At 56.3% G+C, this 56,844-nt stretch carries 52 protein-coding genes (2 of these 52 running past the window's edge); 21 read left to right on the forward strand and 31 right to left on the reverse strand.

Annotated elements, in window-relative coordinates:
- Positions 1-307: the 3' end of a glycine C-acetyltransferase gene (gene kbl / locus AC4IC4_RS00510; protein ID WP_491471974.1), read on the forward strand. The gene continues 890 nt to the left of window position 1, outside the view; the window shows 307 of its 1,197 coding nt (coding positions 891-1,197); its start codon lies off the left edge, out of view; its stop codon occupies positions 305-307.
- Positions 308-316: 9 nt separating this feature from the next.
- A complete protein-coding gene (gene tdh, locus AC4IC4_RS00515) occupies positions 317-1,345 on the forward strand; it encodes an L-threonine 3-dehydrogenase (protein WP_032650737.1) in 1,029 nt (342 codons plus the stop codon).
- Positions 1,346-1,372: 27 nt separating this feature from the next.
- Here tdh and AC4IC4_RS00520 read toward each other — a convergent pair whose 3' ends face one another.
- Both AC4IC4_RS00520 and AC4IC4_RS00525 read right to left on the reverse strand, forming a co-directional pair.
- Complete coding sequence (locus AC4IC4_RS00520; protein WP_491471975.1) at positions 1,373-2,287, reverse strand: hypothetical protein; 915 nt, start codon at positions 2,285-2,287, stop codon at positions 1,373-1,375.
- A gap of 15 nt (positions 2,288-2,302) precedes the next feature.
- Complete coding sequence (locus AC4IC4_RS00525; protein ID WP_491471976.1) at positions 2,303-3,508, reverse strand: glycosyltransferase; 1,206 nt, start codon at positions 3,506-3,508, stop codon at positions 2,303-2,305.
- A gap of 205 nt (positions 3,509-3,713) precedes the next feature.
- Here AC4IC4_RS00525 and AC4IC4_RS00530 point away from each other — a divergent pair, with 205 nt between their 5' ends.
- The gene (locus AC4IC4_RS00530; protein WP_491471977.1) at positions 3,714-4,514 is read left to right on the forward strand and encodes a glycosyltransferase family 2 protein; all 801 of its coding nucleotides are present in this window, start codon (positions 3,714-3,716) and stop codon (positions 4,512-4,514) included.
- A 3-nt stretch (positions 4,515-4,517) separates the two neighbouring features.
- Here the strand turns inward: AC4IC4_RS00530 and AC4IC4_RS00535 are convergent, their stop codons facing one another.
- From AC4IC4_RS00535 to gpmM, 3 genes are read right to left on the reverse strand one after another with little or no spacing between them, the layout of a single operon-like run.
- Positions 4,518-5,450: a divergent polysaccharide deacetylase family protein gene (locus tag AC4IC4_RS00535; protein ID WP_491471978.1), complete on the reverse strand. Its 933-nt coding sequence runs from the start codon at positions 5,448-5,450 to the stop codon at positions 4,518-4,520.
- A gap of 3 nt (positions 5,451-5,453) precedes the next feature.
- Complete coding sequence (gene envC, locus AC4IC4_RS00540; protein ID WP_229231479.1) at positions 5,454-6,713, reverse strand: murein hydrolase activator EnvC; 1,260 nt, start codon at positions 6,711-6,713, stop codon at positions 5,454-5,456.
- Positions 6,714-6,746: 33 nt separating this feature from the next.
- Complete coding sequence (gene gpmM / locus AC4IC4_RS00545; RefSeq protein ID WP_491471979.1) at positions 6,747-8,291, reverse strand: 2,3-bisphosphoglycerate-independent phosphoglycerate mutase; 1,545 nt, start codon at positions 8,289-8,291, stop codon at positions 6,747-6,749.
- A gap of 247 nt (positions 8,292-8,538) precedes the next feature.
- On the opposite strand from gpmM, the gene AC4IC4_RS00550 reads away from it, so the two are divergent.
- From AC4IC4_RS00550 to cysE, 5 genes are all read left to right on the forward strand, one after another.
- Positions 8,539-8,970 (forward strand): rhodanese-like domain-containing protein, encoded by a 432-nt coding sequence (locus tag AC4IC4_RS00550; RefSeq protein WP_023309913.1) that lies wholly within the window; start codon positions 8,539-8,541, stop codon positions 8,968-8,970.
- An 11-nt stretch (positions 8,971-8,981) separates the two neighbouring features.
- The gene (grxC, locus tag AC4IC4_RS00555; RefSeq protein ID WP_008502715.1) at positions 8,982-9,233 is read left to right on the forward strand and encodes a glutaredoxin 3; all 252 of its coding nucleotides are present in this window, start codon (positions 8,982-8,984) and stop codon (positions 9,231-9,233) included.
- Positions 9,234-9,265: 32 nt separating this feature from the next.
- Positions 9,266-9,733: a protein-export chaperone SecB gene (gene secB, locus AC4IC4_RS00560; RefSeq protein WP_003860835.1), complete on the forward strand. Its 468-nt coding sequence runs from the start codon at positions 9,266-9,268 to the stop codon at positions 9,731-9,733.
- Complete coding sequence (gpsA, locus tag AC4IC4_RS00565; RefSeq protein ID WP_032650747.1) at positions 9,733-10,752, forward strand: NAD(P)H-dependent glycerol-3-phosphate dehydrogenase; 1,020 nt, start codon at positions 9,733-9,735, stop codon at positions 10,750-10,752. The genes secB and gpsA overlap by 1 nt, the downstream gene beginning before the upstream one ends.
- Before the next feature lie 74 nt (positions 10,753-10,826).
- The gene (gene cysE / locus AC4IC4_RS00570; protein ID WP_008502718.1) at positions 10,827-11,648 is read left to right on the forward strand and encodes a serine O-acetyltransferase; all 822 of its coding nucleotides are present in this window, start codon (positions 10,827-10,829) and stop codon (positions 11,646-11,648) included.
- On the opposite strand, the gene trmL is transcribed toward cysE, so the two are convergent.
- The 9 genes from trmL to AC4IC4_RS00615 all read right to left on the reverse strand — a co-directional run bounded on the left by trmL (position 11,645) and on the right by AC4IC4_RS00615 (position 21,741).
- Positions 11,645-12,118 (reverse strand): tRNA (uridine(34)/cytosine(34)/5-carboxymethylaminomethyluridine(34)-2'-O)-methyltransferase TrmL, encoded by a 474-nt coding sequence (gene trmL, locus AC4IC4_RS00575; protein ID WP_109845874.1) that lies wholly within the window; start codon positions 12,116-12,118, stop codon positions 11,645-11,647. The genes cysE and trmL overlap by 4 nt on opposite strands.
- A 45-nt stretch (positions 12,119-12,163) precedes the next feature.
- Positions 12,164-13,504, reverse strand: coding sequence for an MFS transporter (locus AC4IC4_RS00580; protein ID WP_491471980.1), 1,341 nt, complete (start codon positions 13,502-13,504; stop codon positions 12,164-12,166).
- 181 nt (positions 13,505-13,685) lie between these two features.
- Positions 13,686-14,873 (reverse strand): quinone-dependent L-lactate dehydrogenase, encoded by a 1,188-nt coding sequence (gene lldD / locus AC4IC4_RS00585; RefSeq protein ID WP_491471981.1) that lies wholly within the window; start codon positions 14,871-14,873, stop codon positions 13,686-13,688.
- Positions 14,870-15,643 carry a transcriptional regulator LldR gene (gene lldR / locus AC4IC4_RS00590; RefSeq protein ID WP_061716210.1) on the reverse strand — a complete coding sequence of 258 codons (774 nt, stop codon included), beginning with the start codon at positions 15,641-15,643 and terminating at the stop codon, positions 14,870-14,872. The genes lldD and lldR overlap by 4 nt, the downstream gene beginning before the upstream one ends.
- On the reverse strand, positions 15,640-17,295 hold the full coding sequence (gene lldP / locus AC4IC4_RS00595) for an L-lactate permease (RefSeq protein WP_491471982.1): 1,656 nt from the start codon (positions 17,293-17,295) through the stop codon (positions 15,640-15,642). The genes lldR and lldP overlap by 4 nt, the downstream gene beginning before the upstream one ends.
- 280 nt (positions 17,296-17,575) lie before the next feature.
- The gene (locus AC4IC4_RS00600) at positions 17,576-17,938 is read right to left on the reverse strand and encodes a YibL family ribosome-associated protein (protein ID WP_024906604.1); all 363 of its coding nucleotides are present in this window, start codon (positions 17,936-17,938) and stop codon (positions 17,576-17,578) included.
- Positions 17,939-17,996: 58 nt separating this feature from the next.
- A complete protein-coding gene (gene mtlR / locus AC4IC4_RS00605) occupies positions 17,997-18,587 on the reverse strand; it encodes a mannitol operon repressor MtlR (RefSeq protein WP_032645094.1) in 591 nt (196 codons plus the stop codon).
- Positions 18,584-19,732, reverse strand: coding sequence for a mannitol-1-phosphate 5-dehydrogenase (gene mtlD / locus AC4IC4_RS00610; RefSeq protein ID WP_024906602.1), 1,149 nt, complete (start codon positions 19,730-19,732; stop codon positions 18,584-18,586). The genes mtlR and mtlD overlap by 4 nt, the downstream gene beginning before the upstream one ends.
- Before the next feature lie 101 nt (positions 19,733-19,833).
- Positions 19,834-21,741, reverse strand: a complete 1,908-nt coding sequence (locus tag AC4IC4_RS00615) for a PTS mannitol transporter subunit IICBA (protein WP_032650759.1) — start codon at positions 21,739-21,741, stop codon at positions 19,834-19,836.
- A gap of 657 nt (positions 21,742-22,398) precedes the next feature.
- Between AC4IC4_RS00615 and AC4IC4_RS00620 the strand changes: the two genes are divergently transcribed.
- The 6 genes from AC4IC4_RS00620 to aldB all read left to right on the forward strand — a co-directional run bounded on the left by AC4IC4_RS00620 (position 22,399) and on the right by aldB (position 29,551).
- On the forward strand, positions 22,399-22,755 hold the full coding sequence (locus tag AC4IC4_RS00620) for a DUF3302 domain-containing protein (protein WP_024906600.1): 357 nt from the start codon (positions 22,399-22,401) through the stop codon (positions 22,753-22,755).
- Positions 22,756-22,757: 2 nt separating this feature from the next.
- Positions 22,758-23,894, forward strand: a complete 1,137-nt coding sequence (locus tag AC4IC4_RS00625; RefSeq protein WP_491471983.1) for an HlyD family secretion protein — start codon at positions 22,758-22,760, stop codon at positions 23,892-23,894.
- Between the two features lie 90 nt (positions 23,895-23,984).
- Positions 23,985-24,593 carry a glutathione S-transferase gene (locus tag AC4IC4_RS00630; protein WP_157188431.1) on the forward strand — a complete coding sequence of 203 codons (609 nt, stop codon included), beginning with the start codon at positions 23,985-23,987 and terminating at the stop codon, positions 24,591-24,593.
- A gap of 103 nt (positions 24,594-24,696) precedes the next feature.
- Positions 24,697-26,082 carry an L-seryl-tRNA(Sec) selenium transferase gene (gene selA, locus AC4IC4_RS00635; RefSeq protein WP_491471984.1) on the forward strand — a complete coding sequence of 462 codons (1,386 nt, stop codon included), beginning with the start codon at positions 24,697-24,699 and terminating at the stop codon, positions 26,080-26,082.
- Positions 26,079-27,926: a selenocysteine-specific translation elongation factor gene (gene selB, locus AC4IC4_RS00640; RefSeq protein WP_491471985.1), complete on the forward strand. Its 1,848-nt coding sequence runs from the start codon at positions 26,079-26,081 to the stop codon at positions 27,924-27,926. Before selA ends, selB begins: the two co-directional genes overlap by 4 nt.
- Positions 27,927-28,012: 86 nt before the next feature.
- Positions 28,013-29,551 carry an aldehyde dehydrogenase AldB gene (gene aldB / locus AC4IC4_RS00645; protein ID WP_024906595.1) on the forward strand — a complete coding sequence of 513 codons (1,539 nt, stop codon included), beginning with the start codon at positions 28,013-28,015 and terminating at the stop codon, positions 29,549-29,551.
- On the opposite strand, the gene AC4IC4_RS00650 is transcribed toward aldB, so the two are convergent.
- Positions 29,548-30,513 (reverse strand): LysR family transcriptional regulator, encoded by a 966-nt coding sequence (locus AC4IC4_RS00650; RefSeq protein ID WP_491471986.1) that lies wholly within the window; start codon positions 30,511-30,513, stop codon positions 29,548-29,550. The two genes, aldB and AC4IC4_RS00650, sit on opposite strands and share 4 nt — an antisense overlap.
- A gap of 117 nt (positions 30,514-30,630) precedes the next feature.
- Here AC4IC4_RS00650 and AC4IC4_RS00655 point away from each other — a divergent pair, with 117 nt between their 5' ends.
- Positions 30,631-31,371: a MipA/OmpV family protein gene (locus tag AC4IC4_RS00655; RefSeq protein WP_491471987.1), complete on the forward strand. Its 741-nt coding sequence runs from the start codon at positions 30,631-30,633 to the stop codon at positions 31,369-31,371.
- Positions 31,372-31,440: 69 nt separating this feature from the next.
- On the opposite strand, the gene AC4IC4_RS00660 is transcribed toward AC4IC4_RS00655, so the two are convergent.
- Together AC4IC4_RS00660 and AC4IC4_RS00665 are read right to left on the reverse strand one after the other, a co-directional pair.
- Positions 31,441-33,390 carry a glycoside hydrolase family 127 protein gene (locus tag AC4IC4_RS00660; RefSeq protein ID WP_491471988.1) on the reverse strand — a complete coding sequence of 650 codons (1,950 nt, stop codon included), beginning with the start codon at positions 33,388-33,390 and terminating at the stop codon, positions 31,441-31,443.
- 10 nt (positions 33,391-33,400) lie between these two features.
- Positions 33,401-34,801, reverse strand: coding sequence for an MFS transporter (locus AC4IC4_RS00665; protein WP_491471989.1), 1,401 nt, complete (start codon positions 34,799-34,801; stop codon positions 33,401-33,403).
- A gap of 225 nt (positions 34,802-35,026) precedes the next feature.
- Between AC4IC4_RS00665 and AC4IC4_RS00670 the strand changes: the two genes are divergently transcribed.
- The gene (locus tag AC4IC4_RS00670) at positions 35,027-35,836 is read left to right on the forward strand and encodes an AraC family transcriptional regulator (RefSeq protein ID WP_032650777.1); all 810 of its coding nucleotides are present in this window, start codon (positions 35,027-35,029) and stop codon (positions 35,834-35,836) included.
- Here the strand turns inward: AC4IC4_RS00670 and araD are convergent, their stop codons facing one another.
- The 8 genes from araD to yiaK form a co-directional block, all read right to left on the reverse strand.
- Positions 35,837-36,532: an L-ribulose-5-phosphate 4-epimerase gene (gene araD, locus AC4IC4_RS00675; protein ID WP_491471990.1), complete on the reverse strand. Its 696-nt coding sequence runs from the start codon at positions 36,530-36,532 to the stop codon at positions 35,837-35,839.
- Complete coding sequence (locus tag AC4IC4_RS00680) at positions 36,526-37,386, reverse strand: L-ribulose-5-phosphate 3-epimerase (RefSeq protein ID WP_491471991.1); 861 nt, start codon at positions 37,384-37,386, stop codon at positions 36,526-36,528. Before AC4IC4_RS00680 ends, araD begins: the two co-directional genes overlap by 7 nt.
- Positions 37,387-37,388: 2 nt before the next feature.
- A complete protein-coding gene (gene ulaD / locus AC4IC4_RS00685) occupies positions 37,389-38,042 on the reverse strand; it encodes a 3-keto-L-gulonate-6-phosphate decarboxylase UlaD (protein WP_024909050.1) in 654 nt (217 codons plus the stop codon).
- On the reverse strand, positions 38,039-39,544 hold the full coding sequence (locus AC4IC4_RS00690; protein WP_491471992.1) for an FGGY-family carbohydrate kinase: 1,506 nt from the start codon (positions 39,542-39,544) through the stop codon (positions 38,039-38,041). Before AC4IC4_RS00690 ends, ulaD begins: the two co-directional genes overlap by 4 nt.
- 95 nt (positions 39,545-39,639) lie before the next feature.
- Positions 39,640-40,959: an MFS transporter gene (locus AC4IC4_RS00695; protein WP_491471993.1), complete on the reverse strand. Its 1,320-nt coding sequence runs from the start codon at positions 40,957-40,959 to the stop codon at positions 39,640-39,642.
- A gap of 43 nt (positions 40,960-41,002) precedes the next feature.
- Complete coding sequence (locus tag AC4IC4_RS00700; protein WP_491471994.1) at positions 41,003-41,929, reverse strand: DUF4862 family protein; 927 nt, start codon at positions 41,927-41,929, stop codon at positions 41,003-41,005.
- Positions 41,930-41,955: 26 nt separating this feature from the next.
- Positions 41,956-42,423 carry a YhcH/YjgK/YiaL family protein gene (locus tag AC4IC4_RS00705; RefSeq protein ID WP_491471995.1) on the reverse strand — a complete coding sequence of 156 codons (468 nt, stop codon included), beginning with the start codon at positions 42,421-42,423 and terminating at the stop codon, positions 41,956-41,958.
- Between the two features lie 10 nt (positions 42,424-42,433).
- The gene (yiaK, locus tag AC4IC4_RS00710) at positions 42,434-43,432 is read right to left on the reverse strand and encodes a 3-dehydro-L-gulonate 2-dehydrogenase (protein WP_463727237.1); all 999 of its coding nucleotides are present in this window, start codon (positions 43,430-43,432) and stop codon (positions 42,434-42,436) included.
- A gap of 224 nt (positions 43,433-43,656) precedes the next feature.
- Between yiaK and yiaJ the strand changes: the two genes are divergently transcribed.
- Positions 43,657-44,475, forward strand: a complete 819-nt coding sequence (gene yiaJ / locus AC4IC4_RS00715; RefSeq protein WP_021242452.1) for an IclR family transcriptional regulator YiaJ — start codon at positions 43,657-43,659, stop codon at positions 44,473-44,475.
- 3 nt (positions 44,476-44,478) lie between these two features.
- On the forward strand, positions 44,479-44,934 hold the full coding sequence (locus tag AC4IC4_RS00720; protein WP_491471996.1) for a 4Fe-4S dicluster domain-containing protein: 456 nt from the start codon (positions 44,479-44,481) through the stop codon (positions 44,932-44,934).
- 7 nt (positions 44,935-44,941) lie between these two features.
- Here AC4IC4_RS00720 and avtA read toward each other — a convergent pair whose 3' ends face one another.
- Together avtA and AC4IC4_RS00730 are read right to left on the reverse strand one after the other, a co-directional pair.
- Complete coding sequence (gene avtA, locus AC4IC4_RS00725) at positions 44,942-46,195, reverse strand: valine--pyruvate transaminase (protein ID WP_491471997.1); 1,254 nt, start codon at positions 46,193-46,195, stop codon at positions 44,942-44,944.
- Between the two features lie 241 nt (positions 46,196-46,436).
- Complete coding sequence (locus AC4IC4_RS00730) at positions 46,437-48,467, reverse strand: alpha-amylase (protein ID WP_491471998.1); 2,031 nt, start codon at positions 48,465-48,467, stop codon at positions 46,437-46,439.
- A 314-nt stretch (positions 48,468-48,781) separates the two neighbouring features.
- Between AC4IC4_RS00730 and AC4IC4_RS00735 the strand changes: the two genes are divergently transcribed.
- The gene (locus AC4IC4_RS00735) at positions 48,782-49,606 is read left to right on the forward strand and encodes a protein bax (RefSeq protein ID WP_032645431.1); all 825 of its coding nucleotides are present in this window, start codon (positions 48,782-48,784) and stop codon (positions 49,604-49,606) included.
- Positions 49,607-49,645: 39 nt separating this feature from the next.
- Here AC4IC4_RS00735 and xylR read toward each other — a convergent pair whose 3' ends face one another.
- The 4 genes from xylR to xylF form a co-directional block, all read right to left on the reverse strand.
- On the reverse strand, positions 49,646-50,824 hold the full coding sequence (gene xylR / locus AC4IC4_RS00740; protein WP_021242460.1) for a D-xylose utilization transcriptional activator XylR: 1,179 nt from the start codon (positions 50,822-50,824) through the stop codon (positions 49,646-49,648).
- Between the two features lie 33 nt (positions 50,825-50,857).
- The gene (xylH, locus tag AC4IC4_RS00745; RefSeq protein ID WP_491471999.1) at positions 50,858-52,039 is read right to left on the reverse strand and encodes a xylose ABC transporter permease XylH; all 1,182 of its coding nucleotides are present in this window, start codon (positions 52,037-52,039) and stop codon (positions 50,858-50,860) included.
- Positions 52,017-53,558 carry a xylose ABC transporter ATP-binding protein gene (locus AC4IC4_RS00750; RefSeq protein WP_463727241.1) on the reverse strand — a complete coding sequence of 514 codons (1,542 nt, stop codon included), beginning with the start codon at positions 53,556-53,558 and terminating at the stop codon, positions 52,017-52,019. The genes xylH and AC4IC4_RS00750 overlap by 23 nt, the downstream gene beginning before the upstream one ends.
- Positions 53,559-53,630: 72 nt before the next feature.
- Positions 53,631-54,623 (reverse strand): D-xylose ABC transporter substrate-binding protein, encoded by a 993-nt coding sequence (gene xylF / locus AC4IC4_RS00755; protein ID WP_032650791.1) that lies wholly within the window; start codon positions 54,621-54,623, stop codon positions 53,631-53,633.
- Positions 54,624-54,994: 371 nt separating this feature from the next.
- Here xylF and xylA point away from each other — a divergent pair, with 371 nt between their 5' ends.
- Positions 54,995-56,317, forward strand: coding sequence for a xylose isomerase (gene xylA / locus AC4IC4_RS00760; protein WP_090420479.1), 1,323 nt, complete (start codon positions 54,995-54,997; stop codon positions 56,315-56,317).
- A gap of 61 nt (positions 56,318-56,378) precedes the next feature.
- Positions 56,379-56,844, forward strand: the 5' end (the start) of a protein-coding gene (gene xylB, locus AC4IC4_RS00765; RefSeq protein ID WP_290094261.1) for a xylulokinase. 989 nt of this gene lie beyond the right edge of the window; the window shows 466 of its 1,455 coding nt (coding positions 1-466); its start codon is at positions 56,379-56,381; its stop codon lies beyond the right edge, outside the window.

The raw sequence follows: 56,844 nt of genomic DNA on the forward strand, positions 1-56,844 counted from the left end.
GCTGCGCGACCGCCTGTGGTCCAACGCCCGTCTGTTCCGTGAAAAGATGAGCGCCGCAGGTTTCACCCTGGCCGGTGCTGACCACGCGATCATTCCGGTGATGCTGGGTGATGCGGTTGTCGCGCAGCAATTTGCCCGCGAACTGCAGAAAGAAGGTATTTACGTCACCGGGTTCTTCTTCCCGGTGGTGCCAAAAGGTCAGGCGCGTATCCGCACCCAGATGTCTGCGGCGCATACGCCTGAACAAATTGAACGTGCGGTGGAAGCCTTTACCCGCATCGGCAAACAGCTGGGCGTCATTGCCTGAGGACGTGTGATGAAAGCGTTATCCAAACTGAAAGCGGAAGAAGGGATTTGGATGACCGACGTGCCGGAACCGGAAGTCGGTCATAACGATCTGCTGATCAAAATTCGTAAAACGGCTATCTGCGGTACTGACGTTCACATCTACAACTGGGACCAGTGGTCGCAGAAAACCATTCCGGTACCGATGGTTGTCGGTCACGAATATGTCGGCGAAGTGGTGGGCATCGGCCAGGAAGTAAAAGGTTTTAAAATTGGCGACCGCGTCTCCGGTGAAGGCCATATTACCTGTGGTCACTGCCGTAACTGCCGCGGCGGACGTACGCACCTGTGCCGTAATACCATCGGCGTGGGCGTGAACCGTCCGGGCTGCTTCGCGGAATACCTGGTGATCCCGGCCTTTAACGCCTTCAAAATCCCGGACAATATTTCTGACGATCTGGCCTCCATCTTCGACCCATTCGGCAACGCGGTACACACCGCGCTCTCCTTCGACCTGGTCGGTGAAGACGTGCTGGTCTCCGGCGCGGGCCCAATCGGCATTATGGCGGCCGCCGTGGCGAAGCACGTGGGTGCGCGCAACGTTGTGATCACCGACGTGAACGAATACCGTCTGTCGCTGGCGCGCAAAATGGGGGTCACCCGCGCGGTGGATGTCTCGAAAGAGAGCCTGACCGACGTGATGGAAGAGCTGGGCATGACCGAAGGCTTTGACGTGGGTCTGGAGATGTCCGGTGCACCGCCGGCGTTCCGCACCATGCTCGACACCATGAACCACGGCGGTCGTATCGCGATGCTGGGCATTCCGCCGTCGGATATGTCTATCGACTGGAACAAAGTGATCTTCAAGGGGCTGTTCATCAAGGGCATCTATGGCCGCGAGATGTTTGAGACCTGGTACAAGATGGCGGCGCTGATTCAGTCCGGTCTGGATCTGTCCCCAATTATTACTCACCGTTTCTCCATCGATGAGTTCCAGCAGGGCTTCGACGCGATGCGTTCCGGCCAGTCAGGGAAAGTTATTCTGAGCTGGGATAAGTAATCAAAAAGGGGCCTGCGGCCCCTTTTTTCACTGATTCTTTTTCTCTTCGTCCGTCAGGTAACGCACCTTGCGGGTGTAGTCCTGACCTTTGAACAGCAGTTTGTTATCCGGCGATTCAAGATACTTCTGCCATTCGGAGAGAGGGAAACCGCCGTGCGCGCCAATCACCTCTTTCGGTACAACGGCTTCCTGACCACCGATCTTCTTGGAGACCGGCCAGTTCATCCAGTCACCCAGGTTAACCGTTTTTAGATCCAGCATGTCCAGCAGCGCGGCGAGCGGCAGTTGATCGGTTGGCGGCTGCGTGTCGTCCATCAGCTCCCAGGTATCCTGGAACAGCGTCAGCCACAGCGGGCAGATACGGCGCCAGGTTTTTTTGGTTGCCGCAAGAAACGCGCCGTTAACGTGATCGACCAGATACGGGCGCACCGTCTCTTTGTAATATGCTGGTACTTTCTCCGCAGGCGCACCGTCCAGCTTGGCAATCATTTTGCCCTGACGGAAGCTGGAGTAGATGTGCATATCGGCCATGTTGATCTCGGGCATCTTGAGCAGGTTGAGATCGGAATCGATCATCAATACGCCTTCACCGCGCGCCTGCAGCGGGGCATTCAGCTTCACCAGACGGCTGAGGTAGATCTGCTTATAGCGGTAACCTTCCTCCCGCACCGGAAGGTTAAGCGTCACTACGCGGGTTTTAGGCGGCAGTACCCCAAAGGCGGATTCAGGCTGATCGCTGACGATGACGATCTCGCTCACCCCGGTGGCATAACGTTCAGCGAAGGTGGCAGAGAGTAATGCTTCTTCGACGAAATCTGCACCGGTACACGGGATCACAATAGAATCCACCGCAGCAAGTGCGCCCGTCACGGGCAGAGAGCGATAAGGAATGTTGTGTCGCCCGGTGATATGACGATAGCGAGCATTAAGAAATTTAAACATAGTTATCTCGTTTGGTTAGTGCGCGCCAAGCACGGCTTCGACACCGCTGACATAGTTTTCAATGGCATAGGTCTGACAGACGTTCTGGTATGCAGCCGCAGCCAGTCGAGCCCGCAGCTCCGCGTCTGCCCAGATATTGTCCAGATGCTGTGCAAGCTGTGAAACATCGCTCCAGGGGAAGAGTAGCCCTGTCGAATCATGGTCAATCAACTCCGCCGTGCCGGTCACCTGAGATCCAATCACGGGGATATTGAGAAGCATCGCTTCCAGCACCACGCGAGGCAGCCCTTCGCTTTTTGAGGCGAGAATAAAGGCGTCAAACGTAGCAAGGTAATCAAACGGGGTATTCTGAAAACCGGTGAAAATGACGTGGTGTTCAATTCCCTGTGCTCGGGCCTGTTCCGCTAAAGCGCGGCGTTCGCCACCTTCGCCGACCAGCACCATTTTCCATTTTGCCTGTGGATGCTTCTGGCTGAACTGTGCTAGCGCCTCCAGCGTGTGGTGGTTGGCTTTGCGAGGGATTAACGACCCGATACTGCCGAACACAAACGTGTCGTCATCGATGTTCAGGCGCTGGCGCATCGCGCATCGGTCAGGTAAAGGCTGGTGGATGTCGATGGCATTATTGACCGTCGTACACAGTTCGGGCCGGACGCCATGCTGAAGCAACACGCGTTCAACGCCATGCGAGACGGCGATGATTTTTGTAGCATGGGCATTAACCAGCTTCACCAGTGGTGGTGTCAAAACAGGTTCAATGCGGCAGTGCTGAATCAACCGTGCCTGCAGTTTTGCCGCCGCGAGATAGCCTTCCTCATTTGAACCTGGCTGGTTATTCATATAGAGCGTATCGAAACCGCCCTGTGCGAAAAGTGTTTCGATTTTGCTGACGTTAGGCCTGATGCGCCACATGATATCCACATGACGTGTCCATGCCTTGCGGGCACCGCGTGAGAAAAACAGCAGGCTACGTCCCGCTTCTTTCAACAATTTGGCCCAGACCGGCTGCTGATGTTGAGGGATCACGATGAGCGGGATGCCGATGCCGTTGAGCACCTGGCCAATTGTCTCACCTTCAGCACGACTATAATCACTGTAAAAACAACAGGTAATGTCGAATTTATCGCGATTGATCCGCTTCAGGAGCTCAAGCATACTGTTGGTGCCTCCCCCCCATTCTTTACCCGTATCCAGGAGGAGAATTTTACTTTTGTGCGGCATGTCTGAATCCGTGTGCTACCCTTCATCTGACTGCATTATAAAGAATCTGTTGAAATAAAATAGATTTTTCTATTTTATTGCGCTTCAGGATTAGACAAAATTTCAAGCGTGCTTATTTGAAAAGTGTGATTCCGGACTTTAATCGTCTCTACTCATTTATATAGTATTTATAATATTAATTTAGGCTGCTATTGAGAGTGGGAAAATGTTTAAAATAACGGTCTGCTTATTAACATTTAATTCTGAAAGATTATTGCATGATGTTATCCCGCCTATTTTAAAAATAGCGGATGAAATTGTCGTCATCGATTCAGGCAGTACGGACAAGACACGATATATTTGTGAAAGCTTTGGACTGCTACCCGTCTATAAAAAATTTGGCTGGCATGGCGAGCAGATGAACCATGCCGTATCCTTAGCCACTAACGACTGGGTTCTGTGCATCGACAGCGACGAAATTCTTGACCAGGACACGGTTAATGCCGTTTTAACGTTAAAAGCAGGTGATGAGCCAGACCCCGGAATGGCATGGCGAATATGCCGCCACTGGTTTGTTCTGGGTGAAGAAGTCCGGACGATTTATCCTGTTTCATCCCCCGATTATCCTGTACGTCTGTTTAACCGCAAACAGTCCCGGTTTAATAACAGGCCGGTGGACGATCAGGTCGAAGGTTTTCTCCGTTGTGCATGTATTCCGGGCTATGTAAAACATGATACGTTTCCCACATTGCATGAGCTTTTTAATAAATTAAATTGTTATACAACCCGCCTGGTTCAACATCAAAAAATACGGCCCTCTATCGGACGAGGCGTGATCAGCGCCATCGGGGCTTTTTTCAAATGGTATCTGTTTAGCGGCGCATGGCGTCAGGGCAAAGTAGGGGTGGCGACGGGACTGTATGCCACGGCCTATAGCTTTTTGAAGTATTTCAAATCCTGGTATCAGCATCAGGAGAAAAAAGAGTCCGTTGCTAACGAGCAGACGGACTCTCAGATTGCGAAATAAGCGTCAGGCTTTCTTACCCCATCCCTGCCACTGCTGCTGGACGTATTTCACCAGCGTGCTGTTGCTGATGCTGTCTCCGATAACGGAGAAGAAGCGGGTCGCGTAGACCGGTTCAGGCGGCTGCTTCGGTACACAGCGCTTCACGCCGCGGAACGGATTACGCGGCGCTGTCGGGACGGGCTGCGCAGAATTTGGCGTAGAGGTATCCACCTGCGGTTCGTTCAGCAGATCGCTCGGGCGTACCAGCGTGATATCGGCAGGTAAGGTCGGCAGCATCTGCTGCAGGACGCGAACGGTCGACGGGTGCGGGTGACCGATGGCAATGGCCGATCCATTACGGCGGGCCAGCTGTACCGCGCGATTGAACTGCACGCGAATATCAGCTTCGTTCTGGGTATCATCCAGGAACACCTTACGCTTAATCACCTTTACGCCCGTTCCCTGAGCGGCGCGCATCGCCTGGCTGTTGCCGATGGTCATGCTGTCGAGGAAGTAGAGGTTATAACGCTCCAGCGCCTGCATCACTTTGAGCATCCCGTACAGGCTGGAGGTCATCGCACTGCCCATGTGATTGTTCAGCCCAACGGCATACGGCACGTTGTTGTAGGCGTCGCGGATGATGCGCTCGATCTCCTCGCTGCTCATATCCGGGCGCAGGGTATCTTTTTCCAGCGGCTGCTTGCTGAGCGGTGCCATGGGCAGGTGGATGAGAACCTGATGACCGCTGCTGTGGGCTTTGGTCGCCATCTCACGCGCGTGAGGGGCATTCGGAAGGACGGCGACAGAGATGGCCGACGGCATCGCCAGCACCTGATTTTCATAGTGTGGACGATAACCGAAGTCATCAATCACGATAGCGAGTTTACCTGCGTATACCGGTGCAGCCAGCGTCAGCGCGCTGACGACGGAGAAAACGATTCGACGAAATTGAAGCAAAACTTATCTTCCCAACCACGGCTGTGGATTGACCGCCTGACCCTGACGACGAATTTCGAAATAGAGTGACGGGCGGCCCTGACCGCCACTGCTGCCCACAAGGGCGATGGGTTGGCCGGCGCGCACCTGTGTGCCGACGCTGACCAGCGCGCTCTGGTTGTAGCCGTAAAGACTCATGTCACCTTTACCGTGTTCGACCACCACCACCAGTCCGTAACCCTGCAGCCAGTCGGCCAGAATCACTCGGCCATCGGCAATGGCTTTCACTTCGCTACCTTCAGACGCACCGATAACGATCCCCTTCCAACGTAGCTCACCCTGCAGCTGTTCGCCATAGCGATGCAGAATTGAACCACGAACGGGCCAGAAAGCCTGACCGCGAGGCGAGCCTAAACCGCCGGTACGCGACATCAGGGAACGTTCGCTCTCGCTTGGCTTGTAGGTGGTCCCTTTGCGGGACGCTTCCTGCTGCTTGTCGCGAACGGCCTGCGCCTCGCGCGCCTCTTTTTCGGCGCGCGCTTTCGCCGCCGCTTCCGCCCGGGCGATGCTGTTACGCAGTTTTGATTCGTTGGCGCGCATTTCGCTTAGCTGGCTTTGACCTTCCTGAATGGAGGATTCAAGGCCGGAAAGGGTTTTCTTACGCTCGTTGCGAGCCTGCTCAAGCTTCGCCTGCTGGGCCTGCTGATCGTAAAGCAGCGTCTGCTGCTGGCTCTGCTTTTCTTCCAGCTCGGCTTTTTGTGTGGAGACCTCTTCGCGCGTCTGCTTCAGCTGCGCGATCGTCTCCTGACGCGCCTGGTTGAGATAGCCAAAGTAGGCCTGCAGGCGCTGGCCGCGCTGGCTCTCTTCGCCGCTGAGGATCAGCTGGAGTCCGGTATGTTCACCCTGGCGGAATGCGGCATCAAGCTGTGCGGCAAGATTGCGCTCCTGCGCATCGCGCTGGCGCTCCAGTTTGGCAATTGACGCGTTCATCTCGTCGATCTGTTTATTCAACTGGGCGAGGGTGTTTTGCGTTTCTCGGAGTTTACGCGTGGCGGCGGAGATCGCCTCTTCCTGCTGCTTGAGCTGGGCGAGCAGGGCGGAACGCTGCTGCTGCTGCTGGCGTACCGCACGCTCTTTGGCGGCGATATCAGCCTGAATAGATTTCAGCTGGTCGCGGTCATCCGCATGGGCGGATGCGGCGCACAGCAATACGCCAGCGCTGAGTGCGCTGGCGTAAAACAGAGGTCTGACTGATAACCTAAGCGGCTTCACGACCCATGTGATTGAAAAAATCGCCTTTCCCCTCATGGGGAGCGATTATTCCACGATGAACAGCGGCTTACCAGTCATCTCTTCAGGGATCGGCATCCCCATCAGCGACAACATGGTTGGTGCGATGTCAGAAAGCTTGCCGCCTTCTACGGCTTTCACTGATTTATCACCGACATAAATCAGCGGAACCGGCAGGTTGGTGTGGGCGGTGTGTGCCTGGCCGGTCGCCGGGTCGCGCATCTGTTCAGCGTTACCGTGATCCGCGGTGATCAGCAGCTGGCCGCCAACGGATTCAACCGCTTTCGCAACCTGCTCAACGCAGTGGTCCAGCGCTTCAACCGCTTTCACTGCCGCTTCCATCACCCCGGTATGACCGACCATGTCACCGTTCGGGTAGTTACAGATGATGGTGTCGTACTTACCGCTCTTGATGGCCGCAACCAGTTTTTCAGTCAATTCTGCAGAGCTCATCTCTGGCTGCAGATCGTAGGTGGCCACTTTCGGGGAGTTGATCAGAATGCGGTCTTCGCCTTTGAACGGCTCTTCAACGCCGCCGTTAAAGAAGAAGGTGACGTGCGCGTATTTTTCCGTTTCGGAAATACGCAGCTGCGTTTTGTCGTTCTTCGCCATCCACTCGCCGAAGGTATTGGCCAGTGAGGCGGGTGGATACGCGCATGGGGCTTTGATGTCTGCCGCGTATTCGGTCAACTGGATGAAGTCGAGTTTCACCACTTTCTTACGGGCAAAACCGTCGAAGTCGCTGTTGACGAACGCACGGGTGATTTCGCGCGCGCGGTCAGCGCGGAAGTTCATGAAGATCAGCGCATCGCCGTCTTCCATGGCGGCATCAGCCTGGCCTTCAGCACGGATCACGGACGCTTTCACGAATTCGTCATTTTCATCACGTGCATAAGCCGCTTCCAGGGCCTCAACGGCGGTCGCGAACTGGAATTCACCTTTTGCCAGGGTCAACAGGTCATAGGCCTGTTCAACGCGATCCCAGCGGTTGTCGCGGTCCATGGCGTAGTAACGGCCAATGATAGACGCCACGCGGCCTTTGCCCAGCGCGGCGAATTTGTCTTCAAAGGCTTTCAGGGAGCCTTCTGCACTGCGTGGTGGCGTGTCGCGACCGTCCAGGAAGGCGTGCAGATAGATTTTTTCCGCACCGCGTTCAGCGGCCAGCTCAACCATCGCCATGATGTGATCTTCGTGGCTGTGAACGCCGCCTGCAGAGAGCAGGCCCATGATGTGAACGGCCTTGCCAGCGGCAACGGCTTTATCAACCGCGCCAGACAGCGTTGGGTTGGAGAAGAAGGTGCGTTCTTTGATTTCAACATCCAGACGCGTCAGATCCTGATACACAATACGCCCGGCGCCCAGGTTAACGTGACCGACTTCGGAGTTGCCCATCTGGCGGTCCGGCAGGCCCACTTCCAGGCCAGACGCGTCAATCAGCGTATGCGGACGTTTTGCCCACAGGGCATCCATGACCGGAGTTTTGGCGTTGAAAATAGCGTTATCCTGGCTGTCTTCACGGTAGCCATAGCCATCCAGAATCACCAGTACCATAGGTTTTTTAGAAACCGACATTGCGACAACCTCATGCTCAAGAGTCAAAATTTGCGTAATTTTACTACAGCTGAATCGATCAAATAGCCGCAGAAGATCAAAGAAAGCGCAGGGGCAAGGTGCTGACCTGACCATTTTGAGGCATTTTTTTAGGTGGCATGCCGCAGAAAATGGATTAGGTTAGGGTCGCTGGCTGTATTTGCCAGAACGCACAGGTATACTCCTGTCCTGGTTTTTTTTATCACTTAGTCGGGAGTAGTTACCCTCCATGCAAGAAATTATGCAATTCGTTAGCCGCCATCCGGTTCTGAGCATCGCGTGGATTGGCCTGCTGGCTGCTGTGCTGTTCACCACATTTAAGAGCCTGACGTCTAAGATTAAGGTTATCACCCGTGGTGAAGCGACGCGTCTGATTAACAAAGAAGATGCCGTCGTTGTCGATCTGCGTCAGCGTGACGATTTCCGCAAAGGTCACATTGCGGGCGCAATCAACCTGTTGCCAGCTGAAATTAAAGCGAACAACGTCGGTGAGCTTGAAAAACACAAAGCCCAGCCGATTATCGTTGTGGATGCGACCGGCATGCAGGCACAGGAATCTGCCAGCGCGCTTCACAAAGCAGGCTTCGAAAACGTAACGGTGCTGAAAGAAGGTATTTCCGGCTGGAGCGGGGAAAATCTTCCTTTGGTGCGCGGTAAATAAGGAGTTCAGTCATGGCCCATATTGAGATCTATACCAAAGCGACGTGCCCGTTCTGCCATCGTGCGAAAGCGCTGCTGAACAGCAAAGGCGTCACGTTCCAGGAACTGCCGATCGATGGTGACGCGATTAAACGCGAAGAGATGATCCAACGTAGTGGTCGTACGACGGTTCCACAGATTTTTATTGATGCGCAGCACATTGGCGGCTGTGATGACTTGTATGCGCTCGACGCCCGTGGTGGACTCGATCCGCTGCTGAGCTAAGAGACTTTAGGACAATTAAAAAGGGTATTTCCATGTCAGAACAAAACAACACCGAAATGACTTTCCAGATCCAGCGTATCTACACCAAGGATGTCTCTTTCGAAGCGCCAAATGCGCCACACGTTTTCCAGAAAGATTGGCAGCCAGAGGTTAAACTTGATCTGGATACCGCATCTACCCAACTGGCAGATGACGTGTATGAAGTCGTGCTGCGTGTGACCGTTACCGCGTCTCTGGGCGAAGAAACTGCATTCCTGTGTGAAGTACAGCAGGGCGGCATCTTCTCTATCGGCGGTATCGAAGGCAACCAGATGGCGCATTGTCTGGGTGCGTACTGCCCGAACATTCTGTTCCCGTATGCACGTGAATGCATCACCAGCCTGGTTTCTCGCGGTACATTCCCGCAACTGAACCTTGCGCCAGTTAACTTTGATGCGCTGTTCATGAACTATCTGCAGCAGCAGGCTGGCGAAGGTGCTGAACAACATCAGGATGCCTGATGAGCACTGTTAATGCGTCAATGACTGTGATCGGTGCCGGTTCATACGGCACCGCTCTTGCTATCACGCTGGCAAGAAATGGTCACGACGTGGTCCTGTGGGGCCACGACCCAAAACATATCGCTACGCTGCAGCGCGATCGTTGCAACGTCGCGTTTCTCCCGGACGTTCCGTTCCCTGACTCCCTGCACCTTGAAAGCGACCTTGCGACCGCGCTGGCGGCCAGCCGCAACATTCTGATTGTGGTTCCGAGCCATGTATTTGGCGACGTACTGCGTCAGATTAAGCCGCTGATGCGCCCGGATGCGCGCATTGTCTGGGCGACAAAAGGACTGGAGGCCGAAACAGGACGCCTGCTGCAGGACGTTGCCCGCGAAGCGCTGGGTGATGAGATCCCGCTGGCGGTCATCTCCGGCCCGACCTTTGCCAAAGAGCTGGCCGCTGGCCTGCCGACGGCGATTTCGCTGGCTTCCACCGACCAGGCCTTCTCCGACGATCTCCAGCAATTGCTGCACTGCGGCAAGAGCTTCCGCGTCTACAGCAACCCCGATTTTATCGGCGTGCAGCTGGGCGGGGCGGTGAAGAACGTGATTGCGATTGGCGCCGGGATGTCAGACGGCATTGGTTTTGGTGCCAATGCGCGTACGGCGCTGATCACCCGCGGGCTGACCGAAATGTCCCGCCTGGGCGAAGCGCTGGGTGCCGATCCGGCCACCTTTATGGGGATGGCAGGCCTGGGCGACCTGGTGCTGACCTGTACCGACAACCAGTCTCGTAACCGCCGCTTTGGCATGATGCTCGGACAGGGCAGCGATGTAAAAGGTGCGCAGGAGAAGATTGGTCAGGTGGTTGAAGGCTACCGCAATACCAAAGAAGTCCGCGAGTTGGCGCACCGTTTCGGTGTCGAAATGCCAATAACCGAGGAAATTTATCAGGTATTGTATTGCGGAAAAAATGCGCGCGAGGCAGCATTGACCTTATTAGGTCGTGCGCGCAAGGACGAGCGCAGCAGTAATTAGTCGGAACCGTTGTCATCTGAATGACCCAGCCAGCGCAGAACTGGCTGGTCATTAACTATCGTCTGGAGTAAGCAATGCCGTGTGAAGAACTGGATATCGTCTGGAACAATATTAAAGCCGAAGCCCGGGCGCTGGCCGACTGTGAGCCTATGCTGGCCAGTTTCTACCACGCAACGCTACTCAAGCACGAAAACCTCGGCAGCGCGCTCAGCTATATGCTCGCCAACAAGCTGGCGTCCTCGATTATGCCTGCTATCGCCATTCGTGAGGTGGTGGAAGAGGCTTACGCCGCAGACCCGGAAATGATCGCTTCTGCCGCCTGTGATATCCAGGCCGTGCGCACGCGTGACCCGGCGGTCGATAAATATTCTACGCCGCTGCTGTACCTGAAAGGCTTCCACGCTCTACAGGCTTATCGTATCGGCCACTGGCTGTGGAATGAAGGCCGCCGCGCGCTGGCGATCTTCCTGCAAAACCAGGTTTCCGTGACGTTCCAGGTCGATATTCACCCGGCTGCGAAAATTGGCCGTGGGATCATGCTCGACCACGCCACCGGGATTGTCGTCGGGGAAACGGCGGTGATTGAAGATGACGTCTCGATCCTGCAGTCGGTTACCCTGGGCGGTACCGGGAAAACCAGCGGCGATCGCCATCCGAAAATTCGTGAAGGGGTGATGATTGGCGCGGGCGCCAAAATCCTCGGCAATATCGAAGTCGGGCGCGGCGCGAAGATCGGTGCAGGCTCCGTGGTGCTCCAGCCTGTGCCACCGCATACCACTGCCGCTGGCGTACCGGCGCGCATCGTCGGTAAACCAGACAGCGATAAGCCGTCCATGGATATGGATCAGCACTTCAACGGTATTCACCATACGTTTGAGTATGGTGACGGCATTTAACTTCTGAGAATGGCGCCCGGATACCCCAACTGGCGCCATGCTTCATACACCACTACCGACACCGCATTCGACAGGTTCATGCTGCGGCTGTCCGGCATCATCGGAATACGGATTTTCTGCTCAGCGGGCAGGGCATCCAGGATCGTGGCCGGCAGGCCGCGGGTTTCCGGGCCAAACATCAGATAGTCACCTGCCTGATAGCTTACGGCGCTATGTGCTGGCGTGCCTTTGGTAGTCAGGGCGAACATGCGCTGCGGCTGCTCGGCTTCCAGAAACGCGGCGTAATCATGGTGGCGAACGACGGCGGTAAATTCATGATAATCCAGCCCTGCGCGACGCAGACGTTTGTCGTCCCACGTAAAGCCCATCGGCTCAATGATATGCAGACGAAAACCGGTGTTGGCACACAGGCGGATGATATTGCCGGTATTTGGCGGAATTTCTGGTTCGAATAAAACGATGTTAAGCATGCTGCCCCCTTAATTGCGGGGGCAGAATAGCAGAAAAGAGAGGAACTACGCGACGCCGGGTTCCTGCGAGCGGCTGTACAGCATTTTGTAGACGGTTGCCGCTGCGGCCACCAGGGCGGGTACGCTGAGGATCATTAAAATACTGTCTGCCTGCCACTGCATCGAAAGAAGCTGGGCGCTGGTCATGGTTCCCGCCACGCCGCCAAAGCGGCCGATCCCCTGCATCCAGGCGATGCCCGTCGCGCGGCACTCGGTGGGGTAAAAGGTGGCGGCCAGAGTCTGCATGCCCGACTGCGCGCCGTTCATCGCGATCCCCATCAGGAAAATCAACCCGCCAAACAGGGCGATATGGTTATGCTCAATGCCGAGCAAAAGAATAAGGCCCATCGTCAGCACGAAACCACATGCAACCACCCTGTGCGCTTCCCAGCGGTCCATCATCCAGCCAGCAAGCAGAATGCCGGCGGTGCCGCCGAAGGTGAAAAGCGAGGTGAGCCAGGCGGATTCCGCCAGCGCATAACCCATCCCCTGCATCAGCGTCGGCATCCAGCTTAGCAGAACGTAGTAGATGACCAGCCCCATAAAGTAGGTCACCCACAGCATCAGGGTGCCGGGCAGCCAGGGCATGGAAAACAGCTGCGACACGCTCCCTTTTTTAGACGCGATTTTCTCCTCCGCCAGGAAAAAGCCCGAGACGCTCTCCAGCGTGCCGCGGGCGAACCGGCTGGCAATGCGGCGGACCTGCATGACGTCTTTCCCGCGCTGCACCAGAAACTTCACGGACTCCGGCAAAAACAGCGCCAACAGCAGCGTTAAAATCAGCGGCGCAATTGCGCCGGTCAGCAGCACGCTTCGCCAGCCGTGGTGGGGGATAAGCCAGGATGAGATCGCGCCACCGCCCGCCGCACCCAGAGGGAAGCCGCAGTACATGGTATTAATTGCCATGGCGCGGCAGCGCTGGGGGGCGAACTCTGAGATCAGCGTAATGGCGTTCGGCATGGCGGCGCCGAGCCCCAGGCCCGTCAGAAAGCGCCACAGCGTCAGGGTATTCAGACTTTGCGCCCAGGCCGTGCCCAGGCTTGCCAGGCCGAAGAACAGACACGAAAAGACCAGCACGCGCTTGCGCCCCATCCGGTCAGATACCGGACCGGCAATCAGTGCGCCCAACGACAGCCCCAGCAGCGCTGCGCTCAGCACCGGCCCCAGATCCTGTTTGTGTATCCCCCATTCTGCCGACAGCGTAGGCGCGATGTAACCCATCGCTGCCGTATCAAAGCCATCGATCGCCAGAACCAGAAAGCCCAGCACAATGAGCAGCCAGTGAAACCCTGAAAAGCGACTGTCGTCGATCACCTGCTGAATATCCACCTTACCTGAATACGCCATACGCTCCACTCCGATCTGATGTTGTTTTTGTGTTCTTGTATTTGCTTGTCTATACAATTGCGTGCGGCAGGTGGATGTCAAATTTTCTTATCCAATATGTTATCTGGATGTTATTTTTGGCATAAAAAAGCGCCCGAGGGGGACTTCGGGCGCATGAGAAAGGGGGAGTAACCGGAGAAGGTCAGGCCGCGTTTCCCTGAGCAAGGGGAGCCAGCGCTGCCGGTAATTTGCTTAACTCCTGCACCAGGGAATCCTTACTGATTTCGCTAATGGTTTTCGCACCGGTCAGCGTCATCGCCACCTTCATCTCTTTTTCGATCAGGTTAAGCAGATTCGCCACGCCTGCCTGGCCGGCCGTCGCCAGGGCGTACAGATACGCGCGTCCCAGCAGCACGCTGTCGGCACCCAGCGCAATCATGCGCACCACGTCAAGCCCGTTGCGGATCCCGCTGTCGGCCAGGATGGCGATATCGCCTTTCACCGCATCGGCAATGGCCGGCAGGGCGCGGGTGGAGGAGAGCACCCCGTCGAGCTGGCGTCCGCCGTGGTTAGAGACCACAATCCCGTCTGCGCCAAAGCGGACCGCATCACGGGCATCTTCCGGGTCGAGGATCCCTTTGATCACCATCGGGCCATCCCAGAATTTGCGGATCCACTCCAGGTCTTTCCAGGAGATGGATGGATCGAAGTTGTTCGCCAGCCAGCCGATGTAATCCTCCAGCCCGGTCGGTTTACCCAGATACGCCGAGATATTCCCCAGATCGTGTGGACGACCGTTCAGGCCGACGTCCCACGCCCACTGTGGATGCGTTACCGCCTGCCAGTAGCGGCGGAGCGCCGCATTTGGGCCGCTCATGCCGGAGTGCGCATCGCGGTAGCGCGCGCCGGGGGTCGGCATATCGACGGTAAAGACCAGCGTGGAGCAGCCCGCCGCTTTAGCGCGCTCGAGCGCGTTACGCATAAAGCCGCGATCCCGCAGGACGTACAGCTGGAACCACATCGGCCGCTTGATGGTTGGGGCAACCTCTTCAATCGGGCAGACGGAAACGGTGGAAAGGGTAAACGGAATGCCTTTAGCATCTGCGGCGGCGGCGGCCTGCACTTCACCACGGCGGGCATACATCCCGCATAAGCCTACAGGCGCGAGCGCCACCGGCATGGAGAGCGTTTCGTTGAACAGTTTTGTCTCAAGGCTCAGGTCAGACATATTCTTCAGCACGCGCTGGCGCAGAGCCACCTCCGACAGATCTTCCACGTTGCGGCGCAGGGTGTATTCGGCATACGCCCCGCCGTCGATGTAGTGGAACAGGAACGGCGGCAAAATGCGCTGCGCCGCGGCGCGATAGTCACTGGCTGCTGAAATGATCATGCTTTGTTCTCCCTGGAAATATCACTGTCGCCAGGCAGACGGGTAATACGCGCCTGTCGGGCCTGGTCTTCATCGAATCGTTTAATGGTGGTGTGCACGAAGCCGAGATGCGCCATCATCGCTTTGCGTGCGGCCTCGGCATCACCGGCCAGAATGGCGTTGAGCACCGCCTCGTGCTGTTCGGTCAGCTGGGCAAACACCGGCGGAACCAGATACATGCGCTGGCGGCTCTGCTTCACGGAGGATTGCAGCAGGTCGAAGAATCCGCGCATGGTCTGGAGCAGCACCACGTTGTGCGACGCCTCGGCAATCGCCAGGTGAAAACGGACGTCCGCCTGGGAGGCAATATCCGGATCGCTGCTTTGCGTGGCCTCAAAGCAGGCGATGAGTTTCTCTTTGTCGGCGTCGGTTGCCCGCATGGCCGCGTGCCAGGCGGTACTGGTTTCGATTGCGTGACGCGCTTCAAGGATGTCGAAGCTGTAGTCCGGGTCGTTTTCCATCAGCCTCTTCAGCGGCTGAACGATGTTTTGCTCGGACCAGTCGTCATGCTGCCAGCGCACAAAGGTGCCGCCGCCGCGACGGCTCACCAGTACCCCTTCACTGACCAGCGTCGCCAGCGCCTCACGCAGTGAATTGCGCGACACGCCAAGCTGGGCGGCAAGCTGGCGTTCGGCGGGCAACTTCATGCCCGCTTCCAGCTGTTGTTCTTCAATCAGCGCCCGCACGCGAGAGGCAATCTCGTCGGACAGGCGTCTGGGCATCACTATCATGGGATCATCCAGGTTAAGACATAGGCCTGCAGGGTGGTGATCACCCCCACCATGCAGGTGAATATCAGGCTGTGTTTCACGGTAAAGCGGAACAGGTCCGACTCTTTACCGACCAGTCCCACTGCCGCACAGGCAATGGCGATGGATTGTGGGGAGATCATTTTCCCGGTCACGCCGCCGGTGGTATTCGCGGCCACCAGCAGGACGTCCGATACGCCAATCTGCTGGGCTGCCGTTGCCTGCAGTGCGGCAAACAGGGCGTTCGACGAGGTATCGGAACCGGTCAGGAACACCCCCAGCCAGCCGAGGAACGGCGAGAAGAAGGTGAAGGCGTGGCTGGTATGCGCCAGCGCCAGTGCGAGCGTCGATGACAGGCCGGAGTAGTTCGAGATAAACGCGAACGCCAGCACCATGCCGATGGAGTAGATCGGCAGCATCAGCTCTTTAATGGTCGCCGCAAAAGTCTGCACCGCAGCCGCAGGCTTCATGCGCAGCCATACCACGGAAAGGATAGCGGCAAACAGGATGGCGGTCCCGGTGGCGGAGAACCAGTCGAATTTATAGACCGCGGCATACGGCGTGGCGGCGTGCACCACCGGCGGCATACGGGCGACCATCTTGTCGAGGAACGGCACGGAAATATTCATCACCATGTCGTACAGCGCCCCGCCCGGGGCGAACAGGGCTTTAAACGGCGGGATGCTCCACAGCGTCACTGTGGCGGTCAGGAACAGGAACGGCGACCAGGCGCGGATCACCTGTCCTGCCGTATAGCCTGTGCGGGCCAGGGTTTGATCAACCTGTGAGGCGCCCATATCGGCGAAGCGGAAAATACGCACCGGCTGCCAGCGTTTCAGGAAAAGCGTCAGACAGACCAGCGACACCAGCGAAGAGATGATGTCCGGCAGCTCCGGGCCGAGGAAGTTCGAACTGAGGTACTGAGCGATAGCGAACGAACCGCCCGCCACCATCACCGCAGGCCAGGTCTCCTTCACGCCGCGCCAGCCGTCCATAATCGCCATGATCCAGAACAGGACGATAATGGTCAGGAACGGCAGCTGGCGACCCACCATCTGGCCAATCTCAAAGCTGTCCAGCCCAGTGACCTGTCCGGCCACCAGAATCGGAATACCCATCGCGCCAAACGCCACTGGCGCGGTGTTCACAATCAGGCACAGGCCCGCGGCATACAGCGGGTTGAAGCCCAGACCCACCAGCAGCGCGGCGGTGATCGCCACCGGTGCGCCAAAGCCTGCCGCACCTTCCAGAAACGCCCCGAAGGAGAAGCCGACAATCAGCATCTGCAGGCGCTGGTCCGGCGTAATGGAGAGAATCGACGAGCGGATAATGTCGAACTGTCCGGTTTTCACCGAGATTTTATAGACAAAGACCGCGGCGATGATGATCCACGCAATCGGCCACAGGCCGTAGAAGAAACCGTAGACGACGGAGGCCAGCGCGCGATCGACCGGCATTTTGTAAAAGAACAGCGCCACCATCAGGGCGATAGCAACGGTATACGTCGCGGCGAGGTAGCCCTTCAGCTTGAGCTTAATCAGCGCAAAGAAGAAGAACAGGATCGGAAGCGATGCGATCAGGCTCGACAGCCAGATATTACCGGCCAGGTCGTAGTTTTGTTGCCAGAGGCTCATGCAGGTCTCCTGGGGACCAGACAGCCTGCGCTGCGGGTGAGTCTCCGCTCATCTCTGCATCACAGTCTGTGTAAAATTGGTCCTGCCAATGTTGTGTTGTAGGGTTAATGACAATGAATGGTTAACCAGATGTTATGAGCTAGCAATGATTTTGTGAGCGGAAATAATGGAATTGTGAACCAGGGGAGAAAGAAAAGGGGGATTGGTTGGGCCAATTTGAAGTGGGGGTGGGGCCTGATGCCCTCACCCCGACCCTCTCCCACGGGGAGAGGGGGAATTATCAGAACGCGGTCTTACAAAAGCCCGTCATCTCTTTCAGGCCCATTTCGCGGCCAAGCTCGGTCATCGGGTGTACCACCACCAGACCACGGACGCTTTTCTTCAGCTTGCCCATGTCGGCCTGCTCTTTTTTGGTGATCGCACGACGGTGTGGCATGTTCATCAGCTTCTGCGCTTCTTTGCTCAGCTTCTGGCCTTTCACTTCGCGCAGGCGCTCGATTTCTGTTTCCAGCGTGGCGACCTCTTTTTCCAGCTCGGCGTACTTCTCGGCGGAATCGACCAGTGACAGGCCCGCCATCTGGTGACGGATCAGATCCAGGCGATCGCTCAGGCGTTTAATTTCGTTCTTTTCGACTTCTTTCATGACAAATAACTCTGAAAACGGGGAATTTACAGGGAAGGATACACCAATGTGAGCAGGCTTACTTCTGAAACGCTTTTTTTAAGCTGATTCGTGAAATCAGCTCAGTCAGGGAGAGAACCATCGTGGAACGGACAACCTGTTGATAACGCAGCTTTTGCATCGCGTAGAGCTCAGGGTCGCTGTTATCAAAATGGGGAGCAGGGGGCAGCGCGGTGACGCAGTGCAGCTCGCCGAAGGGCCCCAGGATCTCATCATCGGTAAAGGTGTATTCGTTACCGTCATGATTGAGTTCTTCGCGCAGCGCCATTAACAGCTCCGCATCTTCATATTCTTGCCGGTTCAGTACGCCAAGACCATAAATCAGCTTCAGACGCACGGATAAATCGCCCAGCGGTCCGTCTCCGTCCAGTAACGGTTCTACAGCATATTTTACCGCGTAGTCGTCTTTGCGAAACACCTGAAGCACCAGGATATTCACCGCCTCGGTTAACAGCTCGACGGCGGCAATCAGGAAACTTCGTACGGTTTTGCCAGCATTCAGACGCTCAAGCACACGATTTTCAAAGGCCTGGGTTTGTTCCATTATTGCCTGCATATCTGACAATCTGTTATCTGGGCGCAGGCTAACCTGCGCCTCACTGTGCATCATTTGGTTGCGTTGTATGCGTTAACCGCCTCCACAACCACGTCGCTGTTGGCGTCCAGACCGGAAATCTGCGCCAGCGCAGCCTGTGCGCCTTTGGTATCAATCAGCTGAGCCAGTTCCTGCGCCTGCGGGTCCTGCTCGCTGCGGTAGTGCATTGCGGCGGCAATCCCTTTCACCAGGTTGGCGTGCGGCAGGCCGTATTCCAGCGTGCCCAGCAGTGGCTTAATCAGGCGATCGCCCGCGCTCAGTTTGCGCAGAGGCTGACGGCCCACGCGCTCAACGTCATCTTTCAGATACGGGTTTTCAAAGCGACCGAGGATTTTCTGGATGTATGCTGCGTGTTTCTCAGCATCAAAACCGTAGCGTTTGATCAGCACCGCGCCGCTCTCTTCCATTGCCCCTTTTACCACCGCGCGGATCTTCTCATCGAGGATCGCGTCACGAATGGTCTGATGACCGGCCAATTTTCCGAGGTACGCGGTTATAGCATGCCCGGTGTTCAGCGTGAAGAGTTTGCGTTCGACAAATGCCATCAGGTTATCGGTTAATTCCATTCCCGGAATGGTCGGCAGGGCGCCTTTAAACTGGGTTTTATCAACGATCCACTCGCTGAAGGTTTCCACGGTCACTTCCAGCGGATCGTGGGTGGCGGATTCGGACGGCGGAACGATGCGATCCACAGCGGAATCCACAAAGCCGACGTGCGCTTCAACCCAGGCTTTATCTTCGTCTGCTACAGCGTTAAGAACGTGGCCTTTCAGCTGCGTGGTGCCGCGCACCATGTTTTCACAGGCGATGATGTTCAGCGGGGTGTCGATGCCCTGCGCTTTACGTTTTGCCAGGCCTTTCGCGACCGCAGGAGCGATGCGCTCAAGGACGACCGGACCTACGGCAGTGGTGACCAGATCGACGCTGGCGATAAGGTCGATAACGTCTTCACCGATGCTGCTGACCGCGTTGACGCCCGATACCGTCTCGACCTGCTCGTTTTCACCGACAACATGGACCTGATAGCTATGACGCGCATTCAGGGCATCCAGGACGACCTGATTCACATCGGCGAATGTCAGCGTAATGCCCGCGTCTGCCAGCAGTTTACCGATAAAACCACGACCGATATTACCTGCGCCAAAATGTAATGCTTTCATAGTGTTAACCTTCATCAATGTTTTTACCCGAGAGGGCTGGGGTGAGGAACGTTTTCCCCCTCACCCTAGCCCTCTCCCCGGGGGGAGAGGGAGGAGTACCGTTATTTGTTAAGCAGAGCCAGAACTTCGTCAACGCTTTCAGTCTGTGCCAGACGCTCGATGACGGACTCATCATCCAGCGCGTTGGTCAGGCTGGTAATCACCTGAATGTGCTCGTTGTTGCGAGCGGCGATACCAATTACCAGACGGGCGATGTCGTCTTCTTCTTCACCGAAGCGCACGCCCTGCGGATACTGACAGAATACGACGCCGGTTTTCAGGACGCGATCTTTCGCTTCGACCGTACCGTGCGGCACCGCGATGGATTCGCCCAGGTAGGTTGGCGTCAGTTTTTCGCGTTCCAGCATCGCGTCAACATATTCAGGCTGAACGTAGCCGCCTTTCACCAGTTGCTCACCGGCAAAGCGAATCGCGTCTTCTTTGGTTGCCGCGGTACGACCGAGGAAGATGTTTTCCGCACCCAGTTTGAACAGGTGGGCATTGCTCTCGTCAAAGCTGTCCTGCAGGCTGGAGCGCACTTTCACTTCGTTATCTTCGTGACGCTGCGCGGCAACCAGACGTTCGGTCAGGCTGGTGTACAGGCCGCTGTCGAGGAAGTTGGTCAGCGAAATGTGCTGTGCCTGCGGCACCTGGCGCATGGCGCGTTCGGTCAGGTCGCGGTGCGTGATGACCAGGTCAACATCCGGCGGCAGGCTGTTAATAGCGCTGTTGGTCACGGAGATGTTGGTCAGGCCCGCATCCTGCACTTTCTTACGCAGCACGCCTGCACCCATTGCGCTGGAACCCATACCGGCATCACAGGCAACGATGATTTTACGCACGTGGCTCAGGTCGTTAGAGACATCACCTGCTGCCAGTGGCGTCGCGCCTTTGGATTCGGCTTTCATGTCGTGCATACGGCGGGTTGCCGCTTCAATGTCATCATCTTCTTTCACTTTGCTGGTTTTCAGCAGGATTGAAGAGACCACGAAGGAGACGGCCATTGCCGCAAAGATCGCCGCGATGTTTGCGAAGTAAGCCCCTTTTGGCGTCATCGCCAGTACCGCCAGGATAGACCCCGGAGAGGCTGGAGAAACCAGACCACCGCCCAGCACGCTCAGGGTGAACACACCGGTCATACCGCCGAGGATAACGGCCAGGATCAGACGTGGGTTCATCAGCACGTAAGGGAAGTAAATTTCGTGGATACCGCCCAGGAAGTGGATGATCGCCGCACCGCCAGCAGACTGTTTTGCGCTGCCACGGCCAAAGAAGATGTACGCCAGCAGAACACCCATACCTGGACCTGGGTTGGCTTCAATCAGGAAGAAGATAGACTTGCCGAGATCGTGAGACTGCTGAATACCCAGCGGCGAGAAGATGCCGTGGTTGATGGCGTTGTTCAGGAACAGGATTTTCGCCGGTTCAACAAAGATAGACGCCAGCGGCAGCATGTCGTGCGCAACCATGAAGTTAACGCCTGCCGCCAGAATTTTGGACAGCACTTCAACCGCAGGGCCAATGCCGAGGAACGCCAGAATGGCGAGGATCATCCCGATGATGCCCGCAGAGAAGTTGTTCACCAGCATTTCGAAGCCGGATTTGATCTTACCATCAACCCAGACGTCGAATTTCTTAATCGCCCAGCCGCCCAGAGGACCGGCAATCATCGCCCCGAGGAACATCGGCATATCCGCACCGACGATAACACCCATGGTGGTGATAGCACCCACGACGCCACCACGGTCACCGCCCACCAGACGACCCCCGGTGAAACCGATGAGCAGCGGCAGGAGATAGGTAATCATTGGGCCAACAAGTTTCGCCAGCGTTTCGTTAGGCAACCACCCTGTCGGAATGAACAATGCGGTGATGATACCCCACGCGATAAACGCGCCGATATTTGGCATCACCATGTTGCTGAGGAAACGACCAAAGCTTTGAACTTTGATCTTGAAATCGGATGACATAAAACACCCCTTCTTCTGTTTACGCTTAGGCTTGTGGCCCGAGGTTTATTGTTAATGAGGCGGCAGAGGTAGCCGGACCCTGTTCTGATGCTGTGAAATCTGGCACTGAATCGTTCAACTGTCCAGACAGCGAAAATTTGTGTGACACATGTCACGTAAATGTAGGGGGTGTGGACATCAATGAGGTGATCTCAATCACAAAACAGGTGTGCAAAAAAAATACGATGGCGAGAAATACGGCAAAAACCACCCCTTTTCGTGATGTTTGTCACATTTTGATTTCATGTGTTTGTTTCTGGATTGTGACTGATTTCACAAAATATTTTTATGCGGATTTCTCCGGCTGTGATCGGCGGCAAACTCTGATTCGCGATTCAGCGCCAGGATGATATTGCACGACACGATAAGCTAAAAAACCACTTTTCATGTGTGGTATGGCGAAAAGTTAAAAGGTGGATTACGCTCATATTGTAAGGTTAAGTCTATTATTATTCAGGATATATTTTGACACGCTTATAAACTTGCATGGAGATATTATAAAAATACATACTTCCCGGCCCTGGGAATAATGAACACAACCCCGTGTTTATAAAAATTAATTAGGTTGCGTACCGTTTTATTAATTTAATGAGTTGACGTTGTTTAAGTGAGGAGAATATGTTTCTCAACTATTTTGCGCTGGGCGTATTGATTTTTGTATTTCTGGTTCTGTTTTACGGAATCATCGCCATTCATGACATCCCTTACAATATGGCCAAAAAGCGTAACCATCCGCATGCCGATGCAATTCATACGGCAGGGTGGATTAGCCTGTTTACGCTCCATGCCATCTGGCCGTTCCTGTGGATTTGGGCCACCCTGTACCGCGAAGATCGTGGCTGGGGTATGCAAAACCACATTACAAAGCCTGATGAGGTCCCGGGCATGGATGCGCTCGCCAAACGCGTGGCGGAACTCGAACAAAAGCTGGCCGCGGTAAAGCCTGCTGCTGATAAGAACACGCTGGAGCGCTAATCATGGATCTGTTGATTATTTTGACCTACGTGGCATTTGCCTGGGTGATTTTTAAAATATTCCGAATTCCGGTCAACCAGTGGACGCTTGCCACCGCAACATTAGGCGGCGTATTTATTGTTGCCGGACTTATTCTGTTAATGAACTATAACCACCCGTATACCTTTACGGCGCAAAAAGCGGTTATTTCCATTCCGATTACGCCGCAGGTGACCGGTGTGGTCAGCGAAGTGACCGATAAAAATAACCAGCTCATTAAAAAAGGCGAAGTGTTATTTAAACTGGATCCAGGCCGCTATCAGGCGCGCGTCGACAGACTTCAGGCCGACCTGGTAACCGCGACGCACAATATCGATAATCTGAAAGCGCAGCTGGCGGAAGCCGTTGCCAATACCACGCGCGTCTCCGCTGAACGCGATCGCCTCTATAAAGATTATCAGCGCTACCTGAAAGGCAGCCAGGCGAAGGTGAATCCGTTCTCTGAAAGCGATATCGACAACGCGCGGCAGAACTACCTGGCACAGGATGCCCTGGTGAAAGGCTCCGTTGCTGAACAGGTGCAGATCCAAAGCCAGTTAGACAGCATGGTGAACGGTGAACAGTCGCAGATTGCCTCCTTGCGCGCCCAGCTTGCCGAAGCCAAATACAATCTGGATCAGACCGTGGTGCGCGCGCCAAGCAATGGTTACATCACCCAGGTGCTGATCCGTCCGGGGACCTATGCCGCCGCGCTGCCTCTGCGCCCGGTGATGGTCTTTATTCCTGAACAGAAGCGTCAGATTGTGGCCCAGTTCCGTCAGAACTCGCTGCTGCGTCTGAAGCCGGGTGATGAAGCGGAAGTGGTGTTTAACGCGCTGCCGGGTCAGGTGTTCTCCGGGAAGCTTACCGCGATTCTGCCGGTTGTGCCGGGGGGGACCTATCAGGCGCAGGGCGCGCTGCAGTCGCTGACGGTCACTCCGGGTAGTGATGGTGTGCAGGCCATCATTGAGCTGAACCCTAACGCGGAGGTCGATGCGCTGCCAGACGGTATTTTTGCCCAGGTGGCTGTCTATTCGGACCACTTCGCCCACGTCTCGGTCATGCGTAAAGTGCTGCTCCGTATGACCAGCTGGATGCACTACCTCTACCTCGATCACTAATCCTTCCAGGGCAGGAATGCGACACGCAGACCTGCCCTTTTTTCATCGCTTGATCCATACTGACTTTTTTGCAGCATCAAGGATCAGGCAATGAAACTCATCGGCAGCTATACCAGTCCCTTCGTGCGAAAGATCTCGATTCTCCTGCTGGAGAAGGGGATTGAATTTGAATTCATTAATGAACAGCCCTACAACGCGGAAAACGGCGTTGCGCAGTACAACCCGCTGGGGAAAGTCCCGGCGCTGGTGACGGACGAGGGCGAATACTGGTTCGATTCCCCGATAATTGCGGAGTATATCGAGCTGCTGGGCGTTGCCCCGGCCATGCTGCCGGCTGACCCAAAAGCGGCGCTGGCAGTGAAGCAAATCGAAGCCCTGGCCGATGGCATTATGGATGCGGCGTTAACCTCCGTACGTGAACAGGCCAGACCCGCCGCCCAGCAGTCGGAAACGGAACTGTTACGCCAGCGGGAAAAAATCAGCCGCAGCCTGGACAGGTGCGAGCAACTTATCCGGGAGGGTAAGATTCACCCCGACAGCCTGAACCTGGGGACCATCGCCATCGCCTGCGCGATTGGTTATCTCAACTTCCGCCGCGTCTCCCCGGGCTGGTGCGTCGACCGTCCGCTGCTGGTGAAACTGGCAGACACGCTGTTTAGCCGCGAGAGCTTTGCCCGTACCGAACCGCCAAAGGCTTGACGCGGGTTATAACACTTCGGCGTCGGAGGCGGTACAATCCCTCCACATGTTAACTCCCTCTCCCGTCGGGAGGGGGGAAGATATTTACTCGCCAGGCGCTTTCATGACTACTCATCATTCGCTGTACAGCCAGATCCCCGCTATCGACCGTCTTCTTCGCGAGCCCCGCATTCATGATGTTGTTGAGCGCTTCGGCCATACCGCGACGGTGGAGATGTTACGCCTGCTTCAGGATGAAGCCCGATGCGCTATTCAGTCAGAAAACGCCTTGCCTGACTGGTGCACGGCGTGGGAGCAGGAAGTTGAACGCCGGCTGGATGGAAAGGCACAAAGCGCGTTACGCCCGGTGATTAACCTGACCGGTACCGTGTTGCATACCAACCTGGGCCGCGCGCAGCAGGCGGAAGAGGCTGTCGAGGCGGTTGTGCAGGCCATGCGAACGCCCGTGACGCTGGAGTACGATCTGGACGGCGCCGGACGCGGGCACCGCGACCGGGCGCTGGCGGAGCTGCTGTGCCAGCTGACCGGCGCGGAAGATGCCTGCATTGTGAATAACAACGCCGCCGCGGTGCTGCTGATGCTGGCGGCCACCGCCAGCGGAAAAGAGGTGGTGGTGTCCCGCGGCGAGCTGGTGGAGATCGGCGGGGCGTTTCGCATTCCGGACGTGATGCGCCAGGCGGGCTGCACGTTACATGAAGTGGGTACCACCAATCGCACCCATGCGAAAGATTATCGCGCGGGGGTGAATGAAAATACCGCCCTGCTGATGAAGGTCCACACCAGCAATTACCATATTGAAGGCTTCACCAAAACGGTTGACGAGGCGGAGCTAGCGGAAATCGGGCGTGAGCTGGATATCCCGGTGATTGCCGATCTCGGCAGCGGCTCGCTGGTGGATCTGAGCCTGTACGGGCTACCAAAAGAGCCGATGCCGCAGGAGATGATTGCGGCGGGCGTTAGCCTGGTCAGCTTTTCTGGCGACAAGCTGCTTGGCGGGCCGCAGGCCGGGATTATCGTCGGCAAGCGCGAGCTGATTGCACAGCTGCAGCAGCATCCGCTCAAGCGCGCCCTGCGCGCCGATAAAATGACGCTTGCCGCGCTGGAGGCGACGCTGCGGCTCTATCTCCACCCGGAGAAACTGGCCGACCGCCTGCCCACGCTGCGCCTGTTAAGCCGCGATGCCGCCTCGATTCGCGCCCAGGCCGAACTGCTGCTGCCGCGCATTGCCCCACACTACCCTGATTTTGACGTTCGCATTGAGCCCTGCCAGTCGCAGATTGGCAGCGGTTCGCTGCCGGTGGACAGGCTGCCGAGTGAAGCACTCACGTTCACGCCGCGTGACGGGCGCGGCAGCCATCTTGACGCCCTGTCGTCGCGCTGGCGCGGTCTCTCGACGCCGGTTATCGGGCGGATTTACGACGGCCGAATGTGGCTGGATCTGCGCTGCCTTGAAGATGAAGAGCGATTTCTGGAGATGTTGTTGAAATGATTATTGCCACCGCCGGTCACGTCGACCACGGAAAAACCACGTTGCTGCAGGCGATTACTGGCATTAACGCCGACCGCCTGCCGGAAGAGAAAAAGCGCGGCATGACCATCGATCTGGGTTATGCCTACTGGCCCCAGCCTGATGGCCGCGTGCTGGGTTTTATAGATGTTCCGGGGCATGAAAAGTTTCTGTCCAACATGCTGGCGGGAGTGGGGGGCATCGATCATGCCCTGCTGGTGGTGGCCTGCGATGATGGCGTCATGGCGCAAACCCGTGAGCACCTGGCGATCCTGCAGCTGACCGGCAACCCGCAGCTGACCGTGGCGCTGACCAAAGCCGATCGCGTGGATGACGCACGCGTCAGCGAGGTGCGCGAAACGGTCCTGGCGACCTTACGGGAGTATGGTTTTGCCGATGCTCCACTTTTTGTCACCGTGGCGACAGAAGGGCGGGGTATCAAGGAACTTCGCCACCACTTACAGCAGCTTTCGTCGCGCGATCACGCCAGCCATCACCGCTTCCGTCTGGCAATTGACCGGGCGTTTACCGTCAAAGGCGCGGGTCTGGTGGTTACCGGTACGGCGCTGAGTGGTGAAGTCAGCGTGGGAGATTCGCTCTGGCTGACGGGCGTGAACAAACCGATGCGCGTGCGCGGGCTGCACGCGCAAAACCAGCCCGCAGAGCGTGCTCATGCCGGACAGCGTATCGCGCTGAACATTGCCGGGGATGCGGAAAAAGAGCAGCTTAATCGCGGAGACTGGCTGCTGGCCGATGCCCCGCCGGAACCGTCTGAACGCGTCATTGTTTCCCTGCAGACACACATGCCGCTGACCCAGTGGCAGCCGCTGCATATTCACCACGCGGCCAGCCATATCACCGGGCGCGTGTCGCTGCTGGAAAACGACCTTGCCGAGCTGGTATTCGATTCGCCGCTCTGGCTGGCAGATAACGATCGTCTGGTACTGCGTGACATTTCTGCAAGGGAAACGCTGGCCGGGGCGCGGGTCGTCGCGCTGAATCCACCGCGACGCGGCAAGCGTAAACCTGAATATCTGCAGTGGCTGGCCGCGCTGGCGCTGGCCAGCGATGATAACGCCGCGCTGCGGGTACATCTCGATCGCGGCGCGGTAAGTCTGCGTGATTTTGCATGGGCACGCCAGCTGAGCGAGGAAGGCCTAATCCAGCTGACCCGGCAGCCGGGCTTTATTCAGGCTGGAAACAGTCTGCTTAATGCCCCGGTTGCGGCACACTGGCAGCGTAAGATACTGAACACGCTGGCGACGTACCATGAACAGCATCAGGACGAGCCAGGCCCGGGCCGTGAGCGTCTGCGACGCATGGCGTTGCCGATGGAAGACGACGCGCTGGTGCTGCTGCTGATTGAAAACATGCGCGAAAGCGGGGTGATTAAAAGCCACCACGGCTGGCTGCATCTGCCGGATCACAAGGCCGGATTCACCGCAGAGCAAGAGGCGATATGGCAAAAAGTCGCCACGCTGTTTGGTGATGAGCCGTGGTGGGTTCGCGATCTGGCTCGCGAAACCAACACCGATGAACAGGTGATGCGTCAGGTATTGCGCCATGCGGCGCAGCAGGGGCTGATAGTCGCGATCGTAAAAGATCGTTATTACCGTAACGATCGTATTGTGGCGTTTGCCAACCTGATCCGCGAGCTGGATCAGGAGCGGGGCTCCACCTGCGCGGCCGATTTCCGCGACCGACTGAACGTGGGCCGCAAGCTGGCGATCCAGATCCTGGAGTATTTCAACCGCATCGGCTTTACCCGCCGTCGCGGTAACGATCATTTATTGCGAGATTCGTTGTTATTTCCTGAAACTCCGTGACCTCCGTCGTAAACACCGTTACCGGCTGGCGAGAAAATCGTCAGCCGGAACTACCCTTGTTGTACACCAACAGCAAGGAGACGGACATGACAAACAATCCTCCCTCATCGCGTATCCAGCCCGGCGAGTATGGTTTTCCCCTCAAGCTGAAGCCCCGTTATGACAACTTTATTGGCGGCGACTGGGTCGCTCCCGTCGACGGCGAATACTATTCCAACCTGACCCCGGTTACCGGCCAGCCGCTGTGTGAGATTGCCAGCTCCGGTAAGCGTGATATCGACCTGGCGCTGGATGCGGCGCACAAAGCGAAAGAGAAATGGGCTCATACCTCCGTTCAGGACCGCGCGGCCATTTTGTTCAAAATCGCCGACCGGATGGAGCAGAATCTTGAGCTGCTGGCGACGGCGGAAACCTGGGATAACGGCAAGCCTATCCGGGAAACGATGGCGGCTGACGTGCCGCTGGCCATCGACCACTTCCGCTATTTTGCCTCCTGTATTCGCGCTCAGGAGGGCGGAATAAGCGAGGTAGACAGCGACACCGTGGCGTATCACTTCCACGAGCCGCTGGGCGTCGTCGGGCAAATTATTCCGTGGAACTTCCCGCTGCTGATGGCGAGCTGGAAAATGGCGCCCGCGCTGGCGGCCGGGAACTGTATTGTGCTGAAACCGGCGCGTCTGACGCCGCTCTCGGTGCTGCTGCTGATGGAAATCGTTGGCGATCTTCTGCCGCCGGGTGTGATTAACGTGGTCAACGGTGCTGGCGGGGAGATAGGCGAATATCTGGCTACCTCAAAACGTATCGCCAAAGTGGCGTTTACCGGGTCGACGGAAGTGGGCCAGCAGATCATGCAGTACGCTACGCAGAACATCATTCCGGTGACCCTTGAGCTGGGCGGGAAATCCCCGAACATCTTCTTCGCGGACGTGATGGAGGAAGAGGATGCCTTCTTTGATAAAGCCCTGGAAGGGTTTGCGCTGTTTGCGTTTAACCAGGGCGAAGTCTGCACCTGCCCAAGCCGCGCGCTGGTGCAGGAGTCCATCTATGAGCGCTTTATGGAGCGGGCCATTCGCCGCGTTGAGTCTATCCGCAGCGGTAATCCGCTCGATAACGTCACGCAGATGGGCGCGCAGGTCTCGCACGGACAGCTGGAGACTATCCTCAATTACATCGACATCGGCAAGAAAGAAGGGGCGGATATTCTGACCGGCGGACGCCGTAAAGTGCTGGGAGGAGATCTGCAGGAAGGGTATTACCTTGAGCCAACGATCCTGTTCGGTCAGAACAACATGCGCGTCTTTCAGGAGGAAATTTTCGGACCGGTGCTGGCCGTGACCACCTTTAAAACGATGGAGGAGGCGCTGGAGATTGCCAACGACACGCCGTATGGCCTGGGGGCAGGCGTCTGGAGCCGCAACGGTAATCTGGCGTATAAAATGGGCCGCGGCATTCAGGCCGGGCGCGTCTGGACCAACTGCTACCACGCCTATCCGGCGCACGCGGCCTTTGGCGGTTATAAGCAGTCGGGCATCGGGCGTGAAACCCACAAGATGATGCTGGAGCATTACCAGCAGACGAAATGTTTGCTGGTCAGCTACTCCGATAAACCGCTGGGGCTGTTCTAATCGCCCAGCTCAGGCCGTCCATGGGCGGCCTGAGCAATTTGCTGGCGCAGGCAGTTCAGAACGCCGTCCAGGACGTATTGCACACGCCAGGGCTGGTATTCACGTTTGCGGAAGATGGCCGTCAGATCGAGCCACCACTCCTCCTGATGCGGGAAGCAGGGGACCAGCATCCCTTGCGTTAATTCTTTCTTCAGACTCTCTTTGGGTGCAAAAACAATCCCAAGATTATTTCTTGCCAGCTCCAGGGCCGTCTGCGTATTGTCGCAAATATAATTACCGGTCACCCGGTAGTCGTGCACGTTATCACTGCCGTGCACGCGGAAACGCCAGATGTTCGCATCATCGACCAGCATGGAATCAATAAGAATGCAGGAGTGGTTAATTAAATCTTCAGGTCCCATTAAGGGATGTTTATTTAAATACTCAACGGTTGCGAATGCCGTAACGGAATATTTTGTCAACACGCTGGCGACCAGGCTTTCGTCTTTCGGTTGCGCATAGGTAATTAAAATGTCGCAGTCATCAGGAAAGGAAACGCCTTCTGAAAATTCATTGCGGTCCAGATTGTAGGTTTTCAGGGAGATGCGAATGTCACCGATGTCTTCTATCTGATGGATCACGTGGCGCGCGAGATAGGTCACGATACCTGTGGGGGCATAGATTGTGACCTTTCCGCGCTTTTCATGCTTATAATCAGCAATGAAATTAACGAGTTGACTGTTCTTATCCAGCGTGGCATTAACGTAAGGGAGTAACGCTTCACCAAACTGGGTCAGGGCCAGCTGGCGCGTGGTGCGCTCAAACACCTTCAGTCCAACCCGCGTTTCAAAATCAGACAGATATTTACTGACGTTGGCCTGCGCCATGCCCAGCAGGGCCGCGGCATCACCAATGCTGTGGGTGGCTGCGATGACGGATATAATTTTTAATTCGCGTGGCTTTAGCTGTAATTTATTCATCATGCGCACCCATCTATATGATTTTATATATAATATTATATAAACCGCAGCGTTGCATTGGCAAATTTGTAACCATTATTATGCGCCTCGCTTGTTTGGCATTTTAATGGATTACATGTAATGACTATTAAATACAATTTACTCATCGCTGCCACGTTATTTGCAACATCCTCAGCAATGGCCGGTGACTTTTCACTTGGAGCGGGGGCTGTATTTAATGAGTCTCCTTACAAAGGCTATAACGAAAATACTACCGCAGTACCGTTAATTAGCTATGAAGGCGATCGTTTCTATGTTCGTCAGACCACGGGTGGATGGATCCTGTGGAAAGACGCAAAAAATGAATTAAGCCTGACCGCAACGTGGATGCCGCTGCATTTCGATCCTGATGACAACGACGACCATCAGATGAAACAGCTTGATGAGCGTAAAGCGTCTGCCTTCCTCGGCGGCGCGTACTACCGCCATGAGAGCTGGGGTTCGCTCAAAGTGGCGGTCTCTGGTGATGCCATGGATGAAAGCGGCGGCGTGATCGGCGAGGTATCTTACTTCCGTCCAATCAGGATGGAGCGCCTGACCCTGACGCCTTCTGTTGGTGTGTTCTACAGCGACGAAAGCTATAACGACTACTACTATGGCGTATCCGGCAGCGAGTCTCGCCGCTCAGGACTGGATCAATACACCGCCGGTGATAGCTGGACGCCATACGTTGGCCTGGCGGCTAAATATCAGTTAACCCAGAAGCTGTACCTCAACGCCAGCGCGGTCTACACCGTGTTGCCTGACGACGTGAAGAATAGCCCGATGATCGACCGCGACGACAGCTTCGCGCTGATGACTGGCCTGACCTGGCGTTTCTGATGCGGTAAAGCCTGTTTACTCCCTCTCCCGTGGGAGAGGGTTGGGGTGAGGGCAACAGGCCGCAAATATTCAGCCTTCATCCACCCAGATCCTCATTTCTCCTTCTCCCCGGTTAGCCCAGCTAAACCAGGGAATAAAGGTCAGCGTGCGGGGCTGACGTTGTACCGGCGAGCGATCGTACTGCCACAGCGCATCCGTGTCCTTCACCTGACACCCAATCCCCTCTGCCTGTATTAGCATCTTGTGCGCGAAAATCCCTTTCCCTTCAAAGACCCTGAACTCGCTGTTTTCAGGCAGAGAAAGGTGATGCAGATTGGCGCCGTTATCGGCCTCTTCCAGGCAATAAACCAGAGGTCCGCGCTGCAGGGCGACTTTCCCCGCCTGCTGGCGGACCTGTGGGTTGCCATACACACGGCGAACCGGCATAGGTAACGTTAGCGTAATGACGTCACCCTCCTGCCAGCTGCGGGTGAGATAAAGGTATCCACGGGAGATCTCGCCCGTTACCGCTTCACCATTTAATAAAACGTCAGGCGTAGCACACCAGTCTGGCAGCCTCAGGGCTAGCGTATGCGTGACGGGAACAGGCGAGGTAATGTCGATTTTTACCTGTTCATGCCACGGATAGTTACCGCTAATTCGCAGCGCCAGGGTTTCGTCGCCGACCGGTATGGCGACATCGTTGCCCACGTAAAGGTTAATAAAAAGCGCATCCTGGCGGACGGTATAAATGTAGTGCCCCAGCGAGGTCAGCACGCGGGCGATATTCGGCGGGCAGCAGGCGCAGCCAAACCAGCGCTGGCGGACGGGCTTCACGTGATCGTAGATATGGTTGAACGCCAGCGTTTTCGGGTGCACTTCCAGCGGGTTCACATAGAAGAAATGCTTACCATCCAGCGCCATGCCGCCCAGCACCGTGTTGTATAGCGCGCGCTCCATCACGTCGGCGTAGTGGCCGTCGGCCTCCATCTCCAGCATCCTGCGGGCAAACATCATCAGACCGATAGAGGCACAGCTTTCGGCGTACACCGTATCGTTGGGCAGATCGTAATCGCTGCTGAACGCCTCGCCGCTGCTTTGCGAGCCGATTCCACCGGTAATGTACAGCTGGCGCTGCGCCATATTTTTCCACAGCCGCAGGCAGTCCTGCCGTTTACCCTCGTCATGGCTCAGGCGCGCCAGATGCGCCATGCCCGCCATCAGATAGACAAAACGAACCGCATGGCCGACGGCCGTTTGTTGTTCAGCAAGCGGCTGATGCGCCTGGCTGTAGGCTTTGTCCTTGACCATCCAGGCCGGGCCATAGGTGTTCCAGTATGATGTTCTGCCGCGCTTCTCGTATTCGATATCGTAGAAGTGAGGCTGAACGCCGCGTTGCTCGATGAAATATTTCACCAGAGTGAGATAGCGGGGCTCCTGCGTGATGTCGTAAAGCCGCATCAGCGCCAGTTCGATTTCCGGATGACCCGGATAACCGTGCAGCTGGTTCTCGCCGGGGCCAAACACGCTGTCGATATGGTCTGCCAGCCTGCAGACCACCTCCAGCAGACGGCGTTTTCCGGTGCCCTGAAAATACGCTACGCCCGCTTCTATCATATGTCCGGCACAGTACAGCTCGTGACACTCGGCCAGATTCGTCCAGCGTTCGCCCGGTGCCTTTACCGTGAAGTACGTATTGAGATAACCGTCTTCACACTGCGCCGCCGCGACCAGCTCAATCACCTCGTCGGCGGTTTTCTCCAGTTCAGCATCAGGCTTCTGACACAGCGACCACGCCACGGCTTCCAGCCATTTCGCCACGTCGCTGTCCTGAAATACCATGCCGTAGAATTCACCCTGCTCCAGACCGGCCGCAATGCGGAAGTTGGTGATGGCGTGGCTGGGTTCGGCTTCCGTCACGCGGTCGTTTAGCGCATCCCACTGGTAGGGGATCACCACCTCACGCACCAGCCGTTGATACTGCCCGAGAAACGGGTCGTTAATTTTCAGTTTATGCAGGTCGGCTTCCATAATAGACATCGTGTTCTCCTCAGGAGGATATGTGACGCTGGCGCAGGTCGGTAGCAATGCGCGACATCATAGGGTTGTTGAGTCTGCACCAGCGGATAGAGACGGCCAGCAGCAGATGGAAAAGAGCGGGGAGCAGCGTCTCCATGGCGGTGATGCCCTGCAGCGACGCAGGCGTCTGGTTGCCCGCACCGGGCTGGTAGACCACGGCGATAAACACCAGGCTGATGATCCCGGCGCTGGACGCCCACGCGAGCTTGATGAAAAACAGGTTGAAGGCGAAGTTCATGCCCGACGAACGCACGCCGGTTTTCCACTCGCCATAGTCGTCGGCAAAGGCCATCAGCGAGAAGTGCAGCGGCAGGGTAAACCCGAGAATGACGCCGTTGCTCAAAATGACGATCAGCCACAGCGTCTGGTGCGCCGGGCCACCCGGCAGGAACCACATTCCCACCGCGAGCGCGGCGAGCACCAGGTTGGTGTAGTAGTAGAGTTTGACGGTATCAATACGGCGCGACAGCGGGCTGACGATGACCGCCCCCAGAATGGCGGCAAAGGTCACCATGGTGAAAAACAGCGAGGTATAGGCGGTACTGCCCTGCAGCACGTATGTGATGAAGTACATATACCCGCCGCCGCGAATGTTGAAGACGTTAATCAGCAGAAATGACATCACCAGCATCAGCAGCAGCTGATCGTTTTTACGCAGACCGGCCAGATGCTCGCGCAGGGTAAATTTCCCCATCAGCGCCAGCGGAACACGCTCGCGTACCCAGAAGAAGCAGCACAGGAACATCACCACCGCGATGGCGCACAGCACCCCGACGCCAAGCTGATACCCTTTCGCGGCATTGCCCTGGCCCAACTCCGCGACCAGCCATGGCAGACCCACGGAGACCAAAAAGCCCGCCACGCCGCACAGCACGAAGCGCCAGGACTGGCAGGAGATCACCTCGTTGTGGCGAGTGGTCATGGTGTTAATCAGCGCACAGTAGGGAACGTTGATGGCGGTATAGCCGACGGACAACAGCAGATAGGTCCCGAATGCCCAGGCGATTTTCACGCCCATGCTGGCTTCCGGAACGGTGAAGGTCAGCACACCGATAATGCCGATCGGGAAGGCGACCCACAGCTGCCACGGGCGAAAGCGCCCCCATCGGCTTTGCGTGCGGTCGGCAATAATGCCCATTACCGGATCGGAAATGGCGTCAAATACACGTAGGGCAATAAACAGCGTGCCAACAAGCGCAGGGGTCAGGCCAAAGACATCAGTATAGAAAAAGGTCAGAAAATTCATGATCAGGCAGGTAATCACCGTCCCGCCCGCGTCGCCCAGGCCGTAGCCAATTTTTTCGCGCACGGACAAGCGGCCCTCTGTTGCCCCTTGTGTCACGTCTGATTCTGTAATCGGTGTGGAAGTCATGAAGTAACTCCTCGGTAATCGAATTTATTATCGTATTTGTGCAAGGTACGCATTTATTCTGCACCGAACGGAAAGGCCAACAAGGGAAGGGAAAAGTATAAAAAGATGACGATTCCGACCTGATGATAAAAATGTGATTCCGATCGGACAGTTATTCGAATATTGATTAATAATCAAAGCGTAAGTTGAATATCAACGGCAATAAAAGCGGAATGGTGAATATCCATGCTTGAATTATCCATAGCGCTTCCGATTAAGGTCCAAAATGGCGGGTTATTTATCTCCCGGGGCGTGGGCCGCCACCCTGCGCGAAAATTAACGTCGTGGGAGATTATTTTTGTCGAAAAAGGGACATTAACGATTCAGGAAGAAAACACGTTATTTGAGGTAAAAGCAGGAGAGAGTTTGCTGCTTTGGCCAGACCGTCGCCATGTGGGCGTGGGCGACTTTCCGGCCGATCTTAAATTTTACTGGCTGCATTTTGAGGTTGAGCATCATCCGCACCGGTTGCCCAATCTGGCAATCGAACAACACTGCCGCGTGAGGGATGCACAGTATGTAATTTCTCTTTTTCGCCAGTTCCTGAGCGAGCAGGAGAAATTACAGCGAAGCGTGGCGCTGGAAATCATTTTATTACTGATTTTGCAGCAAATTTCTATTTCATCAGGCTATGAAGATAACGCAGATGAAGCCGGTGCGGCAATGGCGTGGAAGGCGAAACAGCTTATTCGCACGCAGTTTCATTTACCGCTTTCTACCTCGCAGCTGGCAAAAGCGTTGCACTGCAATGCCGATTATCTCGGACGTGTGTTTCGCCGGACGTTCCATTTAACCCTGACGGAGGCAATACATCGCCAGCGCGTCAGGGCGGCGGAAAAGCTGTTGCTGGATGGTTCTGCCTCGCTTACCGAAGTGGCGACCCGCTGCGGCTTTAATGACGTGGGCTATTTTCGGCAGATCTTTTCGAAGCACACCGGGCTAACACCCGCCGTCTGGAAACGGCGGTACTGTAAAGAGCATATCAATTCCGGATGATCACTGCCCGTAATAGGCATTCACCCCGTGCTTGCGCAGATAATGCTTGTCGAGCAACTCCTGCTGCATAACCGGAAGCTGTGGCGCGAGCTGGCGAGAGAACAGGCCCATATAGGCGCACTCTTCCAGCACGACGGCATTGTGGACCGCATCGGCAGCGTCTTTACCCCAGGCAAACGGGCCGTGGGAGTGGACCAGCACCGCCGGGACCTGCATCGGGCTGAGATCGCGCTCCTCGAAGGTTTTAATGATCACTTCACCCGTCTGGTATTCGTATTCTCCGGCAATCTCTGCCGCGGTCATCAGGCGCGTGCAGGGGATCGCCCCGTAGAAATAGTCCGCGTGCGTTGTGCCCCAGGCGGGTAAATCCTGTCCCGCCTGCGACCAGATGGTAGCGTGGCGCGAATGGGTATGCACGATGCCGCCAATCTCCGGATAACGACGGTACAGCGCAAGATGGGTGGGCGTGTCTGAAGAGGGTTTTTTATTTCCCTCGACCACTTCGCCGGTAGCGATATTCACCACCACCATATCCTCCGCCGTCATCACGTCGTACTCCACGCCGGAGGGCTTAATCACCATCATGCCGCTTTCACGGTCAACCGCGCTGACGTTGCCCCAGGTGAACGTCACCAGCTGGTGGGCGGGCAGCGCCAGGTTTGCTGCCAGTACCTCGGCTTTGAGTCGTTCTAGCATGTCATGCCTCCTTCCTGCATACGGGCTTCAATCCAGCGGCGCGCCTGGATAATCTCCAGCACCGGCTCTTTTGCTTTTTCAGTCCACATCTCAATCAGAAACGCGCCGCGATAGTTCAGTTGATTCAGCGTGTTAAAGACGCCAACGAAATCGACGCAGCCTTCGCCAAACGGCACGTCGCGGAACTGTCCGGGGCTTTGCGCGGTGACGGGCTGGGTGTCTTTCAGGTGAATAGCCGCAATGCGGTCAATGCCCAGCGTCAGCTCGGCGGTGACGTCGTTGCCCCACGCGCTCAGGTTGCCAACGTCCGGATAAACGCTGAACCACGGCGAGGCGAGCATGTCGTCCCACTTTTTCCATTTACTGATGGAGTTCATAAACGCGGTATCCATGATTTCCACCGCCAGCATCACCTGCGCGGCGGCGGCCTGCTCTACCGCCCACGCCAGCCCGTCGGCAAAGCGCTGCTGCGTGCCTTCGTCGTGCTCTTCGTAGTACACGTCATAACCCGCAAGCTGGATGGTGCGAATGCCAAGATCACGCGCCAGCCTGATGGCTTTGGTCATGATTTCGCGGGCGCGTTGGCGCACGGTTTCATCGCGGCTGCCAAACGGGAAGCGACGGTGGGCAGACAGGCACATGGACGGGATAGACACCCCGGTTTCCAGCATCGCTTCAACCAGAGAGGCACGCTGCGTGGTGCTCCAGTCGAGGCGCGATAATCGCTCGTCGGTTTCATCGACAGACATCTCGACAAAATCGAACCCGCAGCTTTTCGCCAGTACCAGCCGCTCGGGCCAGGAGAGATCTTTTGGCAGCGCTTTTTCGTAAATCCCTAACGGATGCTGACGCATGGTTACGCTCCCCAGATGTCGCGAATGTGCGAATGGAATGCCTGCGCCACCTGCGGCGGATTTTCTGCTCCAGCCAGCGCGCGCCCGGCAATAAAGGCTTTAACGTTGATCTGCTTAAACAGCGGCAGGTCGGCGGGGGTGATGCCGCCGGTAATCGAAAGCTGTAAACCGATGTCGGAGAGCGCTTTCATTTTCGCGAGATCCGCTTCGCCCCACTGCTGACCGCTCGCCTGTGCGTCGCGCCCGCGGTGGTAGATTGCCTGTTTCACGCCGACGCGATGCCACGCGCGCGCGTCGTCCAGCGTCCAGTTACCAAAGAGCTCCATCTGGATTTCACCTCCGCAGCGCAGGGCCACCTCGTGACCTCGCTCAACGGTGGCCAGCGGGGCGGCGCAGATGATGGTCATCCAGTTCGCGCCCGCGCCAAACGCCTGTTCTGCTAGCGTTTCTCCGGCGTCGGCCACTTTCCAGTCCGCAACGATGATTTTATCCGGGCACTGCTCGCGCAGGGCGCGCACGGCGTTTAGCCCTTCGGTCAGGCACAAAATGGTGCCCGCTTCGACGATATCAACGTGATCGGCAAGCGTCGCGACGTCACGCTGCGCGGCCTGAAGAGAGGTATGGTCGAGCGCCAGCTGCAGTAATGGTCGGCTCATAGGTTGTTCTCCTTAACTCGGGCGTGATAGCCCTGTAGTGCTGAAATCAGTAGCTGATAGCGGTGATACTTACGCTGATAGGCCGCATGGGCGCGCATGTCGGGCTCGATGACCCGGATGTCATGTTTGAGTGCACGCTGCGCTGAGTGGAAGTCGGTGAACACACCGGTACCCACCATCGCCGCCAGCGCCGCGCCGGAGCAGCCGGTCTCTTCCACCTGCGGCAGCTCAATCGCCAGCCCGCTGACGTCGGCGAGCATTTGCATCCACACGTCCGAATGGGTTGGGCCACCCGTCACGCGCAGGGCATGAACGTGAATAAAGCGTTCGAGCATGCGGTTGAGGTGGGTCATGTGGCTGAACACCACTCCCTCATAAACCGCCTGCAGAAGATGCGCGCGGGTATGCAGCGCCTGCATCCCGTAGAAGCCGCTGGTCATCTCCAGCCCGGCGTTGCTGCCGTAGAGGAACGGCAGGAAGTACACATCGCTTTCGGCTTTCGGCAGGCTGGCGACGGCGTGGTTGATCTCGCTGAACGACATGTCACCCCACTGTGCGGTGAGCCACTCAAGGTTACCGGACGAGGTGGGGCTGGCTTCGTGAACGATATACTGCTGCGGATGCACGTAGCGGCCATAGACATACGGGAAGGGTTCGTTGCTGCGAAGCGTACTGGCGATACCGCTGGTGACGGCCCAGGTGCCCAGCACGGCGTTCAGCGTGTGCTCGTCCTGCAGTCCGGCGCAGAGCGCGGTGGAAACCACATCAAACAGTCCCCCCACGACGGGCGTGCCCGCCGCGAGACCGGTAAGGGCGGCTGCCTGAGCGGTGATTTCCCCGCAGATTTCTGCTGAACCGACAATCGGCGGCAGGGCGCCGTCAATCTCGCTGATCCCGAGCCAGCGCGTAAGCTGTGGGTCGTATTTCCCGGTATTCATGTTGTAGAGATTGGACTCGGAGATGTTGCTCTCTTCGCAGCCCTTCACGCCGGTCAGGCACCAGCGCAGATAGTCGTGCGCCATCATTACGCTACCAATCTGCTGATAGCGCTGCGGCTCATTCTCTTTGACCCAGCGCAGAAGCGAGGCCGGATGCCCGGTCCACAGCGTCTGGCGCGTATGCGGGTAGAGTTTTTCGGGAATGCCATCCTGCTGCCAGCGCTGCACAATCTCCAGCGCACGGCGATCGGAGGAGAGTATGGCGTTACCCAGAGGTTGGTCCTGTTTATCGAGCAGAAACAGTCCCTTGCCTTGAGCAGAAATGCCGACGCCTTTAATCCGGTTGCCGTTTACGCCTGAATGTTTGAGCAACGCGGTGACGGTTGCATGGCAGTGCTGCCACAACTCATGCATATCCCGCTCGGCGTAGCCCGCTCGCGGGCTGAGCGTGGCAACGGAGCGACGTTCGATACAGACTTCCTTGCCCTGGCTGTTGTATAAACCGGCTTTCAGATAAGTACCGCCACAATCGATACCCAGCCAGAAGGGCTCTTTTTCACTCATCTTCATCTCACTTATTCGCCGGGTGACGCTTCGCTTACCCGGCCTACGGTTCGGTTTTCTCCCTCTCCCCGTGGGAGAGGGCTGGAGTGAGGGCATCAGGCCGCACGTTTATGTGGAGTCACCGTGGGATTGGGCTCTGCGCCGGCATCGCATTTCGCCGGTAACAGCAGAGCCAGCAGCGACGCCAGCGCCAGAGAAACGGCCAGGCAGTAAACGCCCGCGTCTTTGCTGTACAGGGTGATCAGCACCCCAACCGCATACGGGCCACAGAAGCCACCGAGGTTGCCCAGGGCGTTGATCACGCCGCGCGCGCCGCCCGCCATCTCTGCGCTGAACAGTCGCGCCGGAATGGTCCAGAACACGCCCGCGGCGGATTGCAGGAAGAACCCGCAGCCCACCAGTGCGGCATAGGCCAGCCAGGTACTCTCCTTCAGCGCCACGGAAAGGAACATGCAGAGCGCGAAGCCAATCAACGGCAGGGAGACAAACAGCTTGCGCTTGCCGGTGCGGTCAGAGAGCGTGGAGAACAGGAACATGCCCGCAATGGCCCCGATGTAAGGCAGGATGGCGAGCATGCCCACCTGACCGATGCTGGTGTGCGTCAGCTCTTTCAGGATGGTCGGCAGCCAGAGCGTGTAGCCGTAAATCCCGGTCTGATAGAAGAAGTTCAGGGCGATCAGTTGCCACATGGTTTTGTCGGACAGCACTGCGCCGAGTGACGCGTTTTTCACCTCTTTGCCAGCGATGGCCTGCTGCTCCGCCGCCAGCGTTTGCACCAGATAGTTTTTCTCCGCCTCTGAAATCCAGCGCGCTTCCTGCGGCCGGTCGTACACGGTGAACGCCCACAGCACCAGCACAACGACGGACATTAAACCTTCAATGATGAACAGCCAGCGCCAGTCGAGCGCGGTGATGATCCAGCCCGACAGCGGGGCGGTGATGATCCCGGCGATGGGCACGAACATGATCACAATCGCGTTGGCGCGACCGCGCTCGGCATCCGGGAACCAGTTGCTGATCATGGTGAGCACAACGGGTAGCATCCCGCCTTCCGCCACGCCAAGTAAGAAGCGCAGCACCAGCAGCTGATACTGATTCGTCACGAGACCCGTAAGCACAGAGATCACCGCCCAGGCAACCAGCGACCAGCCGATAAACTTCTTGCCGCTGCCGTGCACGGCAATCTTGCCGCCGGGAACCTGCAGGAACAGATAGCCGATAAAGAATATACCGCCCGCGAGGCCTGCCATGGTGGCGGTAATACCTAATTCTTCGTCCATACCTCCCGGCATTGCAAACGCGATATTCACGCGGTCCATATATGAAATAATACAGGCGATAAGAATAGGAGGAATGATTCTTAGCCAGCGCTGGCGCGGAATGTCCGCATGTAGAGAATGAGTAGAAATATTCATAGTTAATCTCTCAGTAGGTAACCGGAATAAACTTTTCTTATTGTTATTGCGTTGCTTTATTCATTGCGCTGATACCGTCGCGTAAAATGGCGATGCGATGGCTGACATCAGCATTAGCATTTATTTCCAGTAATTTAATACCGGAGAATTTCAACGTTGCGGCGCTCGCCGCAGTAAAGAGTGATTTCGCGTGTTCAGTTGTCATCAAACTGTCGGTGCAGAATGAGGAAAACGGCGCGTGCAGATCCTGCCATTCTCCGTACTCCCCGCGGGTGGTCGTGCCCGAAAACATCAGTGCACCCAGCTTTCCGGCACTGAGCGCGGCCTGAACATGGTCAAGCGGAAGGGTAGTGTTACGGCCTTCGATGGCCGAACGCGCCCAGTTGATGCAGACGCTGATATCCGTCTCTTTCACCACCTCCAGCACCTGCGCTAAGGGCAGGAAGCCTTTACGTGGTGCGGGGCCGGTCATGGCATCGCAGTGTTCCAGCACCAGATCGCAGTCCCAGTCCCAGCTCGCGATTTCCCGGATCGAGCGTGAAAACGCCTCGGTTGCCTGCTCGACGGAAGCATTGCCCGCCTGCGGGGCTGCCTGCATCTCCAGGGCAATGACTTTCCCGGGAAAACGGGCGTGAACGGCAGCAATCTTCTGATGCAGATGGCGGTAAAATTCGACGCTGGCTTTACGCTGATCTTCATCGGCGGAGGCCAGGCCAAACGCACCGTTTGTGCCGCGGCGGCGCATGGTTTCCATCACGGCGGTCACCACGATTTGCCATTCACCCGGCGTATGGCTGAACAGCCATTCATCCCCATAAGGATGGAGATGCTCAAGGCAGGGTTGTTCCAGCCCGCGAATGTTGGGTGTGTCGGAAAGTTCCCGCCAGAAGGTTTGTTCTTCTTGTTCTCCTTTCTGGTGAAACGAGGGTGCGCAGGGGTACGCACCAATAATAAAACTGGTGTTGGACATTTTGCGTTCCTGTATTTATCAGTAAATTAATCTAATTCGCTGACGGCCACTTTCACCACAATTTTACGAATTGCGGCTTCCTTGTTCTTAATACAGGCAGGACGATGCACATCCTGCGGGAAAAATATGGCATAGCTGCCGGGTGTTATTTCGATAAAGGATTCATTTTCGCTGTCGTGATAAAAAATAATATCCCGCTGTTCCAGTAATGATTCGCTTATTTCGTTATTACCGGTATCAATGGCAATACCGATTTTTTCTTCACCCCATGCTAAAAACTGAATATCCAGATAGCGGCGGTGCACTTCCGGGCGGTTCTCGTGCTGTTCCCGGGTGGTGAGATCCAGCACCTGGGCAAAGATGTTGCGTCCCTCAATTTCAACCACACCCGGCTTTAGCATGCTGAAATCCGTGGTACGCAGAAAATCTAACGCTTTTTCAATCGCCCGCGGCAGGCGGCACGGATTTGGCTGAGAAATATGTCCGAATATCATGGCCCACTCCTTACAGAGACTGGATTTTCGCCCACACGCTGTCGTCGATGGTGATGCCGTCGCGGCGGTTCTCTTCCAGCAGGCGCGTGAATTCATGCCCCGGAAGGCGGACGGCCACGTTTTCATCTGACCGCTGCGCGGTGGTGATGAAGTCCATAATGCGCTGCAGTTTGGCATCGCGAGTTGGGCCGTCGATCAGGCGATCCACCTCAATGGCGATAAAGATCTGCGACACGCCATACTCGTCGCTGTTGTCCTGGGTCACTTCCGCGACGGAAGATCCGTTGGAGAGCAGAGTGGCGATCATGTCGAGCACGATGGATAAGCCGGACCCTTTCCAGTAGCCCATCGGCAGAATACGGCGGTTTTTCTCGATCACGCCCGGCTCTCGGGTGAGGTTACCTTCGTCGTCAAAGCCACCGTCGACCGGCAGCTCGCGCCCGGCCAGGCGATTCACCTCCAGCATGCCGTAGGAGAACATTGACATCGACATGTCGACCATGGTGATCGGGTTAGAGGGAATAGCCACGATCAGCGGATTGGTGCCGATGCAGCACTCTTTTGATCCCCACGCGGGCATCACGGCAATCGAGTTGGTCCAGCAAATGCCGATATAGCCCTTCTCCGCCGCCTGCCAGCCGTAGCTACCGCCGCGCATCCAGTGGTTCGCGTTACGCAGTGCCACCAGACCAATACCGTGATCGGACGCCAGCTCGGTGGCGCGATCCATCATCTTTTTCGCCGTCAGGTTGCCAATGGAGCGCTGGGCATCCCACTGTTCGATAGCGCCTAATGTCATCACCCGTTTGGGCTGAGCGTCGGGAATGATATCGCCTGCATCAAGTTGCTGAATAAAGCGTGGGAAGCGGTTCACACCATGCGAATAGACGCCGGACTCCGTGGTGCGAGCGAACATGTCGGCGCAGGCGTCTGCGGTTTCCGCTTTCACGCCGCGATCGAGCAGAACCCGATTAAACGCCGCTTTCAACTCTTCGAAGGTTACTTTCATCCCTGTTCTCCTGTTCTTTTAAGGGCAAGTGTGAGTGCTTTTTTATCTATAAATTCCACTATGCGAAATCTGATTTCAAATATAGCGATCAAATTTTGTCAGATCAACGACATTCATGTTTTTCAAAATCGATTAAAATCAACTGGTTGTGTTTTTTCTGTTGAGATCGTGAACTGACCCACACTTTGCGCTACCATCAGGACGCGCTAAACAGGAGCCATGTAATGAGCATGAAAGAGAGCGAAATGACGCAAGAAAAAGAGAGGCCAGCAGGCAGCCAGAGCTTGTTTCGCGGCCTGATGCTGATTGAGATCCTCAGCAACTATCCGAACGGGTGTCCGCTTGCGCATTTATCGGAACTGGCGGGGCTGAACAAGAGCACCGTGCACCGCTTGCTGCAGGGGCTACAGTCGTGCGGGTACGTGACCCCGGCACCCGCGGCGGGCAGCTATCGTCTGACCACCAAATTTATCGCCGTCGGGCAAAAGGCGCTGTCGTCGCTGAATATCATTCACGTGGCCGCTCCGCACCTCGAAGCGCTGAACATTGCGACCGGCGAGACGGTGAACTTCTCCAGCCGGGAAGACGACCACGCGATCCTGATTTACAAGCTCGAACCGACAACCGGTATGCTGCGCACGCGCGCCTATATCGGCCAGCATATGCCGCTCTACTGCTCCGCAATGGGCAAGATCTACATGGCGTTTGGTCATCAGGATTACGTGGCGAGCTACTGGGAGAGCCATCAGGAACAGATCCAACCTTTGACGCGCAACACCATCACTGAGCTGAGTGCGATGTATGATGAGCTGGCGGAAATTCGCGATCGCAGCATGGCGATGGACAAAGAAGAGAACGAGCTGGGCGTTTCCTGTATTGCCGTGCCGGTGTTTGATATCCACGGCCGCGTCCCGTATGCGATCTCCATTTCGCTGTCGACGTCGCGCATGAAGCAGGTGGGCGAGAAGAACTTGCTCAAGCCGCTGCGCGAAACGGCAGAGGCTATCTCAAAAGAGCTGGGTTTTAACGTGCGCGAGGCGTAACTGATGAACCGATTTATCATGGCGGATGCGGAAAAATGCATCGGATGTCGCACCTGCGAAGTGGCCTGCGCGGTCGCGCATCAGGACGACTTCACCGCACAGGTTTTCACCTCCCGCCTTCGGGTAGTGAAGGGGGACGCCTACACTACGGCGGTGGGTTGCCATCAGTGCGAGGACGCGCCCTGTGCTAACGTCTGTCCAATCCATGCTATCAGCCGTACTGCGGGCACCTGGCTCGTTGAGCAGACGCGCTGCATTGGGTGCAAAAGCTGTATGGTCGCCTGTCCGTTTGGAGCGATGCAGGTACGGCTGGTGGGAAACAGGGCAGAAGCGCTGAAATGTGATTTATGTGCGCATCGCGAAGGCGGACCGGCCTGCGTGGAGGCCTGTCCAACCCACGCGCTGCGCTGCGTTGATCCCGCCGGATTACGCGCCGAGCGGCAACGTCATCTGGCGTAAGGTTTGACTAACCGTCTTCGCGCCAGGCTTTTTCGATCTCTTCGGCGAGAATTTTAACACCCGCTTCGATTTTTTCTGGATCGGGGACGTAGTTCATGCGCATGCACTGATGCGTATGCGGCCACGGTTTATCCAGACCCGGGAAGAAATAATCGCCCGGCACCATCAATACACCGCGCTTTTTCAGGCGCTGGTAGAGCAGTTCGGTGGTGATGGGTAAATCCTTAAACCAGAGCCAGAGGAAAATCGCCCCTTCCGGTTTGTGGATTAGGCAGCGTTCTTCCGGCAAATAGCGGCGAATTGTCGCAATCGTCTCCTGAACGCGCTGGTAATAGAAAGGCTTGATCACATCATTCGACAGACGCAGCAGGTCCTTGCGTTTGATCATTTCGCACATCATTGCCGGGCCAATGCCGCCCGGTGAAAGGCTGATAATGCCGTTCATATTGGTGATGGCGGTGATGATTTTCTCATTGGCGATGATGATGCCGCAGCGGCTGCCCGGCAGACCCAGCTTAGAGAGGCTCATGCACAGGACGATGTTCGGGTTCCACAGCGGGCGTGCTTCACTGAAGATAATGCCCGGGAACGGTACGCCGTAGGCGTTATCGATCACCAGCGGGATGCCGTGCTGATTTGCCAGTACATCCAGCTTCATCAGTTCGTCGTCGGTGATCACGTTGCCCGTTGGGTTAGTCGGGCGCGATACGCAGATCATGCCCGTCTCTTCACCAATATGCAGGTGTTCAAAATCGACATGATATTTGAACTGGCCTTCCGGCAGCAGCTCAATATTCGGGCGCGCGGAGACGAACAGATCCTCTTCCAGGCCGGAATCAGCGTAGCCGATATACTCCGGTGCCAGCGGGAACAGCACTTTTTTGGTGGTGCCGTCGGCGCGACGTCCTGCGAACAGGTTAAACAAGTAGAAAAACGCGCTCTGGCTGCCGTTTGTCAGTGCAATATTCTGTGGTTCGATATCCCAACCCAGCTCGTCACGCAGCATTTCGGCGAGGAGTGCCAGCAGCTCGGTTTTACCCTGCGGGCCGTCGTAATTGCAAAGCGCATCGGTTGCTTTACCGCTTTCCAGCATCTGAGCGAGCAGCGTCTGGAAATAGGTCGTCATCTCCGGGATTTGAGCCGGGTTTCCGCCGCCGAGCATGATTGCGCCCGGTGTGCGCAGCCCGTCGTTGAGGTCCTCCATCAGGCGAGTAATGCCTGAATGGCGGGTAAATTTGTCGCCGAAAAGTGAAAACGTCATAGCAGGTGATCTGTCGAGCTTATTTTGAAAGTGGGTAACCATAACGCTAGCACCGTGCTGGTGCAAATCGGGTGATGTGGTCGGATTTGTTGTTTTATAGGGCGGGAGTGGATTTGGGTAGTGAATAGTTCTGGTGCTTTTCCCCTCACCCCGGCCCTCTCCCCAAAGGGGCGAGGGGGAAAAGACGGCGCCGTACGGTTCCCTCTCCCCTGCGGGGAGAGGGTTAGGGTGAGGGGGATAATTATTGATTACCCGCCCATACCACCATCACCTTATCGCCCTTGTGCTCGCGCACGAAGCCATACCCCTCTTTCAGCGACAGCGTGGTTTGTTTGCCTTCACCGATCGCCGGATGGCGGGCACGGAACTGACCCAGCGTTTGCCAGTGGGCGACGGTTAGGGCCTGCTTGCCCGTGACGTCCTGCCAGTTCATATCTGACCGGGTACCCTGCAGCGGGTCGGAGCCTGTCGGCCCGAACGGACGTTCAGATTCATCGCCGTAGTAAATCTGCACGCTGCCCGGTGCCAGCAGGAGCAGCTCTGCCGCGCGCTGGCCTCCTTCGCGGAACAGACGCGTATCGTGTGATGAGAGATAGCTCAGCACGTTGAAGCTTTGCAGCTTCTCCGCCATCTGCTGCCACGTCATATCGATATCAGCCAGACAGTTCACTGCTTTCGCCGCCTGCTCCTGATAGTCAAAGTTAATCATCGCGTCAAAACCGTGGCGGTAATAATCGCTCTGCATGACGCCGTGGCCCCAGGATTCCCCGGTCATCCAGAACGGTGCGTTGTCGAGCTTTTTATTCGGGTTCGCGCCTTTCCAGGCGGCCAGCGCCTGGCTTGCCTGGTCTTTCAGCTGTTGCCAGGCCTCAAGCTCAACGTGTTTCGCCGTATCCACCCGGAAACCGTCAATGCCATAGTCACGTACCCACTGGCTGAGCCAGTGGGTCAGGTAGTCGCGCGGGGTATAGCCCGGAATAGCTTTCGCGTGGGTGTCGGGCTTGTGTTGATAAAAGTTTGGCAATCCGGAAGGCGTCGTGGATTCCGTTTTCAGATCCGGCAGAAATGCCAGCGACATGGTTAAATCATCGAAGCCAGGGTTGTCGTAATCGCCAATATCGGTGCGGATCCACTTTTTACCCCACCATTTTTCCCATGCGGCTTTGTCGCTAAAGTTGATGTAGTCGTTAAAGCTGTGCCAGCTTTGGCCCGCGCCCGGCTTCCAGTCCGTCCAGCGTTCTCCCAGCATCTTTTTCAGCTCATCACCCTGCAGGTACAGAGCACCAAACTGATATTCCTGCATGTCTGCCAGCGTGGCATAACCAACGTGGTTCATGACGATATCGAAAAGAACGCGGATCCCGCGCTTGTGCGCTTCGTCGACAAGCTGGCGTAAATCATCTTCAGTTCCCATATTGGCGTCGAGCGTTGTCCAGTCCTGGGTGTAGTAGCCGTGATAGGCGTAATGCGGGAAATCACCTTTGGTGCCACCGCCTACCCAGCCGTGGATCTGCTCAAGCGGGGAGCTTATCCAGAGCGCGTTTACCCCCAGCTGCTGTAAATAATCGAGCTTGCCGGCGAGCCCCTTGAGATCGCCGCCGTGGAAGGTGCCAATCTCCTGCATGCCGTCTTTATGGCGGCCATAGCTGTTGTCGTTGCTCGGGTCGCCATTCACATAGCGATCGGTCAGTACAAAATAGACGGTGGCATTTTGCCAGCTAAACGGTGCCGGCCTGTCGGTTTCGGCGCGCTCAAGCAGCAGCAGGCCGTTACTGTTGGCGGCTGGCTGCAGGGTGATTTTTCCATCTTGCACCGTCGCCGTCTGTTTACTGTAGTAGTCGCGCACGACGGAGCCTTCCGGGAAGGTATGGCTGACGTCCAGCGTCAGCGGCTTACCGTCCCACTTCGGACACTGGCGGATGACGTTTGCAACCGGCTGTTCTGCGGCACTCTGAATCGTCAGCAGCAGGGTGGGCGTGCCGGAACGGGTATCAATCCGCATCAGGTATTCACCGTCGCGGAAAAGTCGCCACTGCGGCGGTGTGCCGTCACAGGGCTTGAGCGACAGCATCTCATTGAGTTTTATCGCGCCTGTGGGCTGCCAGCACGTCTTGTCAAAACTCAGCGTAAGAGGACGCGTACCCTTCGCAAGCTTTGCCTGGCTGGTGAAGACTCCGGTGCCTTCGGCGCTAAATGCGCTAAACCCGGGCGATGACCAGTCGGCATGTGCCAGTGCGGGTAACATCAGAAAGGCTAATGCGGTGCGTTTCATTCCTTTTTCCTGTCGCGGCATTTTTGACCAGTGTGCCAGCAGGCAGAGGGGAAAAACTCATCCCCTGTCGCTTTCTGCCGGGAGGATGCGTGAGGATGAGTGATCTTGCGCAAAATTAGGCAGTTATCTGCGATAACGCACACATATTTTCGGAAATGATGTTTTTATGAGCAAGTTTCAGGTGACATAGTTTCGGAATTGGACTATTTCTATACGTGCTCTTGAAGTCTATTTTTGATATGATTTGAGATTCCGCTCTCAAATTTGTGAAAAAAATAAGGTGTTGGGATGATTACATCCGACCAGGAGACCTAATGATATCGACTCCCATTCGACGATATGGGGCTGCGATACTCATGTTACTCACCACGGCATTTTCGGGTGAGGTGCTTGCGAAGACGCACACGGATACAACGAGTAAGAAAGCCCACGTAATAAAGACGACAAGTAGTAAGGTTAGCAGTAAACAAGAGTATTCTCGCAATAGTGCAAAGAGTAGTTCACTTCCTGATTTGCGAAAATACCCTTCCGGAACACCAAGGAAAAAAGCGTTTCTCCGGACGGTAATGCCTTACATCACGAGTCAAAATGCCGCGATTACTGCGGATCGTAACTGGCTGATCTCCAAACAGTACGATAGCCGCTGGTCGCCGTCAGAGCGCGCGCGTCTGAAAGATATCACGCAGCGCTATAAGCTGAGCTGGAACGGTAACACGCGTCGTGTGCCGTGGAATGCTCTCCTTGAGCGTGTGGATATCATCCCGGGCAGCATGGTTGCGACCATGGCTGCTGCCGAAAGCGGCTGGGGGACTTCTAAGCTTGCGCGTAGCAACAACAACCTTTTCGGCATGAAGTGTGTGAAAGGTCGTTGTAACAATGCCCCTGGCAAGGTGAAAGGCTATTCGCAGTTTGAATCTGTGAAGGATTCCGTCAGCGCCTACGTGGTGAATCTGAATACGCACCCGGCCTACTCATCGTTCCGTAAATCACGCGCTCAGCTGCGTAAAGCGGACCAGGAAGTGACGGCCAGTACGATGATCCACAAGCTGAAAGGTTATTCGACGAAGGGACAGAGCTATAACAACTATCTGTTCGCCATGTACCAGGATAACCAGCGCTTAATCGCCGCCCATATGTAATCTCAAAAAAACGCCTTCCACTGGAAGGCGTTTTCTTTTCTAAATCAGCACCTCGCTGTGGCGATCCCGATACTCCTTCGGCGTGGTGTCATACTCTTTGCGGAACACCGAATAGAAATATTGCAGGGACGGGTAACCGCACATCTGCGAGATTTCGTTGATCGACAGTGACGTGGAGATGAGCAGGCTGCGTGCCTTTTCCAGCTTCTCAGCGTGAATGACGGCATGAATGGTTTCGCCCACCTCTTCTTTGAACCGCTTCTCCAGATTCGAACGCGAAATGCCCACCGAATCCAGCACCTGATCGACCTTAATCCCTTTGCAGGCGTGGTTGCGAATATAGTGCATGGCCTGAATGACGGCCGGGTCGCTTAAGGAGCGATAATCGGTTGAGCGACGTTCTACGACGCGAACAGGAGGCACCAGCAGGCGCTGAAGCGGCAGAGATTCTTTATCCAGCAGGCGATGCAGCAGCTTCGCCGCCTGATAGCCCATCTGACGCGTGCCCTGGGCAACGGAGGAGAGCGCCACGCGGGAAAGGTAGCGGGTCAGTTCTTCGTTATCAATGCCAATCACGCACAGCTTTTCGGGCACCGGAATGTGTAAATGTTCGCAGACCTGCAGCACGTGGCGCGCGCGGGCGTCCGTTACGGCAATAATACCGGTTTGCGGCGGCAGCGTTTGCAGCCAGTCCGCCAGGCGGTTTTGCGCGTGCTGCCAGTTTTCCGGCGCGGTCTCTAGCCCCTGATACACCACGCCGCGATACTTCTCCTGCGCGACCAGCTGGCAAAACGCGTGTTCGCGCTCAACGGCCCAGCGCTTGCCGCTGGTGGCGGGTAAACCATAAAACGCGAAGCGATGGACGCCTTTCTCTTTTAAATGGAGAAAGGCGGCCTCGACCAGGGCATGGTTATCGGTGGCAATATAGTGGACCGGCGGATAGTGTTCGGGCGAATGGTAGGAGCCGCCGACGCCCACTATCGGGACGTCGACGTCGGTCAGCAGCTGCTCGATGACGGGATCGTCATAGTCCGCGATGACGCCATCGCCCAGCCAGTCTTTGATGTTCTCCAGACGGGTGCGAAAATCTTCTTCAATAAAAATATCCCATTCGGATTGCGACGCCTGCAAATATTCACCCACGCCTTCCACCACCTGACGGTCGTAGGCTTTGTTGGCATTGAATAACAACGTAATGCGGTGACGCTTTTCAAACATGGCTCACTTCCCAATTAAGTCACAATACGGTTATCAGGCCCGTCGCTTGGTGGCCGAGTCCATCCAGACTGCCAGTAAAAGAATGGCCCCCTTGACGATATACTGCCAAAACGTCGGGACGTCCATCATACTCATCCCGTTATCCAACGACGCCATGATAAATGCCCCCATGACCGCACCTGCCACGCTACCGATACCCCCTGCGAGGCTGGTGCCGCCAATAACGCAGGCGGCGATAGCATCCAGCTCGGCGATGTTACCGGCGGAGGGAGAGCCGGCTCCGAGACGCGAGCTGAGGATCAATCCGGCGATAGCGACCATCAGGCCGTTAATGGCGAAGACCGCCAGCTTGGTGCGCTCGACATTGATACCCGAGAGGCGGGCAGCCTCAAGGTTTCCGCCAATGGCATAAATACGGCGGCCAAACGCGGTGCGCGTGGCCATAAACATGCCGCCCAGCAGTAAAAGCGCCAGCAGCAGGACAGGGGTCGGGACACCGCGATAGTCGTTTAAAAGCCAGATGGCGCCCAGCACAATGACCGCCGTGAGCGCCTGACGTCCCACTACCGACGTGGATGCTGGCGACGCCAGCCCCAGCGCCTGACGGCGTATACGTCCACGCCACTGCCACGCGACAAAGGCCAGTAACCCAATCACACCGAGGGTAAAGCCCACGCTATCTGAGAGATAACTCTGGCCAATCTGCGACATGGCTGCACTGGTCGGGGAGACGGTAGTGCCGTTAGTGATGCCGATTAAGATCCCGCGGAAGGCCAGCATCCCTGCCAGGGTGACGATGAACGACGGCACTTTACGGTAGGCTACCCACCAGCCGTTCCAGGCTCCCAGTACCAGCCCCAATACCAGCGTGACCGCCACGGTCAGCGGCAGCGGCCAGCCGAGCCAGACGTCAAAAATCGCCGCCACGCCGCCGAGGAGCCCCATCATCGAACCAACCGACAGGTCGATTTCCGCGGAGATAATCACGAACACCATGCCGACGGCGAGAATGCCGGTGATGGCGGTCTGGCGGAGCAGGTTGGAGACGTTACGCGCGCTTAAGTACGAGCCATCGGTCATCCAGGTAAAGAACAGCATGATGACGATAATCGCCGCGATCATCACGAAAACCTGCAGGTTAAGCGCTTTTAGCCCCGCGAACGCACCGGGCGTCGGAACGGCGACTTTGATATCAGACGGATTGCTTTTCGACATGACGTTCGCTCCTTAAAGCGGCTTCCATCACCTGCTCCTGCGTCAGGTTCTGGTTAATCAGGTTGGCTTTCAGTTTTCCCTCGTGCATGACCAGCACGCGGTCGCTCAGGCCGAGCACTTCGGGTAACTCAGACGAAATGACAATGACGGCAATCCCTTGCTGTACAAGCTGATTAATCAGTTTGTAGATTTCATATTTGGCACCGATATCAATTCCGCGCGTGGGCTCATCAAGGATTAGAATGCGTGGATTGAGAAGCAGGCAGCGCGCCAGAATCGCCTTCTGCTGGTTGCCGCCGCTCAGGCGGCCAATGGCCAGTTCTGGTGAGGAGGTTTTGACCTTCAGCCGGGCGAGTGACTGGAGAATGCACTGCTGCTCGGCGGCATCGTCCAGGCTACTCAACGCGCCGGAGAACCGATCGAGCGCCGCAAGCGTAATGTTTTTACCCACCGCCATGACCGGCACGATACCGTCTTTTTTGCGGTCTTCCGGCACCATGGCAATGCCGCGGGCAATTGCCTGCTGGCAGTTGTCGATTTTCACCGGCTGGCCGTCGATATAAATCGTGCCCTCCCAGCGTCCCGGCCACACGCCAAACAGACACTGTACGGCCTCCGTGCGCCCGGCGCCGACTAACCCGGCAATACCGAGAATTTCGCCGCTGTGAAGGGAAAACGAGACGTTATTCACACGCTTGATGTGGCGGTTAACGGGATGCCACGCGGTCAGGTTTTCCACGCGCAGCACTTCATCACCTGTTGCGTGGGGCTCATTCGGGTAGAGTGCCGTCAGCTCGCGGCCCACCATCATGGTGATGATGTCATCTTCACTCATGCCCGCGGCTTCACGCGTGCCGATGTGCTGCCCGTCGCGGATCACGCAGATGGTGTCCGAAATGGCTTTAACCTCGTTCAGCTTGTGCGAAATATAGATGCAGGCGATGCCGTGATTTTGCAGGTCGCGGATGATATTGAGCAGAACTGCGGTTTCCTGTTCGGTGAGCGAGGCCGTTGGCTCATCAAGGATCAGCAGCCTGACCTGTTTATTGAGCGCTTTCGCGATTTCGACCAACTGCTGTTGCCCGAGGCCCAGATCCCCCACGCGGGTATCCGGTGAAATGTTGAGGCTCACCTGCGCCAGCAGCTTTTCGCAGCGGAGCGTCATGGTGTCGTAATCCAGCACGCCGTGGCGGGAAATTTCGGCCCCGAGGAAAATGTTCTCCAGCACGGTGAGATGCTTCACCAGCGCCAGCTCCTGGTGGATGATGGCGATGCCTTTGCGTTCGGTATCGCGGATGTGTGTCGCCTGGATAACTTCACCGGCAAAGACGATTTCGCCTTCGTAGCTGCCGTGTGGGTAGATCCCGCACAACACTTTCATCAGCGTCGACTTGCCCGAACCGTTCTCACCGCACAGCGAAATCACTTCGCCGGGGTTCAACCGGAGGCTGACGTTGTCGACGGCTTTCACCGTGCCGAAGCGTTTGGTGATGCTTTTCATTTCAAGTAAATAAGGCATAACTGCTCCACATAACCCGAGGGAAGAACAGTACAACGTGATGCGCCCCCGCAGAGCAGGGGCCGCGCCGGATTACAGTTCGCTCTTCTTGTGGAAACCGTCTTTAACCACGGTGGCGTCAATGTTCTCTTTGTTGACTTCAATCGGTGTGAGCAGGCGAGCCGGAACGTCTTTCAGCCCGTTATTCAGCGTTGCGTCTGCTTTAGGCTGTTTGCCATTGCCCAGCTCTACGGCGATTTCCGCCGCCGTATTGGCCAACTGGGTAATCGGTTTGTAGACCGTCATGGTTTGGGTGCCTGCGATAATGCGTTTTACGCCAGCCAGATCGGCATCCTGTCCTGAAATGGCGACTTTACCGGCCAGCCCCTGTGCACTCAGGGCCTGGATAGCACCGCCTGCGGTGGCATCGTTGGAGGCCACAACCGCATCAATTTTGTTGTTGTTGGCCGTCAGCGCGTTTTCCATAATCTTCAGCGCGTTTTCTGGCAGCCAGCCGTCGGCCCACTGATCGCCGACCACTTTAATTTTCCCGTTGTCGATATACGGCTTAAGGACTTTCATTTGTCCTTCACGGAACAGTTTGGCGTTGTTATCCACCGGAGATCCGCCCATCAGGAAATAATTGCCCTGAGGCACTTTGTCGATCAGGCTTTGCGCCTGTAATTCCCCGACTTTTTCATTGTCGAACGAAATATAATAATCAATGTCCGCATTATTAATCATGCGGTCATAGGCCAGCACTTTTATGCCTTCCTGTTTGGCTTCTTTCACCACGTTACTTAATACCTGGCCGTTATAGGGGATAATGACCAGCACATCGACGCCACGGTTGATCATATTCTCGATCTGCGACATTTGTGTTTCTTCGTTGCCGTTAGCCGACTGAACAAACACGCTGGCGCCGAGGGATTCTGCTTTTTTAACAAAAATATCGCGATCTTTTTGCCAGCGCTCCAGACGCAGGTCGTCAATCGCCATGCCAATTTTGACCTCTTTGGCATGTCCTGCAAAGCTTGCAAGGAGGAGCGTAGTGCAGAGCGTTAGAGTCAGGTTCTTTATCTTCATAATTATTAGGCCTTTTTGTAGGGGTATGTGTTGCTGAGATAAAAGAAACATTCACTGCTGAGACGCAGCAAATTTTTAACGCGGAAAGGCGGGCTGGCAATTACAGATTTTTATCTTCTCATTATGATATTTGGTTTATTTCTGAATTTATGACCGCGATCGGATTTTAAAATACGTAACGTCTTAATTACATTTGATTCTGGAATACGCGCCGAAAAATAGTTTGTCTGCGCATTATTTTGCGAGCCAGCGCACAGTTGTGCATTCTCTCAATAGCAGTGTGAAATAACGTAATTGAGCAACCCAAAATGTCTATTCACTATTACTCCTGTATCAACGACTCGCCGCATACCCTGATTATGGAGCTCAATATGCAAGCTTATTTCGACCAACTCGATCGTGTTCGTTACGAAGGCCCAAAAACGACCAATCCTTTAGCATTTCGTCACTACAACCCGGATGAGCTGGTGCTGGGTAAGCGCATGGAAGATCATCTGCGCTTTGCCGCCTGTTACTGGCATACCTTCTGCTGGAACGGCGCCGATATGTTCGGCGTGGGTTCCTTTGACCGCCCGTGGCAGCAGCCGGGTGAGGCCCTTGAACTGGCGAAACGCAAAGCTGATGTCGCGTTTGAGTTCTTCCACAAGCTGAACGTGCCCTACTACTGCTTCCATGACGTGGACGTGTCACCGGAAGGCGCATCGCTGAAAGAGTATCTGAACAACTTCGCGCAGATGGTGGATGTACTGGCGGCGAAACAGCAGCAAAGCGGCGTGAAGCTGCTCTGGGGCACGGCAAACTGCTTCACTAATCCACGCTACGGCGCGGGCGCGGCAACCAACCCGGATCCAGAAGTGTTTAGCTGGGCGGCCACGCAGGTGGTGACGGCAATGAACGCCACGCATCAGTTGGGCGGTGAAAACTATGTCCTGTGGGGCGGACGTGAAGGCTATGAAACCCTGCTCAACACCGATCTGCGTCAGGAGCGCGAGCAGATTGGCCGCTTTATGCAGATGGTTGTCGACCATAAGCACAAAATCGGCTTCCGCGGCACGCTGCTGATTGAGCCGAAGCCGCAGGAACCGACGAAGCACCAGTATGACTACGACGTGGCGACGGTGTATGGCTTCCTGAAGCAGTTCGGTCTGGAAAAAGAGATCAAAGTTAACATTGAAGCCAACCACGCCACGCTGGCGGGCCACTCTTTCCACCACGAGATCGCGTCTGCGATTGCGCTGGGCATCTTCGGCTCGGTCGATGCTAACCGCGGCGACGCGCAGCTGGGCTGGGACACCGACCAGTTCCCGAACAGCGTGGAAGAGAATGCGCTGGTGATGTACGAAATCATCAAAGCGGGCGGTTTCACTACCGGCGGCCTGAACTTTGACGCCAAAGTGCGTCGCCAGAGCACCGACAAATACGATCTGTTCTACGGCCACATTGGCGCGATGGACACCATGGCGCTGGCGCTGAAAGTGGCGGCACGTATGATTGAAGACGGCGAGCTCGATAAACGCGTGGCGAAGCGTTACAGCGGCTGGAACAGTGAGCTGGGCCAGCAAATTTTGAAAGGTCAGTTATCACTTGCGGAGATCGCGAAGTACGCTGAACAACATCAGCTGGCGCCGCAGCACCAGAGCGGGCACCAGGAACTGCTGGAAAATCTGGTCAATCACTACCTGTTCGATAAATAACAGCACGTAGGCCCGGTAAGCGTTAGCGCCACCGGGCATTTCTGTTAAAGGAGTCACCGTAATGTATATCGGGATCGATCTTGGCACATCGGGTGTGAAAGCCATCCTGTTAAGCGAGCAGGGCGACGTGTTAGCAACGCAGACGGAAACGCTGCAGGTTTCACGTCCGCATCCGCTGTGGTCGGAACAGGATCCGGAGCAGTGGTGGCAGGCGACGGATCGCGCAATCAAAGCTTTAGGCGAGCAGCACAGCCTGCGCGACGTGAAAGCGCTGGGGATTGCCGGACAAATGCACGGCGCTACGCTGCTGGACAGCGAGCATCGCGTGTTGCGACCCGCCATTCTCTGGAACGATGGCCGCTGTGCAGAAGAGTGCGCGCTTCTTGAGGCGCGTGTACCCACGTCTCGTGAGATTACCGGCAACCTGATGATGCCCGGCTTTACCGCGCCCAAGCTGCTGTGGGTACAGCGACACGAGCCGGAGATTTTCCGTCAGGTGGCGAAAGTCCTGCTGCCGAAAGACTATC

The sequence above is a fragment of the Enterobacter sp. Taxon_2 genome, assembly GCF_058355295.1.

What these genes read in the sequence shown, in the direction of transcription:
- tdh (WP_032650737.1), top strand. Translation starts at nt 317, where the DNA reads ATGAAAGCGTTATCCAAACTGAAAGCGGAAGAAGGGATTTGGATGACC.
- AC4IC4_RS00520 (WP_491471975.1), bottom strand. Translation starts at nt 2,287, where the DNA reads ATGTTTAAATTTCTTAATGCTCGCTATCGTCATATCACCGGGCGACAC.
- AC4IC4_RS00525 (WP_491471976.1), bottom strand. Translation starts at nt 3,508, where the DNA reads ATGCCGCACAAAAGTAAAATTCTCCTCCTGGATACGGGTAAAGAATGG.
- AC4IC4_RS00530 (WP_491471977.1), top strand. Translation starts at nt 3,714, where the DNA reads ATGTTTAAAATAACGGTCTGCTTATTAACATTTAATTCTGAAAGATTA.
- gpmM (WP_491471979.1), bottom strand. Translation starts at nt 8,291, where the DNA reads ATGTCGGTTTCTAAAAAACCTATGGTACTGGTGATTCTGGATGGCTAT.
- AC4IC4_RS00550 (WP_023309913.1), top strand. Translation starts at nt 8,539, where the DNA reads ATGCAAGAAATTATGCAATTCGTTAGCCGCCATCCGGTTCTGAGCATC.
- grxC (WP_008502715.1), top strand. Translation starts at nt 8,982, where the DNA reads ATGGCCCATATTGAGATCTATACCAAAGCGACGTGCCCGTTCTGCCAT.
- secB (WP_003860835.1), top strand. Translation starts at nt 9,266, where the DNA reads ATGTCAGAACAAAACAACACCGAAATGACTTTCCAGATCCAGCGTATC.
- gpsA (WP_032650747.1), top strand. Translation starts at nt 9,733, where the DNA reads ATGAGCACTGTTAATGCGTCAATGACTGTGATCGGTGCCGGTTCATAC.
- cysE (WP_008502718.1), top strand. Translation starts at nt 10,827, where the DNA reads ATGCCGTGTGAAGAACTGGATATCGTCTGGAACAATATTAAAGCCGAA.
- trmL (WP_109845874.1), bottom strand. Translation starts at nt 12,118, where the DNA reads ATGCTTAACATCGTTTTATTCGAACCAGAAATTCCGCCAAATACCGGC.
- AC4IC4_RS00580 (WP_491471980.1), bottom strand. Translation starts at nt 13,504, where the DNA reads ATGGCGTATTCAGGTAAGGTGGATATTCAGCAGGTGATCGACGACAGT.
- lldD (WP_491471981.1), bottom strand. Translation starts at nt 14,873, where the DNA reads ATGATCATTTCAGCAGCCAGTGACTATCGCGCCGCGGCGCAGCGCATT.
- lldR (WP_061716210.1), bottom strand. Translation starts at nt 15,643, where the DNA reads ATGATAGTGATGCCCAGACGCCTGTCCGACGAGATTGCCTCTCGCGTG.
- lldP (WP_491471982.1), bottom strand. Translation starts at nt 17,295, where the DNA reads ATGAGCCTCTGGCAACAAAACTACGACCTGGCCGGTAATATCTGGCTG.
- AC4IC4_RS00600 (WP_024906604.1), bottom strand. Translation starts at nt 17,938, where the DNA reads ATGAAAGAAGTCGAAAAGAACGAAATTAAACGCCTGAGCGATCGCCTG.
- mtlR (WP_032645094.1), bottom strand. Translation starts at nt 18,587, where the DNA reads ATGATGCACAGTGAGGCGCAGGTTAGCCTGCGCCCAGATAACAGATTG.
- mtlD (WP_024906602.1), bottom strand. Translation starts at nt 19,732, where the DNA reads ATGAAAGCATTACATTTTGGCGCAGGTAATATCGGTCGTGGTTTTATC.
- AC4IC4_RS00615 (WP_032650759.1), bottom strand. Translation starts at nt 21,741, where the DNA reads ATGTCATCCGATTTCAAGATCAAAGTTCAAAGCTTTGGTCGTTTCCTC.
- AC4IC4_RS00620 (WP_024906600.1), top strand. Translation starts at nt 22,399, where the DNA reads ATGTTTCTCAACTATTTTGCGCTGGGCGTATTGATTTTTGTATTTCTG.
- AC4IC4_RS00625 (WP_491471983.1), top strand. Translation starts at nt 22,758, where the DNA reads ATGGATCTGTTGATTATTTTGACCTACGTGGCATTTGCCTGGGTGATT.
- AC4IC4_RS00630 (WP_157188431.1), top strand. Translation starts at nt 23,985, where the DNA reads ATGAAACTCATCGGCAGCTATACCAGTCCCTTCGTGCGAAAGATCTCG.
- selA (WP_491471984.1), top strand. Translation starts at nt 24,697, where the DNA reads ATGACTACTCATCATTCGCTGTACAGCCAGATCCCCGCTATCGACCGT.
- selB (WP_491471985.1), top strand. Translation starts at nt 26,079, where the DNA reads ATGATTATTGCCACCGCCGGTCACGTCGACCACGGAAAAACCACGTTG.
- aldB (WP_024906595.1), top strand. Translation starts at nt 28,013, where the DNA reads ATGACAAACAATCCTCCCTCATCGCGTATCCAGCCCGGCGAGTATGGT.
- AC4IC4_RS00650 (WP_491471986.1), bottom strand. Translation starts at nt 30,513, where the DNA reads ATGATGAATAAATTACAGCTAAAGCCACGCGAATTAAAAATTATATCC.
- AC4IC4_RS00655 (WP_491471987.1), top strand. Translation starts at nt 30,631, where the DNA reads ATGACTATTAAATACAATTTACTCATCGCTGCCACGTTATTTGCAACA.
- AC4IC4_RS00660 (WP_491471988.1), bottom strand. Translation starts at nt 33,390, where the DNA reads ATGTCTATTATGGAAGCCGACCTGCATAAACTGAAAATTAACGACCCG.
- AC4IC4_RS00665 (WP_491471989.1), bottom strand. Translation starts at nt 34,801, where the DNA reads ATGACTTCCACACCGATTACAGAATCAGACGTGACACAAGGGGCAACA.
- AC4IC4_RS00670 (WP_032650777.1), top strand. Translation starts at nt 35,027, where the DNA reads ATGCTTGAATTATCCATAGCGCTTCCGATTAAGGTCCAAAATGGCGGG.
- araD (WP_491471990.1), bottom strand. Translation starts at nt 36,532, where the DNA reads ATGCTAGAACGACTCAAAGCCGAGGTACTGGCAGCAAACCTGGCGCTG.
- AC4IC4_RS00680 (WP_491471991.1), bottom strand. Translation starts at nt 37,386, where the DNA reads ATGCGTCAGCATCCGTTAGGGATTTACGAAAAAGCGCTGCCAAAAGAT.
- ulaD (WP_024909050.1), bottom strand. Translation starts at nt 38,042, where the DNA reads ATGAGCCGACCATTACTGCAGCTGGCGCTCGACCATACCTCTCTTCAG.
- AC4IC4_RS00690 (WP_491471992.1), bottom strand. Translation starts at nt 39,544, where the DNA reads ATGAGTGAAAAAGAGCCCTTCTGGCTGGGTATCGATTGTGGCGGTACT.
- AC4IC4_RS00695 (WP_491471993.1), bottom strand. Translation starts at nt 40,959, where the DNA reads ATGAATATTTCTACTCATTCTCTACATGCGGACATTCCGCGCCAGCGC.
- AC4IC4_RS00700 (WP_491471994.1), bottom strand. Translation starts at nt 41,929, where the DNA reads ATGTCCAACACCAGTTTTATTATTGGTGCGTACCCCTGCGCACCCTCG.
- AC4IC4_RS00705 (WP_491471995.1), bottom strand. Translation starts at nt 42,423, where the DNA reads ATGATATTCGGACATATTTCTCAGCCAAATCCGTGCCGCCTGCCGCGG.
- yiaK (WP_463727237.1), bottom strand. Translation starts at nt 43,432, where the DNA reads ATGAAAGTAACCTTCGAAGAGTTGAAAGCGGCGTTTAATCGGGTTCTG.
- yiaJ (WP_021242452.1), top strand. Translation starts at nt 43,657, where the DNA reads ATGAGCATGAAAGAGAGCGAAATGACGCAAGAAAAAGAGAGGCCAGCA.
- AC4IC4_RS00720 (WP_491471996.1), top strand. Translation starts at nt 44,479, where the DNA reads ATGAACCGATTTATCATGGCGGATGCGGAAAAATGCATCGGATGTCGC.
- avtA (WP_491471997.1), bottom strand. Translation starts at nt 46,195, where the DNA reads ATGACGTTTTCACTTTTCGGCGACAAATTTACCCGCCATTCAGGCATT.
- AC4IC4_RS00730 (WP_491471998.1), bottom strand. Translation starts at nt 48,467, where the DNA reads ATGAAACGCACCGCATTAGCCTTTCTGATGTTACCCGCACTGGCACAT.
- AC4IC4_RS00735 (WP_032645431.1), top strand. Translation starts at nt 48,782, where the DNA reads ATGATATCGACTCCCATTCGACGATATGGGGCTGCGATACTCATGTTA.
- xylR (WP_021242460.1), bottom strand. Translation starts at nt 50,824, where the DNA reads ATGTTTGAAAAGCGTCACCGCATTACGTTGTTATTCAATGCCAACAAA.
- xylH (WP_491471999.1), bottom strand. Translation starts at nt 52,039, where the DNA reads ATGTCGAAAAGCAATCCGTCTGATATCAAAGTCGCCGTTCCGACGCCC.
- AC4IC4_RS00750 (WP_463727241.1), bottom strand. Translation starts at nt 53,558, where the DNA reads ATGCCTTATTTACTTGAAATGAAAAGCATCACCAAACGCTTCGGCACG.
- xylF (WP_032650791.1), bottom strand. Translation starts at nt 54,623, where the DNA reads ATGAAGATAAAGAACCTGACTCTAACGCTCTGCACTACGCTCCTCCTT.
- xylA (WP_090420479.1), top strand. Translation starts at nt 54,995, where the DNA reads ATGCAAGCTTATTTCGACCAACTCGATCGTGTTCGTTACGAAGGCCCA.